Consider the following 56,291-nt stretch of genomic DNA (forward strand, 5'->3'; position numbering starts at 1 on the left):
CGAAACCGGCCACTGCCGCCAGGATCGCCGCAAATACCGCAAAGAGCATCGGTACTGTCTTGCCATGAAAATATACAGCGAGTGCTTTATTGGTTTGCGGGATACTAAAATTGCCCATGTAATCTTCCTGTTAAATGATAGAGAGTTTTAAAAACCCGGATGCCGATATATATTCGGGCCGGATTGTCTCCTATCTATTGCAGGAATGGCCACACGCACGCACATTCAATACTGATGCACTCCAATAATGACCCTGATTATTGGCCGGCCACCGTGATGATCTGGCATTTCAGAATGTCCCGGGCCACCTCGGCCACGCCTTCTTCCAGCTCGCCAGCCGTTGGCGCCAGGGCGAAACGCTGCAATTCCCCGTCCACGGCGGCAGCGAGCCCGGGGGAATGGCGCACGATGCCTAGCAGAACAACATATTTCCACTGTTCATCGTCACTGGCCAGCACCGTCTTCAGATACGGAGCCAGGCGTGGGCCGATGCTGGCCAGAAAAGGCAGGAGGATGACGGCCACGGGCCAGTTCGCATCCTGCACCCACTCGAGGATCTGCGGCATGGCGGGACGGATTTCTTCCCAGCGCAAGGCGGTCAGGGCTTGCGCATTGCCCGTATCGTGTTTGTCGCGCGGCAATGGCAGACTCATGCGAGGCATCCTGTCATGCGGCGCCGCCATGCGCCAGGCCCCGCTGCACCTTCCACGCCAGCGGCAAGGTCAGCAGCAATACGGCCGCCAGCGCCAGCAAGGCCGTGGGCACGCTGGTATGGTCGCCCAGCGCGCCGAACAGCACGGGCGACAGCGCGCCGCCGCCGATGCTGCCCGTGTAGAACAGGGCAAACGCGTGCTCGCGCTTGCCCGGCTCGGCCAGTTCCGGCACCACGCCGTACAGCACGGACGAGGTGCCGTTCAGCGCCAGCCCCAGCAGGGGCAGCATGGCCATGATGCCGGCCAGCGGCAGCCACAGGGCCGCGACGATCAGCAGCGAGGTCATCGATTCCGTCAGCCACACGGTCTTCATCATGCCGATGCGCGCGCCCAGGTAGCCGCACAGCAGCTTGCCGAAGGCGCCGCCCACGAACAGCAGCGACAAGGCCACGCCGATGCCGGCCGTGCCCGCCCCCTTGCTTTTCAGCAAGAATGGCAAGAAGGTCAGAAAACCCATGCGCACGGCGCTGTCCAGGGTGCCCGTCGCCAGCAGCGCGCGAAAGCTTGCTTTGGAGCCGCTGCCAGTGACGGGTTTGACCGCTTTCTTCTGGCTGGCCTGGATCTCTTCCGGCTTCGGCAGCAGCCACCACAGCAAGCCGGCCGCCGCCAGGCCCAGCAAGCCCAGCAAGGAAACGCTCGCTTGCCAGCTGCACACGAGCAACAGCAAGCCCACCAGCGCGGGAATCAGGGTCTTGCCGATATCGCCCGCAAAATTGTAGTGCGACAACGCTTCCTTCACGCCGCCGCCCGCCTCGTGCGTGTCGGTGACGATGGACGAGGCCAGCGGATGCTGGGTGCTGGCGCCCAGGCCGCCCAGCAGCAAGGCGATCAGCAGCACGGCCAGGCCGCCCGCCTGCCCCGCGATCAGGTAGGCGATGCCGGCCAGCGCCGTGCCGCCCACCAGCATGCGCTCGCGTCCCCAGCGCCTGGCCAGGCGGCTGGCCAGCAGCTGGAAACCGGCCATCATGCCCGAGTACGAACCGCGCAACAGGCCCACCATGGCATAGCTGATGGCAAACTGCGCCTGCCAGATGGGCAGCAGCACATAGATCACGTCCGTCAAGCCGTCATGCACGGCATGCGCGCTGCAGGCGGCGAACAGCGAGCGGCGGCGGATCGATTTATCGGAGGAAGGTGCTTCGGGGGACAACGCGGCGGTGTGCGGGTCGGTCATGGCTCTGCGGGTTGAAAATCGGAAGAGATAGCCAGTATATAAGAGTAGCGGCAAGAGTAGCGGCTCATCCGTATGGCGCCGCGGCTTATCCCTGCGGATGGATCAGCGCATTGAGCACCATGTCTTCCCACTTGCCGGCGATTTTCAGGTAGGCCCGGGCATAACCTTCCCGCTCGAATCCCAGCGTGCGTAACAGGCGCTCGCTTTTCACGTTGGCCGGCATGTGGTTGGCCATGATGCGATGCAAGCCAAGTTCCTCGAAGGCGTAAGCGATCCCCGCCGCCGCCACTTCGCGCATCAGGCCCCGTCCTTCGCAAGCCTTGGCGACAGAGTAACCGAGATTGCAGGCCTGCAGCGGCCCCCTGACGATATTCGTGAAGTTGCATCCGGCGACCATCGTGTCCGAGTCGCGGCCGATGGCGATGAAATTGACGGCGTTGCCATCCAAAAATGCGCGACAGGCGCTCGCGGCACGCGCAGCGCAGGCCTCCACGGTGTAGAACTGGCTGTCGCGTTCGGGTTCCCACGGCGCGAGGTGATGCCTGTTTTCCTGCTGGTAGGCAAGCAGAAGGTGCGCATTGCCGGGGTGCAGCACGGTCAGGATGGTCCGTGGCGTTTCAATGAGGGGGAATGGCTGCATGGGTATCCAGAGTCGGGCGTCGTCACGGCACTCTGCGGTATCCGGCATGCCGCGTCAATACGCCGCATGGGACATGCGCGGCAAACCTGCCCTTGCGCCCCATCAAGGCGACGCAAAGGCACTTGCCTGACTTGCCTGCCTTACTTGGCCATCGCATCCTTGGCCATGCCATCCTTTTTCATTTCATCCTTCTTCATGCCGTCTTTCCCCATGGCATCTTTTGCCATGCCATCCTTGGCCATGTGATCCTTCTTCATGTGTTTCTTGGCCATCGGCTTGTGCATGCCGTCCTTGTCCATCGCATCCTTGTGCATGGCATCGGCCGAGGCGTCCTTGGCCATGGCATCTTTCTTCATGGCATCCTGGGCAAACGCGGCGCCCGACATGAGGATGGCGGAAGCGATGATGGCGGCGAAGGTGGTAATGGTGGTTTTCATGATATGTCCTTGTCTCTGGGTTAAATGGGCAAGTGCCCGGTGTGAAAGCGACTGCGGTACTACAGGGTGCTGCTTGCTGCTGAACATAAGGAAGGCCGGGAGGTGGTCAGGGCCAGGCGCATTGCCGCAGGCAGTACGACTAGTACGACAAGGCAATGCAACGCCGCCCTGGCCGGTTCCCCGGCCTTCCTAGGAACCGCCGAACCAGTTGTAGCCCTGATTCTCCCAATACCCTCCCGGGTAGGTATTCGTGACGAAAATGGCCTGGATGTGCTTGGGGTTCTTGTAGCCCAGCTTGGTCGGCATGCGCAATTTCATCGGGTAGCCGTATTTCGGCGGCAATTCCTGGCCGTCGTAGGTCAAGGCCATGATGGTTTGCGGATGCAGGGCCGTGGCCATGTCGATGCTCGTGAAATAATCGTCGGCGCACTTGAAGCCGATGTATCTGGCTGTCGTGTCGGCGCCTACCCGCTTCAGGAAATGGGAAAACGGCACGCCGCTCCACTTGCCGATGGCGCTCCAGCCTTCCACGCAGATATGGCGCGTCACCTGCGTTTCCTGCGGCAGGGCGCGCAGCTGCGGCAGGGTCCACGGCTTCTTGTCGGCGATCAAGCCACTCAATTCCAGGCGCCAGGCGTCGCCGTCGACCTCTTCCACCTCATCCTCGCCGTAATACGCGTTGAAGGGAAACGGCCGCGTGATCATGGAATCGGGATACGTGGGTGCCAGTTTGTTCGGGTCGAACAGCCAGCCCTGCACCCGGTCGTTCATGCGCGACACGGCCATCAAGGCCGTCTCGATGCCGGACGGGTCGCTGGCGTTGCAGCCCGTCAACAGCGACAGGCCGCCCAGGGTCAGGCTGCGCTGCAAAAACAGGCGGCGCGACGGCTGTTTGATCTGGCGCAAGGCGTCGGCCAGCATGACCTGGCCCTGCGCTTGCACGAGGATGGTTTTTTTCATGCTCATCTCCTTAGCGGCCGCGCAGCATGGCGACCAGGGTGCGCGGCACCAGCGCCACCATCAGCAGGTGCACGCCCACAAAGCCCGTCAGCAGCGCCATGGCGATGAAGTGGACCCTGCGCGCACTCTCGTAGCCGCCCAGCAGTTCGCGCAAGATGGGAAACTGCACGGATTTCCACAGCACCAGGCCGGACAGCACCAGCACGATGCAGTCGAGCATGACGAACAGGTAAGCGGCGCGCTGCACCATGTTGTAGCGGCGCGGGTCCGCATGGGCCAGCTTGCCCTTCAGCGCGGCGACGAAATCGGCCAGCAGCAGGCGTGGCGAGAGGGGAAAGAACTGGCGCCGCAGCCGTCCCGAGACGATATTGATGACCAGATACAGCAGGCCATTGGCCACCAGCAGCCACATGGCGGCGAAATGCCATTGCAGGGCGCCGCCCAGCCAGCCGCCCAGGGTCAGCGCGCGCGGCAGTTCGAAGGGGAAGAATGGTGCCGCGTTGTAGATGCGCCAGCCGCTGGTGGCCAGCACCACCACGGCCACGGCATTGAGCCAGTGCGTCAGGCGCAGCCAGGCGGGGTGGATCACGCTCGCTTGTCCGTTCATCACATCACCCCCTTCGCGCAGGATGCCGTGCTGACGGCTTGCAGGATGGCGCTGCTGTCGGCCCGCTGCACGAAGGCGACCACTTGCAGCTTCTCGGGGCGCCAGCTGGCGGGCAGGCTGACTTCGCGGCGCAGCAGCGCGCGGCCTTGCGCCAGCGCAACCGGCCCCAGCCACAGGCGCACGGCCGCGTCGTGATGCAGTGTGGCGCCCCGGTTTTCGCCGCGCAGCACGGTCGAGACGATGCCGCTTTCGCTGATGGCGACGTACAGCTGGCCGCCCGTCCGCGCATCCGGCGCGCTGGCATCGGCCTCCAGCAGCAGCTTGCCACCCGGCGCCGGCGCGGCGGACAGGCGGATAGCGACGGGTGCGGCGGTCGCGTTGATGCGGCGGATGGCGGCCGGCAGTTGCGTATCCCAGCCGCGCAATTCCGTGCCGCCCACGAAGAACTGCGGCGTATAGGCCACGTGGCGCGGCTGGTGGCGCAGCAGCTCGGCCTGGCGCGCATCGAATTGCGCCTGCGCCAGCGGGTCCGTCCAGCCGATCTGGTCCCAGTACGTGACGTGCAGGGCCAGCGGCACGATCAGGCTGGCCGCCCCCGCTTCCTTGCGCAGGGCGTTCAGGCGCTGGTCGGCGGGCGGGCAGCTGGAGCAGCCTTCGCTGCTGTACAGTTCCACCAGCGCCGCCGTCTGCGGACCGCTTTTGACTTCGCAGCGCTGGCCGGACGCCATCTGCGCGGCGGCCGGCGCCGCCACGGCCAGGAGCCAGGCGGGAAGGAAACAGGCGGCAAGACGGGACTTGATAATCATGATGACTAACCGTTATAGTAAATGAAAGGCGGTGAATGCAAAGCGTGCTTGCCTGTCAATTCGCCGCACCCTGCGGATTGGTTACAGCCCCCTCAAATAATTTAAGATTTATTTTTTTCAACGCCTGTCACCAAAGGCCTGCATGCAACGAATACCAGTAAGCGAGCAGTTGCACGGCACGGAATTGCGGCTGCATGGCTTGATGCTGCGCGGCCTCGATGGCGATGCGGCGGCGTATCGAAGTTTCTTGCAGGCAAGCAGCGCCCATTTGCGCGCGTTTTTCCGGCGCCGCCTGCAGCGCTGGCCGGACGAGGTGGAAGACCTGGTGCAGGAATGTTTATTAGCCATCCACAACCAGCGCTTGACGTATGACACGGGCGTGCCGTTGACGTCGTGGATCCATGCGATCGCCCGCTACAAGATGATCGACTGGCTGCGCCGGCACGGGCGGCGCGAGGCGCAGCACTTGCCGTATGACGAAGAAGATAGCGCGCAGGAACTGTTTTCCAGCGCCGATGCCGAGGCGGCCGAGGCCAGCCGCGACCTGGGCAAACTGCTGGCCACCCTGCCGGCGCAGCAGCGCGACGCCATCGTGCATACCAAGCTCGACGGCTGGTCCGTGCGCGACACGGCGGCGGCCATGGACATTTCGGAAGCCAGCGTCAAGGTGGCCGTGCACCGCGGCTTGAAAACACTGGCGGCCCATTTAAGGATAGAAGGAAACGCACCATGAAAACCGATGACTTGATCGCCATGCTGGCCAGCGGCCCCGACGTGGCCGCCGCGGCGCCGCCCGGCACGCACTGGCGCGCCGCAGGCACCTTGGGCGCCGGCCTGCTGGCCAGCGTGGCCCTGATGGCCATGCTGCTGGGCGTGCGGCCCAACCTGGAACAGCTGGCACTGCTGCCCGACTTCTGGATCAAGGTGGGCTTTGTCGTGTGCCTATGCCTGGCGGCCTGGCACGTCAGCCGCCGCCTGTGCGTGCCGGGCGCCAACACAAGCGCCCTGCCCCTGCTGCTCGCCATGCCCCTGCTGCTGATGTGGGCGCTGGGCGCCGTCATCGTGCAGGAAGCGCCGCCCGAACAGCGCGCCGAGCTGTTCTGGGGCGCCACCTGGCGCAGCTGCCCCCTGCTGATCGCCATGCTGTCGCTGCCCATCCTGGCCGCCGTGCTGCGCCTGATGCGCCAGCTGGCGCCCACGCGCCTGCGGCTGGCGGGCGCCGCCGCCGGGTTTGCCGCCGGCGGCATGGCCGCGCTCGTGTATTGCCTGCATTGCCCGGAGCTGGCGGCCAGCTTCGTCGGTTTCTGGTACGTGCTGGGCATGCTGGTGCCGACCGCCATCGGCGCCGCCCTCGGTCCCAAAGTGCTGGCCTGGTAAGGGCCCGGCAAGGTCAGTTGCAGACTTTGACAAAGAGTTGAATCCGTTTTTTGTAGCCGTTCGTATAAGTCAGGCAGCCTGCAGTTTCTTGGACTTGTCTGTCAACGCTAACGAAAATCGGGAGAATCGAAATGTCATTGTCACACTCGAAAACCGCACTGGGCGCCGCACTCCTGGGCAACCTTCTCGCCGTTTCCTTCACTTTGGCCATCGCGCCAGCCGCCTACGCTTCCAGCCACCGCGAAGCGCCGTTCATCACGCAAAACCCAAAAGTCGACGCCACCGACTTCTATATGTTCCGCAGCTATGAAGCGGGCCGCGGCGCCTACACCACCCTGGTGGCCGACTATATTCCCCTGCAGGACGCCTACGGCGGCCCGAATTACTTCGCGATGGACCCGAACGCCCTGTACGAAATCCACATCGACAACAACGGCGACGGCAAGGAAGACCTCACCTTCCAGTTCCGCTTCAACAACACCATCAAGGACGGCCAGTTCACCGTGGGCGGCAAGAAAGTGTCGATTCCGCTCGTCATCAACGGCGGCGCCATCGATTCCGTCAACCCGGCCGGCCTGAACGTGCGCGAAACCTACAGCGTGACGGTGGTGCGGGGCGACCGCCGCACGGGCACGCGCAGCAGCGTGACCAATGCCACGGGCGGCGGCACGACCTTCGACAAGCCCGTCGACTACATCGGCACCAAGTCCATCCCCAACTATGCCGCCTATGCCGCGCAGCACGTCTACACGGTGAACATCCCCGGCTGCGCCACGCCGACGCGCATGTTCGTCGGCCAGCGCAAGGACCCGTTCGTGGTGAACCTGGGCGAAACGTTCGACTTGATTAACATCAAGGCGCCCGCCACGGAATTCGCCGCGAATGCGGAGTCGGCTGCCAGGGATGACCTGGCACGCAAGAACGTCACAGCCATCGAGATGGAAGTGCCGACCGCCTGCCTGACGGCGGGCAGCGACCCCGTCATCGGCGGCTGGACCACGGCCAGCCTGCGCCAGGGTCGTTTGCTGAACCCGGCGCCGGGCAGCACCGCGGCGTCGAAGGAAGGCGGCGCGTGGGTGCAGGTGTCGCGCCTGGGCATGCCGCTGGTCAATGAACTGGTCATCGGCCTGAAGGACAAGGACCGTTTCAACGCCAGCAAACCATCCGGCGACGCACAGTTTGCCGACTACGTCACCAACCCGACGGCGCCGGCGCTGGTGGAGGTACTGTTCGGCTCGGCAGGCGCCAAGGCGCCCACCAACTTCCCCCGCAACGACCTGGTGGCCACCTTCCTGACGGGCATCAAGGGCGTCAACCAGCCCGTCACCGTGACGGCATCGGAAATGCTGCGCCTGAATACCTCGATCGCGCCCACCAACGTCGGTGCGCAAAACCGCCTCGGCGTGATCGGCGGCGATAACGCGGGCTTCCCGAACGGCCGGCGTCCCGGCGACGACGTGGTCGACGTGGTGCTGCGCGTGGCCATGGGCAAGCTGTGCACCTTGAACATCGGCTGCGCCCCGGCCGACGCTCCGGCCGGCGCCCTGCACTTCACGGACGGCGCTTTCCTCGATGAAACCTTCTTCACAGCGGGTTTCCCCTACCTGAAAACGCCCGTGGCCGGTTCGCCGCAGCTGTAACAAGGAGAACGCGATGAAAAAGCTCTATGTAAGCGGCGCCCTGGCGCTCACAGCCTTGCTGGCCGGCTGCGGTGGCGGCGGCAGCAGCCATGGCGGCGATAACGGCAACGGCGGCACCACGCCGCCGCCCGTGGTCTTGCTCGATGCGTTTTATGTGGCCGTCAGCAACGTCATCCTGACCACCAGCGATGACAAGGATAGCGTCGCCATCGACGCCATCATGGCGACGTCGCCGGAAGACACGGAACCGGTGCCGCTGTAAGGCCCTTGCGGGCGCCGGGGAGTCCGCTCTCCGGCGCCCGCATCAATGACTGTTGATGGCATCCATGATGAAAACACCGATTTCCCTGCTGTGCGCCTGCCTGCCCCTGCTGGCCCAGGCCGCGCCCTACACGCCGAAAGATGGCGGCGCCGTCATCGAACAGCTGCCGCGCCGCGCCGACGCCACGCAGAGCGAGCTGCGCGGCCTGCGCCAGCAATTGAATGCCACGCCGCAAGACATGACCCTGGCGGCAAGCCTGGCGCAGCGCTACATCGCCCTGGCGCGCAGCGAAACGGACCCGCGCTACCTCGGTTACGCGCAAGCGGCCTTGGCGCCCTGGTGGCGGCAGGCGGCGCCGCCCCTGCCCGTGCGCCTGCTGCGCGCCACCATCTTGCAAAGCACCCACAAGTTCGGCCTCGCCCTGCAAGACCTCGACGCCGTCATCGCGCAGCAGCCGCAAAACGGCCAGGCCTGGCTGACGCGCGCCACCGTCCTCACCGTGCAGGGCGATTACGCGCAGGCGACGGCCAGCTGCGCGCGCCTGTCGGCACTTTCCACGCAGCTGGTCACCGTCACCTGCCTTGCCAATATCGCCAGCGTCACGGGCCGCGCCGCCGCCAGCGAGCGCCTGCTGGACCTGACCCTGCAAAGGAGCGCCGGCGCGGCGCCCGAGCTGGAAAACTGGGCCGCCACCCTGCTGGCGGAAATGGCCACGCGGCGCGGAGATTCAGCGCTGGCCGAGGCGCGCTACAAGACCGCGCTGGCGCGGCAGCCGCGCGACAGCTATCTGCTGGGCGCCTACGCGGATTTCCTGCTCGACCGGCAACGCCCGCAGGACGTCGTCAAGTTACTCAAGGACCAGCAGCGTATCGACGCCCTGCTGCTGCGTTACGCGCTGGCGCTGCAGGCGTTGCCCGGCCGGCAGACGGCATTCCTGGCGGCCAAGACCGAACTGGCGGCTCGCTTCACCGCCGCCATGCAGCGGGGCGACACCGTGCACCAGCGCGAGCAAGCCCGTTTTGCCCTGTTCTTGCAGCAGGACGTGCCTGCCGCCCTGCGGCTGGCGCAGCAGAACTGGGCCATCCAGAAGGAAGTGCCCGACATGCGCATCCTGCTCGAAGCGGCCCTGGCCGCGCGCGACTACGGCGCCGCGCAACCGGTGCTGGCCTGGATCGCCGCCAGCGGCGTGGAAGACTTGGCCCTGCAGCGGCTGGCCAGGCAGCTGGGGCCGCAGGATGGGCAAAAAGTCAGTGTTACCAGGAAAGCGGGGGTACTGTGATGTGTACTGTAAAGCGCTGCCTGTTCATCCTGCTCCTGTGCGCATGGCTAAGTCCCGCGCAAGCCCACAAGCCCAGCGACAGCTATCTGAGCCTGGCCGTGCACGGCCAGCAGGTCGAGGGGCAATGGGATATCGCCCTGCGCGACCTCGATTTCGCCATCGGCCTCGATGGCAATGGCGATGGCGCCCTGACCTGGGATGAAATCCGCGCGCGCCACGCGGCGATTGCCGCCTACGCGCTGCAGCGCCTGCAGCTGGCCAGCGACCGGGGCGCCTGCCCCCTGCAAGCCATCGAGCAGCTGGTCGACAACCACACGGACGGCGCCTACAACGTGCTGCGCTTTCGCGCCGACTGCCCCGGCGCTGCGCCAGCCAGTCTCACCATCGGCTACACCCTGTTCGCCGACCTCGATCCGCAGCACAAGGGCTTGCTCAAGATCGATAGCGGCGGCGCCACGCAAACGGCCATCTTCGACCCGGACAGCCCGCGCCAGACCATCTCCCTGGCCGCGCCAGACCGCCTGGCGCAGTTCGGCGCCTACGTCAAGCACGGCATCTGGCATATCTGGATCGGCTACGACCATATTTTGTTCTTGCTGTCGCTGCTGCTGCCGGCCGTGCTGCTGCCTGGCTTGCGCGAACAGCAGCAGGGGCTGAAGGCGGCCTTCTATGACGTGCTGAAAGTCGTCACGGCCTTCACGCTGGCCCATTCCATCACATTGACCCTGGCCAGCCTGTCGCTCGTATCGCTGCCTTCGCGCTGGGTGGAGTCGGCCATCGCCGCTTCCGTGATCCTGGCCGCGCTGAACAACCTGCTGCCCCTGTTCCGCGGCAAGCGCCCCGTGGCCGCCTTCGCGTTTGGCCTGATCCACGGTTTCGGCTTTGCCAGCGTGCTGCGCGACCTGGGCTTGCCGCAGGGCTCCCTGCTGGCCAGCCTGCTGGGCTTCAACGTGGGCGTGGAGATCGGCCAGCTGGCCATCGTCGCCGCGTTTCTGCCCCTCGCCTGGCTGCTGCGCAAGACCTGGCTGTACCGGCAAGTGCTGACCGTCGGTTCGCTGGCCATCGCCCTGGTGGCGTGCGTGTGGCTGGTGGAGCGGGTGGCCGATATCAAGCTGATCAGCGCGTGATCGCATCCGATTCATTAGCACGGCTTATAAGATCATGCCGATTACAATGGCTTATCAACGGGTGGATGGTGCCTTAGAGTAGCTCCTGTCAATAACCGAAGGAGCTTTGCCATGGACCGCGTCACCCTGAACAACGGCATCAGCATGCCCGTCGCCGGCTACGGCGTCTTCCAGATTCCCGACCCGGCCGAATGCGAACGCAGCGTGATCGACGCCATCGGCGCCGGCTACCGCCTGATCGACACGGCGGCATCCTATTTGAACGAAGCGGCCGTCGGCCTGGGCATCAAGCATGGCGGCGTGGCGCGCGAAGAGCTGTTCGTCACCAGCAAGCTGTGGGTGCAGGACACGGGCTACGAGCGCACGCGCGACGCCATCGAGCAGTCGCTGCGGCGCTTGCGGCTCGACTATCTGGACCTGTTCCTGATCCACCAGCCGTTTGGCGACGTGCACGGCTCCTGGCGCGCCATGCAGGATGCGTATCGCAGCGGCAAGCTGCGCGCCATCGGCGTGAGCAATTTCCAGCCCGACCGGCTGATGGACATCATCGCCTTCAACGACATCGCGCCCGCCGTCAACCAGATCGAAGTCAACCCCTTCCACCAGCAGGCGGACAGCGTGGCCTTCATGCTCGAGCACGGCGTGCAGCCGCAAGCGTGGGCGCCGTTTGCCGAGGGCCGCAAGCAGTTGTTCACGAACGAGTTGCTGCTGGGCATCGCCGGCAAACACGGCAAGTCCGTGGGCCAAATCGTCCTGCGCTGGCTCACGCAGCGGGGCGTGGCCGTACTGGCCAAGACCGTGCGCCGCGAGCGCATGGCGGAAAACCTGGCCATCTTTGACTTCGACCTCGACGAGGGCGACATGGCCGCCATCGCCACCCTGGAAACGGGCAGCAGCAGCTTCTTTTCGCACCGCGACCCGGCCATCGTCCAATGGATGGCCGAACGCAAGCTCGCTATCTGAAAGGTTTGAACCATGACAAACGAACACGATACCTCCACGGGCCGCCGCGGTTTCCTGCTGGCGGCGGGCAGCCTGGCAGCCACGCCATTGATCAGTTTGGCGCAGGACCAGGCGGTCGCACCGGCTCCAGCAACGCTGCCGGGCCGCCGCAAGCTGGGCACCCTGGCCGTGTCCAGCCTGGGCCTGGGCGTGCAAAACATGAGCCGCAGCTACCAGACGACGATACCCAGCCGTCCCGAAATGCATAGAATTATCCGCACGGCCTACGAACGGGGCGTCACCTTGTTTGACGCGGCCGAGGCCTACGGCCCGCACGAGGTGGAGCGCATCCTCGGTGAAGGCGTGGCGCCATTCCGCAACGACATCGTCATCGCCACCAAGTTCGGCTGGAACATCGACCAGCAGACGGGCGAGCGCCGCCCCGGCACCAACAGCCGCCCCGATCACATCAAGCTGGTCGTCGACGGCATGCTGCAACGCCTGCGCACGGACCGCATCGACTTGCTGTACCAGCACCGCGTGGACCCGCAAGTGCCCATCGAAGACGTGGCCGGCGCCGTGCAGGACCTCATGCGCGAAGGCAAAGTGCTGCACTGGGGCCTGTCCGAGATGGGCGTCAATACCCTGCGGCGCGCCCATGCGGCCCTGCCCGTTTCCGCTGTGCAAAGCGAATATTCGATGCTGTGGCGCGGGCCGGAAGACGGCGTGCTGGCCCTGTGCGAAGAGCTGGGCATCGGCTTCGTGCCGTGGAGCCCGCTGGGCGTGGGCTTCCTGGCGGGCGCCATCGACGCGAAAACCCGTTTTGCCGAGGGCGACATCCGCCGGGTCGAATCGCGCTTTGCACCGGAAAACCTGCCGCACAACCTGGCGCTGGTGACATTGGCAAAAAACTGGGCGGCGCGCAAGCAGGCGACACCGGCCCGTATCGCCCTGGCCTGGCTGCTGGCCCAGCGGCCATGGATCGTGCCCATTCCCGGCACCACGCAGATGGCGCACCTGGAAGACAACCTGGGCGCGGCTGGCGTGCGTTTTACTTCAGCGGAGGTGGCGGAACTGAACCAGGCCATAGCAAGCATCCGGGTGCAAGGAGTCAGGCTGCCGGACGCCGTTCTGGCCTATTCGGGCGTGGAAGCGCCTTTCAAGGAAGCACGATGAAGACCTGCGGCACAGTGTCAGTCAGCCACACGCCATTGTCGGACACATAAAACACGTGGCCCTGCGCCTGCATGGCGGCCGCATCGACCGTCAGCACGACGGGCTTGCCGTGGCGCGCGCCCACGGCCACGGCCGTTTCGCGGCTGGACGACAAGTGCACGTGGTTGCGCGATCCGGGCAGCAAGCCGGCGGCACGGATCGCCTCGACAAAGCGGCTGGCCGTGCCGTGGTACAGCATGGCGGGCGGCGTGGCGGGCGGCAGATCGATATCGACGGCGGCCAGGGAATGCCCCTGGTTGGCGCGGATGCGCAAGCCGTCATCGCTGATGGCGTAGCGCGTCTTGCTGTCGCGCGCCACCACGTCATCCAATTGTTCGCGGGAAAGGTGGCGCCCATGCCGGGCAGCGTGCGCCAGCAGCTGGCCGATGTCGGCCCAGCCCTGGGCATCGAGCGCGAGGCCGATTTTTTCCGGAGAGTGGCGCAGGATAAGGGAAAGGAATTTACTGGTTTGTACTAAATGATCTGTCATTCAAGCTTTTGGTGATGAGCACGCACAGCCGTGCAGCATGCTTGTAGTGTAGCAGAGGCCGCACAGCCATGGCAGCGACATCACTTGCCACGGTAAAGTGCGCACACTTTACCGTCTCCTTGAAATCCATCAAGCGATATTGAATAACTGAATACACAGCCAGTCGCTGCGCGCAAGATAGCTTGATTCATTCACTTCCATTGATGTATCAAATACATGAACGATGCACAGGATCACGCTGATCTCATGAATCGAGTCGAAGGGAAACTTGCGGCCCTACGCGAATCAACCTTTCCATCCGGTCGCCTTTCTGCGTGCGAAGGGCACGATGGCCTGCCATTGTTACATATGGCCATGGCAGCGGAGCTGCTTTCCTTCATTCAAGAATCAATATCGTTGGCACATCAGCATGAAGACGAATGGGGATTTACGGCGGAAGACTTGCTTCATATCGGCGTCAACCCGCCCCGAGGCTTGCTGATTGATTGCACAAGCTTGCACATCCCCGACACCTTCAGCATGGAAGAGAATATCCTGGCGGATTTTGGCTGGTATTACATCGAATTCGATTTTTCCCGCTCGATCTTCAAGCACATGCACATACGCTTCGATTCATACGCAAAGAGAGTGGAATTTATTCTCAATGCAACTACCATCATGGGATCTGGCGACATCAGCCTGCAGAAATCGTCAGCAACAATATATGCAACTGATTTTTCCGTCAAAAAAATTTTCAGAACCTCGGGAAGTTTTTATCTGATTGAAATAAAAAGATCAGAAATAGCCTTACTGGAAATTCATGGCGCAAGAATACGACGGGCACACATCATCAATTGCAATATATCCGATGGAATACAGATACGCAGAGTAACCATTCTGGAAGATATTTCATTTCGCGAATCCAGAATAAAATTAATTGCCACATTCGACGATTGCAAATTTGAGTTACCGCCAGACTTTCATGATGTTTCGGCACCCAGCGAAACGACTTTTTTACACACTGAGTATGGCTTGGCCAAGGATAAAAAACGGTCTGAAGTTTTTATTACCAATAAACAGATCATGAACGACACCCCCGGCCGCTTCCGGGCTTTGCGTATCGCCATGAAAAAAGCTGGCGCCCAGCACGAAGAAGCAGAATTTTTTGCCCAGGAATTACGCTCACGGCGCCGCGCCGCCCTCTCTTCCGACTCGCATATCAAGATGGATATGGCCGAAATTGCCATATCATGGCTCTATGATCAGATTTCTGCCTTCGGCACGTCCATCTGGCGCGCCCTGCTATCCTTTATCCTATGGAACTTCGCATTCTGGTGTGTATTTTATATTTTCGAAATATTTTTTTGCAATAACAAGCAATGCTTCCTGATTAACAAAAATTTAGAAAGCAAGATTTTTTCGGAACATCCTGCATTGACCATTGCCATGCAGAACGCGCTCAATCCATTGTCCATCTTTGCCAGCAATGCGTTCATCAACGCAAATAGCATCACGCTGCTTGTCTTCTCCTTGCTTCAAAGCATAGGTTCGGTCAGCATTGCCGCCCTTCTTCTGCTCGCGATAAAAGGACGTTTTCAACGTGGCGGTGGCGGTAGCAGCGCTTGAGGATCGCTTCGCCTGCATTCTTGCGCCGGGCAATTAAAACGCATGCGACAAGGTCAAGCGCGCGGAACGCGGTTCCACCGGATGAAAGTGCCGGTCATTCACGCCGTCCGCCCCCTCGCCGGGCAGGCGTGACGCATAGTAATAATCGATATCGCTGGCGCGTTTATTCAACAGGTTGAAGACGTCGAGCGACAGCCGCGTCCTGCGGTTGAGCTGGTAAGCGAGGCGCGCATACGCCAGGGTCGTCGAGGCCGAGCGCACGCTGTTGTCCTCGATCAGGGGACGGGGGCCGAAATAGCGCAGCTGCAAGGCGCCCGACCACGGCCCCCGGTCCGTCACCGTCACGCCGAACGACGCCACCCTGTCGATCGAACCAGGAATAAAATTGCCGGCCGCATCGTTTTGCATGTAGCGCGAGCGCGAGGCGGCCAGGTCCAGGTCGAACAGCAGCCACGGCGCGGCAACATAATGGTTGTTCCACTCGATGCCGTGGCGGCGGCTGGCACGGCTGGGCTGCGTTTCGCCCGCGTCGCCCACGAACAGCAGTTCCGACGCGAGATCGAGCCGCCACAGGGCCAGCGAGCTTTGCAGGCCCGGCAGCCATTCCGTGCGCGCGCCCAGTTCCATGCCCTTGCTCGGCACGAGGGGCGTCACGGGCGCGGAAGGCGTGCCATCGGGCAAGCGCGTCTGCGTCGTGCCCCGCGCATCGTTGCTATGGAAACCCTTGCCGTAGTTCACAAAAAACTCCGTCTTGCTCCACGGCCCCAGGATCAAGGACAGTTTCGGCGACACCACGTGGTCGCTCGCCGCGCCGCTGTTGCCGGCTATGCTGCTGGCCACATTGAAACGGTAGGCGTCGTAGCGTACTCCCGCCACGGAACGCAGCCACGGCAGCCACTGGGTCGTGTTTTCGCCGTACAGGCCGACGCTGGCCTCGCGCACCCGGTCTTCGCGCACCGTGGCTTGCCGCACTCTGTCCACCGTGCTGTACAGGCCCACGGGCGACAGGCGGTCATAACGGGCCTGCATGCCCAGCTTGTTGCGCAGGGAAAGACCGAACAGCTGCGTATTCCAGCTTTCGCTGGTGTTGACACCGGCCACCGTGCGCCGCTCGCTTTGCTGGAACTGGTCGCCGGCGGCCGGATTTGCCAGGAAGTAGGTGAAATCGCTGTTGAGTTCCAGCTGCGAGCGGATCAGATAGGCATCGAACTCGAACAGGCGGTTTTCCGTGCGCCGGCGCATCGCATACGACAGGCTGGCGCGCGACGTGTCGCCCCCGTCGCTGGGCGCCAGCGAGCCGAAACGGCCGATCTGCCCGGACGCCACGGCCCGCAGCGGCACCTGGTCGGTGGCGTTCCAGCTGTTCTTGTAGGCCATGGCCGTCACGCTGAAGCCGTCATCCTGCGTGCCCTGGCTGTAGCGCAGCACGCCGCTGACCTTGCGCACGCGCTCCGGCACGTCCCAGGGGCCATTGTTGCGGTTCACCTCCAGGCCGTACAGCAGGGTGCCTGGTCCTGCATCAAGGGAATCGGCCACGACGGCGCGCACATAGCCGTGCTGGCCCACGGACACGCTGGCCTGGCCTTGCGGCAATTTGTCGGCCAGGCGGATGCGCGCCGCGCCCGCCGAGGCGAAATCGCCTTCGCCGGCGAAATACGGCCCCTTCTTGTAATCGATGCGCTGCACCAGTTCGGGAATGAGGAAATTGAGGTCGGAATAGCCTTGCCCATGCACATGCGTGCGCATGTTGACGGGCATGCCGTCCACATAGGTGGCGAAATCCGTGCCATGGTCTAGGTTAAAGCCGCGCAGGAAATACTGGTTGGCCTTGCCGTCGCCGCTGTGCTGAGTGACGATCAGGCCCGGCACGAATTCCAGCAATTCGCCCGTACGCAAGGCGGGCCGGTTGACGATCAGCTCATTGGTGATGACGCCCTGGCTGGCCGCGTCCGAGGTGCCGACGGCGTTGTCGTAATGGCCCGTCACGCGCACGGTGCGCGACGCATCGGTGGACGATGCGGCCTCCGGCGCAGCCGCCTTGCCGGCGCCGGCCAGCAGCAACAAGGCACAAGCTGCCATCTGTTTGCGTTTTATCAATTGCATCGCGCCTCCCCTTTTTATGATGTCAGTACAGGCTCCTACGGGATATATACGCGGCAGGCCGGCTGCCTGGATTCAGTCTTTTTCAAGGAGCGACCGTGGACCTGAGCGACAGCAGCGGCAAGGCGACAAAAACCGCCACGGCGGCCGTGCGCAAGCGCGACGTGCTGCCCTACATCCTGCTGTTCATTCTGCTGGCGGGCTTGCTGGCCGTGCTGGCGGGCGCCCTGCTGCCGCCCTACTACCACGCCGTGCCGGCCCTGCTGTGGAGCCTGGGGTTTTGCGTCAGCGGCATGCTGCTGGGATTCCTGTTCGGCATACCGCGCACCCTGCCTTCGGGCACCGTCAACATGGCGCCGCCCGACGAGCGGACCAATGGCAAGAGCCGTCCCACGGACGAAGCGCCCCCGGCAGGCGCCGATGCGGCGGCCGGCAACCCCAGCAATACCCTGTTCCTGGGCACGCCGACACCCATGGAAATCAATTCGAATCTGGTGGAAGTGTCGGACTGGCTGACGAAAATCATCGTGGGCGTGGGCTTGATCGAGCTCAAAAGCCTGCCCGGCAGTGCGCGCAGCATGGCCGCCTTCATAGCGCCCAGCCTGGCTACCGATACGGCCACGGCCATGGCTGTGGTGGGCGGCATCATGCTGTTCTTTTCCGTGCACGGCTTTTTAATCGGCTATTTGCTCACGCGCATTTACCTGTCCATCATGATCAAGCGGGCCGACAGCCTCGTCAAGAACGAGTCCGTGCGGCTGGAAAGCGGCAAGGAAATCGAAGTGACGGAACTGAGCCGCTTGCAGCAAAAGTCGCTCGACGACATGCAGGAAGCCGTCACGCAGCTGCTGCTGGCCCATCCGCCCGATGGCGGCGCCGCCGTCACGGCCCTGGCCGGCGTGCCGACGGCGCAAAAGCCGTCCAGCCTCGTTCTGTGGCTGGACGACCATCCGCGCAACAATACCTTGCTGGTGGAACAGCTGGAACGGGAAAACATCAAGGTGGACCAGGCTGTATCGACGCGGCAGGCGCTGGCCATGCTGCAACAGAAGCACTACGCGCTGTTCATCACGGACATGGCCAGGGTGGAAAACGGCCGCCGCGTCAAGGATGCGGGCGTGCGCACGGTGCGCGAAGTACGCCAGACCTTGCCCGAACTGCCCATCGTCGTGTATTGCAGCAAGGATACGGTCGCCAGTTACGGCACGGAAGCGCAGGCGGCCGGCGCCCGTTTCATCACCACTTCGGGCACCAGCCTGCTGGCCAGCGTCAACAAGCTATTGCATGAAGGCCGCGGGGATGGCGGTCAATCCTTCGTATCGTAACGATAACTGCCCACGTGGTGCAGCGAGCTGCGCTGCGGATGCGCCAGTTGATTCGGCGCAAACACGCACACGGCCGTATCGGCCAGCAAGTCCTGGGCGTCCGCGCACGCCTGCGCCAGCCAGCTGCCGGCATACGACACGCCGTCGAGCAGCTCTGCCAGCGGCGCGGGCGAGGCCAGCAGCGCGCTCTCGATGCAGGCTGGCTCATATTGCGTCAGGCCCGTTTCCAGGAAGAATGGCGACGGCACGGCATCGCCATCTTCCGTGTACGCGGGCGCCAGGTAGGCCTGCAACGCTTCCCAGCTGGCAAAGCGGCCGCTGCAGGCGAAGACGTGGACCATGGGCAAGTTGGACGTCAACTTACAGCTTTTCCATCTTTTGCCGCACGGCCGGCGCCGTCGAGGCCGTCGGCGCCAGTTCCAGATAGGTTTTATAGGCCGCTTTCGCCCTGGCCGCATCGCCGGCCTTGGCATACGCGTCGCCCAAGTTCAGGTAGGCGATGGCGCGCGACGGGTCCATCTTGACCGTGTTTTCAAACCAGCGAGCCGCTTCGCGGTATTTTTCCTGCTTGTAGAAGACAAAGCCCAGGTTGTTGGCCGCCAGCGCGAAATCGGGACGCAATTTCAGCGCTTCCGTAAATTGCGCTTCCGCCTGCGCGTACTGTTTCTCCTTGTACAGCTGCAAGCCGCGGTCGTTGGCCCGCTGCGCCAGCTGGCGCGTGGAGGTCGGCACGGCGCCGGGCGTGACGATCTTCTGTTCGCCGCCCTGCAAATCCTTCACCGTCACGCTGGCCGTTTGCGGCTTGGCGTCGAGCTTGCTGTTCAGGGCAATGGCTTCCGTCGACAGCTGGGTCGTGTTCGGGCTGAGGAATTCCGTCTCGCCCGGCAATTCGAAGACGAAATCGCCTCCTTCCGAACCAGGCAGGCTGCCGAACGCGGGCGTCTGGTTCGACACGCTGGACACGGCGGGCGCTACATACGCCGCCAGTTCCGTGGCCGTGATCAATCCGTCGCCGTTCAGGTCGCCCTTGCCCGCCAGGCCCTGCAGCAGGGTCCACGTAAACACGGAATGACCGTTCGGTCCGCCGTCGGCCACCAGCTGGTCGCCGCCGCCGGCCGTCAGCATTTGCCGGCCGATGCGCTTGGCGTTGTCGCGCAGGAAAGAGCTGGAACCGGCGCCGCGGGTAAGGCCCAGGCCGCTGTAGCAGGCATCCATGACGAAGAACGCATGCTTGGCCGTCAGGCTTTCCGCGATATTCTGGATTTCCGTCATCGGAATCGCATCCGTGGCGAACTGCGCCGGGTCGGAGTCAAACGGCACGATGTAGCCGAGGTCGCGCCCGGAACTGAGCTTGCGCGTGGCCCCGTGGCCGGCGAAGAAGACGAAGATGCGGTCATTCTTTTGCACGCCGCCATGCGCCAGCTTGTCGTGGAAAGCGGCCAGGATATTGTTGCGCGTCGCTTCGCCATTCTTCAAAGTCACGACGCGTTCAGGCGCAAACGCGAATTTTTCGATCAGGGTTTCGCGGATGCCTTGCGCGTCGCGCACCGCATACTGCAGCTTCGGCCATTTCGCATAATCGTCGATGCCGATCACGACGGCCCAGGAATTGGCGTAGCCGGTGGTGACGGGCACTTTTTCGGGCGCGGGCGCCGTGCTTTTCGCCACCTGGAAGCTGGTGCCATCCCAGCCCGCGAATTGATAGCCTTCCGCGATCAGCTTGTCGAGCACGGCCGGCAAGGCTTTCACCGTGCGTTCATGGATGTCGTGGAACAGGACGATGCCGCGCCCCGCCTTGTCGACGGACGCCAGCACCCGGTTCGTGATCGAGCTGGGCACGGGATCGGCCCAGTCCAGCGAATCGATATTCCACATCACGGATTTCAAATGGGCATCGGCCAGCGCGGCCATGCCTTCGCTGTTGCGCGCGCCATACGGAAAGCGGAACAGCGCGGCCCGCTCGGGGCTGATGGCCTTCAATAAAGTGTCGGTGCCGAGGATTTCGCCTTTCAGCTTGTCGCCCGTCTGTTTCGACAGCTGTGCGTGGCTGAAACTATGGTTGCCCACGGCATAGCCTTCCTGCATCAGCTTGCGGCTCACTTCCGCGCCCGCGCCCAGCTTGGCGTGGCCTTCCGCGTCCAGGCTGCCCAGGTTGCGGCCCACGTTGAAGAACACGGCCGGCACACCATACTGTTTCAGAATGGCGCTGATTTCTTCCGTGTAGCGGCGGTGCGGGCCGTCGTCGAAGGTCAGCACGATGGTTTTCTTCGGCAAGCCGAGGCCGAAGATTTCCGCCTCATCCTTCTTGGGCACGGGCTTGGCTTCCGGCACGGAGCCGGCCGGCGGCACCGTGTACGGCACGACGATGCCATTTTCCTTCAGAATCTGCTCGCGGCTGTACAGTTTTTTCAGCTGCGCCACATAATCGTCCCACCGTTCGCGCCTGAGTTCGATGGCGCGCTGGCCCAGGTTGCCGAAGATTTGCCGGATTTCCTTCTCGTAATTGCGCTCGATCTCGCCCAGCGCGTCGAGGTCTTCGGAAATGCGCTTGTGCAGCTTGATCGCCGGCAGGGACGAATCCTTGGCCACGTCGGCCAGCATGCTTTGCAGCAGCTCGCGGAAAGCCAGGCGGTCCGCGTCGTACAGGCCCGGGTCGGATTCGATATACGTCAATAAACTGTCGAGCGCCTCGAAGCGGCCCGGGTTGGTGGACGCCGTCAATTGATCCAGCGCAAGATCGAGCTTGGCGATGCGTTCCTGGTTTTCATGGAACAGGGCCTGGCCCACTTTCCGGGCTTCGTCGCGCGCCCCTTCCGGCAAGCTTTGCTCGTCGGCCAGCAGCACGATGATCTTGCGGAAATTACCCAGCAAATCGCGGAACTGGCTGGCCACGGCGGCCGTATCGACGCCGGAATGCGGCGCGGCGGCCGGGGTGCCCGAGGCCGGGGCGCCCGGCGTGGCGGTGGCGGCCGGTCGGGTATAGCTATAAATGCCGGCCCCAGCGGCGAGAGCCACGACAACGGTGGCGGCGATCTTGATCGGCTTGGAAGTCACAGGCTTGTCATTCCCTTCACATACTATGCATACAATTCAGATGGCGCGGATGCGCAAGATGCATAATTGTAGAGCACGCTTGGCAAAATGCTCATCCCGCACGCTGAATTTGAGCAATAATACGGCCGCAAACTCACAATGAAGTGAAAACAGGAACGACGATGCACAAGAAACTTTGCGCCGCAGCACTGATGCTGGGCATGGCACTGATGTTGCTGCAACTGCGCGCGCATGCGGGCGATGGCGTACTCAAGCTGGTAGGACGCGTGTGCCTGCCGCACTGAGCCACGCGCCCCACTTCCAGCATCACACCTTGGCCGGTTCCCAGTAATTGGCCAGGCCCAGCTTTTTCAAGCCGGCCGCCACGAAACGCGGTTCCAGCAGCTCTTCCGCCGTCAACGGCTGGCGGATCAGCTTTTGTTCCTGCGCAAACGCCAGTACCCGGCGGTAATGGCGGTACACGGCGTCGTCGTACAGGGGCGACCAGCGCTCCTTCCACTGCAGGCCCGGATCGTCGTAGCTGCGCCGCACCACGCTGTCGGGCGTGCCGTTGCGCGTGCCATCCTTGATGATCGCTTCGCGGTTGCCATCGAGCGCCGCCCAATGCTGGGCCCGCAGCCAGGCCGTGGCCACCAGTTCCGCGATGGCGGGATGGGCTTGCGTAAAATCGCGCCGCGCCCACAGTTCCACCCGCATTTTTCTCTCTGGCAAGCCCTTGCTGGACCAGATGATGCGGCCGATGCCCTTGTCTTCCAGCGGATAGCCATTGATCATGAACAAGGCGTCGACGGCGCCCGTGGCCAGGGCGGCCGTGCCCGGCTTCAAATCCATATTAATCAGACGAAAATCCGTGGGCGACATGCGCTGGTCGGCGATCAGCTGGCGCAAGCCCAGTTCCCACGGCCGGCCCCGGTGCACGCTGATGCGCTTGCCTTTCAGGTCGGCCAGGGACGTGGCGCGCGAACCGGTGGGCACCAGCAGGAACTGGTCCGTGCCCCGCCCCGCCGGCACGATCACCTGCGTGCGCACGCCGCCCGCGTTGAGTATGACGGACGGCAAGTCGCCATACGCGGCCATGTCGATGCGCCCGCTGGCGAACGCCTCGTTCATGGTCGCGCCCGTGTCGCCCGTGACGGGCAGCCATTCCAGCCGCACGCCGCGCAGCTTGAGTTCGCGGGCCAGCCAGCCTTCCTGCTGCACGCGGTAGGCGATGCCGCCCAGTTCCGCCTTGCCGTTTTCCGCAAAGCCCGTCGAGGCGATGCGCAGGGCCGCCGGCGGCGCCCCCGCCGTTTTCGCCGCAGCCGAGGCCGCCTTTCCCGCCAGGGGCAGCAAGGCCAGCCCGCCCATCACCGTGCGTCGCCGCATCGCATTCTCCTCATCATCGAACATGGCCACCGTTGACGTGCTTCCCGCTCAGGCCGCGCGGCGCGTCTGCGCCAACGCCGCGTCGAAAGGACGGGGATCGATCCAGGCGCGCACGTCGACCTTGCTGGGCAGAAAGTTCCAGCGGAACAAAAAGTCGCTGAAATCCTGCAAGCCGGCGACCGACGTTTCCGCCAGGTCCGTGTCCAGGCGCAGGTGGGCATCCTTGCCGTAGGCCACTTGCACCCAGTGCTCGCTGGCGTTCGATTCGCGCGCCAGGAAGCGCCGCGTCTCGTCCGCGTGACCGCGCGCCCACGCTTCGGCCCGCAGCACCTGCTGCACCAGGGTCACGACGGAAGGGAAATGGTGGTCGAGCAAGTGCGCATCGACGCTCAGGGTGCGCGGCGTGCCGTTGTTGGCGCGGATCAACGGTTCCGGGTGGCTGCCCGTGTCGATCACCGTGTGCAAGCCGAACTGCTGGGCCAGCTGGGCGGCCGAAGCACCTTTCAGGAAGATGGCATCCACCTCGCGCCGCAGCAAGCCCAGCAGCTCAGGGCTTTGCCCGCCGCGCCGCGCGCCGCTGAACAGATTCGTTGCCGCGCCCCGCTCCGGCGCCGTTTCGCTCTGGCCCGCCTGGATCACATAATCGACCAGTTCCACGTCGGCAACCGTCAAGCCTTCCAGGCTGAGCGCGTTTTCCAGCCCGCGCAAGGCTTGCGCGCGCGCAAAGTCGATCTGCGCCCTGACCCACAGGGGCAAGCCGAAGCGCCGGCCCTTCAAGTCGCGCACCGTCTGAATGCCGCTGTCGGGCAGGGTCAATATCAGCTGCGTCTCGTCCGACCACGACAGGCCGATCACGCGCGTGTCGCGTCCCGCCGCGCGCGCCCACAGGGCGGGAATATTGCCGCCGTGGCGCACGGAATTTTGCAAGGTATGGTCGAAATGCGATTCGCGCACGGCTTCCTGCTCCGATTCGCGCAAGGAGCGCAAACTGGTGCCGTCGGCGCGCAAGGCTTCTTCCAGCCAGCCCTGCTGCAGGGCGATCCCCAAGCCCGTGGGGACGGGGCAGCGCGTGTACCACAGGGTGTCGAGTGCTTGGTTTGCTGCCTGACTTTCATTGCTCATGCTGTCTCTCCAGGTTGATCGAAATCAAAAAAACTACAGCGCCATCCTGCGCGCCCATTCATTGCCATCCCACAGGCTGCTGGGATCCACTTCCTGCGCCACGGGCGCGTGCGTGTCGTCGAGGTCGCTGAAATCCCCATGCAAGCCGTCGCGGATGGCAACGAAGCCCGGCGAACCGCGCTGGCGCGGGTGGGCCAGCGGCACGTCCTGCACCCGGCGCACCTTGCCGGGACGGGCATCGAGCACGACGATGCGGTCGGCCAGGTAGACGGCCTCATCGATGTCATGCGTGACCATCACCATGGTGATGCCCTCGTCCTGCCACAGGCGGCGCAATTCCTGCTGCAAACGCAAGCGGGTCAGCGCGTCGAGCGCACCGAGCGGCTCGTCCAGCAGCAGCACGTCGGGCCGCCCGACCAGGGCACGGGCAATCGCCGCCCGTTGCGACATGCCGCCCGATAACTGATGCGGATAGGCATCCGCATAGCCGTCGAGGCCCACGCGCGCGATTTCCGCCGCCACGCGCGCGTCGCGCTCGGCCTGCGGCACACGGGTATTGCTGAAGGCCACGGCCACGTTCTGCTGCACCGTCAGCCACGGAAACAGGCGGTGGTCCTGGAACACGAGGCCCCGGCGCAAGTCCGTGCCACGGATCGGCACGCCATCGTGCAGAAGCAAGCCCGTGTACTCCGTATCGAGACCCGCCAGCAGGCGCAGCAGGGTTGATTTTCCGCAACCGGACGCGCCCACGATGGCGACGAATTCGCCGGGGGCGATGGTCAGCGAAATATCGTCGAGCACAGGCAGCGGCGCACCTTTCAGCGCAAACGACTTGCTCACGTGCTGCACTTGCAAGCCGCCGTTCAGGTGCTGCCGCTGCGGCAGCAAGGTCGATGGAGAAACAAAATCATTCATGGCGCACTCTCTGCAGTGGGGGCGAGGGAAGGAATGGCGGCGGGCGGCGCCCGGCGCAGCCAGCAGCTGCCGTGGAAAACCAGCCAGGCGGCCAGCCAGGGAAACAGCCAGATCAGAAATACATTGCGCAAGCCCGTCACGTCGGCCAGATGGCCGGCCGCCAGCGCGCCAGCCGTGCCGCCCACCATGCCGAACAGGGTCAGATGGGCGGAAACGCGGGCCTTGTCGACGGGTGCGCGGGCGATATTGTCCGTATTGACGAGGTTATTCACGCCCAGTCCCAGCCCCAGCAGCACGGATGCGCCCAGGTAGGCGATGCTGTTCGGCCACAGTCCGAGGATCAGCAAGGCCGCCATGATGGCCAGGTGGGCGCCGCCATACAGTTGCTCGCGGTGCCGGCTGGCCAGCACGAAACGCCCCAGGAACAGCAGCACCAGCACGCAGCTGAGTCCCTGCACGGCCATCAGCCAGACGGAGTGGTGCGCAGGCCAGTGCAGCACGCGGATGGCCAGCAGGATGGAAAACACGCCCACGCTGGATGCCGTGAAGCTGGCAAGGATTTCGAACAGGTAAGTCACGCGCACGATAGGCAGGCGCAGCAGTTCGCGCAGGCTGGCCGCACCGGGCAGCGCCCCCTGTCCCGCCTGCTTGCGGGGTGCCGTATTGTCAGGCAACACTTGCCAGCCCAGCACCGCCAGGATGGCGAACATCATGGCCGAAATCAAAAAGCCCGCCTTCAAGCCCAGCTGCGCGATCAGGTAATTGCCGCAGAGGGGCCCCAGGAACTGCATGCCGAGGATTAATGTGCCCTTGTACCAGCCCGCCTTGCCCTGCCCCAGTTCCGGCAGGCGCACGAGAAACACCGTGCTCATGGCCACGATGCGCAGCGAGATGCACAGTCCCACGAGAAACATCAGCAGGGCCACCCATTGCCAGCCGGGCAGCCACGGCAGCACGCAAAAGGCCAGCGCCAGGCTCAGGCTCACGCCCGCGTACAGATGCTTCGGATTGCCGCGCGACAAGATATAGCCGGCAGGAATGGTGCCCAGCGCCATGGCCAGGGTTTCCGCGCTGCTGATCGCGGCCAGCTGGAAATTGCTCACGTGCAAATGCAAGCCCAGCAAGGTGGCCAGCACCTTGTTCATGCCGATGGTCACGCCCGACAGCAAGGTCAGGCCGATAAAGCGCAGCAGGAAGGCGCGCAGCTCCCCTTCGCGGGCACTGACGGCCGCGTCTGGCTGGAATGGCAGGGATTTACTCACTGCTGCGCCCCTTCACCAGCAAACGCGCCAGACGCGCAAACGCCACGTTCATCGCTTGCGCCAGCAAGGCGATCACGAGCACGGCCAGCAGGACGACGTCCATGCGGCCCGACACTTCGCCATTGAGCAGCAAGGAACCCATGCCGGGACCGGCCGCAAACAGCAGTTCGCCGCCCAGGCACGCGAGCCAGGCGAACGCCAGCGCATGCGTGACACCGGTGACGATGGCCGGCATGGCGCCTGGCAACAGAATCTGGCGCAAGGTCTGCCAGCGCGTCAGGGTCAGCACCTGCCCCACTTCGCGCAAGCGCCCCTCTACCTGGCGCATGCCCGCATACGTGTTGAGCACGGCAGGATAAAAGGCGGCGATGGCGATCACCAGCAACTTGGCGCCGTCGCCATTGCCCACCCACAAGCCCAGCAAGGGGATCAGCCCCAGCAGGGGTACCTGGCGGATGCTGTGGAACAGCGGGCCGATCAGGCGGTCCGCCAGCGGCGACTGCGCCATCAGCGCGCCCGTGACGATGCCGGCGCTGCCGCCCAGCAACAGTCCGGCCAGCGTGCGTCCCAGGCTGGCGCGCAGATGCACCCACAGTTCGCCCGTCACGACCAGGTCGCGCAGGCTGTGCGCCAGATCGCCCAGCGAGACGAAGATGTAGGCGGCGGCAGCGCCCTGGCCAGATGCCCATTGCCAGGCGCCCAGCAAGGCCAGGGGCAGCAGCGCGCCCTTGAAGATCACACTCAAACGTTGCTTCATGCGTTCTCTCCACTGCGCTTCCAGCGCATCAATCTTGCCTCCAGCGCATGGCAGGCCCGGTCCAGGCCAAAGCCGATCACGCCCGTCAGCACCACGCCCACCATCACCACGTCGAGGCGGAACATTTGCCGGCCCATTTCCATCATCTGGCCCAGGCCGCTGTCGGCAGCCAGCAATTCCGCCCCCACCAGCACCATCCACGAGCGCGACAGGGCGATGCGCATGCCCGTCAGCGCGGCCGGCACGATGGCGGGCAAGACGATCAGGCGGATGCGCTGCCAGCGCGAGAAGCAATACACTTGCGCTACCTCAAAGTAACGCTGCGACAGGTTGCGGATGGCGTCATGCACGGCCAGCGCCACGATGAAGAAGCTGGCCTTGGCCACGATAAACACCTTGAAACTCTCGCCTATGCCGAACAGCAAGATAAACAAAGGGATCAGGGCCACGGTCGGCAGCTGGCGCAGGATATTGAACGTGGGGTCGACATAGCTGCGCAAGCCAGGCGACAGGCCCAGCACGACGCCGAAGGCCAGGCCCGCGCTGGCGCCCAGGCCGAAACCGGCCAGCAGGCGGAACAGGCTGATGCCCAGGTGCTGGCCCAATTCTCCGCTGTCGGCCAGGTCCGCCGCCGTCAGCAATACTTGCCAGGGCGACATCAGGATGTGCGCGGGCATCCATTCGAAGGTGGTGGCGGCCGTCCACAGCAGCAGCAAGGCCAGCGGCGAAGTCCACACGGACCAGCGCGAGCGCACAAAGCGCTGCAGCCACGGGCCATGCGCGGCACGCGCCGGCGCGGGAGCGCGCGGCAAGGCGATGGCGTTGACGAGAGTATTCATGCGCGCTCCGTCATGGCGACCAGTAGGTTTGCAGCTTCAGCTGCGCCAGCGCCTGGTTGACGAACTGGGGCGCGAACAGGCTGTCGACTTGCAGAGGCCGCCCGATCAGCCCCGCGCTCTTCGCATACGCCGCCTCGCCCACGTAATGCTGGCGCAGGCTGGCCGTAAACAGGGGCGACCAGCGCGCCTGCCACGGCGTATGGTCGCCCGCCAGTTCGCGCCGCACCACGCTTTCCACCTGGCCCGCGGACGCCTCCGTGCGCACGTATTCGTCTTCGCCACCGGCGCCGGCGGCCCGGTGGTGCTCGCGCACATACGCCGTCACCACCAGCTGGGCCAGTTGCGGCCAGCGCTGCAGGAAGCCGCTGTCGGCCCACAGTTCGGCGCGCATCTTCCAGTCCTGCGGCGGCGCCTTGCTGGACCAGATGATCTTGCCCACCTTTTTATCTTCCAGCAAAAAGGCGTCGCTGAGGGTGAAGAAGGCGTCGGCGCCGCCCGTCGCCACGGCCGCCGCGCCCGCCTGCGGGTTCAGGTTGAGGATCTTGACGTCGCGCAAGGTCATGCCATTCGCTTCCAGCAGGCGCGCGAACGGGTATTCCCATGGCCGCCCCCGGTGCAGGGCGATCTTCTTGCCCTTCAAATCCTTGATGGACTTCGCCGTGGAGCCGTTCGGCACGACCAGGTAGGTGTTGCTGAAGCTGCCGCCAGGCAAAATCAGCCGCGTCTGCAGGCCCGAGGCATTGGCGATAATCGATGGCAGGTCGCCATACTGGGCCAGGTCGATCGAGTGGTTGGCAAACGCCTCGTTGACCTGCGTCGCCACGGAATTGGTGGTGACGGGCACCCATTCCAGCTTCACGCCCAGCTTGCCCAGTTCGGCCGCCAGCCAGCCTTGCGTGGCCACCTGGGCGGCCGAACCGGCAAACACGGTCTTGCCGGACGGTGCCGTGCGCGCCACGACGGCGATGCGCACGGCGGCCGGCAGCGGCTCGGCCGCCGCCGCGATGGCTGGCGCCAGCAGGCTGGCCGCCAGGGCGACGGCGACGACTTTGCGCCAGCGCAAACGTAAGAATTTCAATGACATCTGGGGCCTGTTCTTAATTAAATATTTTTTACACAACGACACCTGACAAAACCGTCGCGAGCGGCAGCGATTTGTGGCCGAGAAGCGCAGCTGTGCACAGGCACAGCGAGCATCACAGGCCGCAAGGCGCGACGCGCAGCAGGTTTGGTCAGGTGTTGACCAGGTCGGTGGCAGGCAGGAGCGACAAGGCGCGCGCCGTGTCGATCAGCTTGCTCATCTTCCATTGCTGCAGCAGTACGCCCGGGCCGAAGTCGCGCGAGCCGCCGATGGCTTCGGCCGCGATCTGGATTTTTGCGCCCTCTTCCAGCAGCAGGATGAATTCGGCCAGCTTCAGCAAGCCCTGCTTGCCCCACACGGTGGCCCCGCCATTCGCTTCCAGGATGGCCGTGGCATGCGTATTGCGGGCGATTTCGCCGAGGATGAAATCGACTTCCGGCTGGCGGCGGTCGATATAGATGGGGATTTCGCGCACCAGCTGGTAGCGCTGCACGGGCACGTAGCGGATCGGCAGGGTGCGGTGCGTCTGCGCCCACGCGCCCAGCGATGGCGAATGCACGTGCGAGATCGACGTGACCTCGGGCCGCTCGCGGAACAGCTTTAAATAGCGTGCGCCGCCGTTGTTGGCGTCGCCGAGCAGCACCGTGCCGTCCAGCGCCAGCACGGCCGCCTTCAGGGGCTGGCTGCGGCGGAACGGGCCGGGATCGTTGACCACCACCACCTTGTCGCCGCCGGGCGTGCGTTCGACAAAGCCCACCGTGCCGTTGGCCGTCAGACTGCCCGTCTCGCGCAAGCCGTCGAAGGCGGTCTGCGCATCGCGCCGCACCTGCTCCACGAAGGCCAGTTCGGCCGCCGTCAACTCCTGGGTTTGTACTTGCTCTGCTGCTTGTGCTTGTGCCACGTCCGTCATGTCATGCTCCATTCGGTAAAGAGGTTGAGACCGGGTTTCGTCTACCGTCTACTTTCGCAAGACGCGTGCCAGCGCCGGGGCCGCAGAAATGGTGGAAGGCTGCTGCCTGCGCAACAGCGGCTGCTGGCGCCGCAGCAGCGTTGTGCGCAGCGGCTGTCGGCAAGCCAGCAAGCGGCGCGGGCACGTTTCCTGCACGGTTACAGGCTCCACCCACCACGAAAGAATCCCATGACTACCGCAACCGCCCCCGCCGTCGATACCGTCTGGTTCACCCGCTGCCCCGTGCCCACGGCCACGGGCCTGGCCTACAAGCTTGGCTGGCTGGACGAGGAATTCGCCCGCGACGGCATCGCCTTGAAGACGCTGCAGGAAGTGGGCGGCGAGCTGGCGCGCCACCACTACGACCATGGCCTGTCCACGCTCGTGCGCGAAGGCGGCAACCTGCTGGCCCTGCCCGCGCGCGCACAAGGGGCGCCCACGCGCCTGATCGGCCTGACCTGGATCGATGAATGGCAAGCCATCCTCGTGCGCCCCGGTTCCGGCATCGCCACGCCCGCGCAGCTGCAGGGCAAGCGCCTGGCGCTGCCCGCCTTCCGCGCCGAAGACTTGCGCGAGAACCGGCGCGGGCGCAGCATCGCGCGCGGCATGAGCCTGGCCGGCTACAAGGGCGTGCTGGCGTCGGCCGGCCTCACGCTCGACGATGTGCAGCTGGTGGAAGTGGGGGGCGACGCCCAGGCATCGGCCAATCTGGGCGCGGGCCTGTGGCAAGGCATAGGCCCGCTCTTGCGCGGCGAAGTCGACGCCGTCTACGTGAAAGGCGCGGCGGCGGCCGAGGCGGCGCGTGCGGCGGGGCTGGAAGTGGGCATCGACATCGACGCCCTGCCCGACCGGCGCTTCCGCGTCAACAACGGCACGCCGCGCCCGATCACCGTGCATGCAACCATGCTGGAACAGCATTTCGAGCTGGTCGTGCGCTTTTTGACGCAGACCTTGCGCGCCGCGCACTGGGCGCGCAGCCACAAAGAAGATGTGCTGGCCATCCTGCAGGGCGAGACGCGGGCCGGCGCCGACGCCGTGGCCGAAGCCTACCGCGACGGTTTTCACCTGACGTTGGCGCCCGACCTGTCCGACGACAAGGTGGCGCTGTTCCGCCAGCAGAAGGATTTTCAATTGCAGCACGGTTTTCTCGACCGCGACGTCGATATCGACAGCTGGATCGACCGCCGGCCATTGGAAGAGGCGCAGCGCAGGCTCGACGCGCTGCTGCGGCAGGCGGCATAAGGAAATGGGGCCAGCACATGGCAACATGTGCTGGCCCCACGGGCACTATCGATTCACGGCAGGCCGGCTGCTAGGCTGCCAGCACCGCCTGCGGCGCGCTGGCCGGTTGCGCCAGCCGCTGCAGCGAATGGATGGTGGCGGCGCAGGCCGTCGCCAGTTCCACGCCCTTGACCTTGAAGTGCTGGAAGTAGAATTCCTGGTGCTCGTGGCCCGCATGGAAGTGGTGCGGGGTCAGCACGGCCGACAGCACGGGCACGCCCGTCGCCAGCTGTACCTGCATCATGCCGGAAATGACGGCATCGGCGACGAAATCATGGCGGTAGATGCCGCCGTCCACCACCAGGGCGGAAGCGGCAATCGCCGCGTACCGGCCGCTGTTGGCCAGCACTTGCGCATGCAGGGGGATTTCAAAGGCGCCGGCGACGTCGATGACGTCGATATCGCTCTCGGCGAAGCCCAGCGCGGCCATTTCCGCGATAAACGACAGCCTGCATTGCGCGACGATGTCGCGGTGCCAGCCCGCCTGGATGAAGGCGATGCGCTTGCCTGGTGCTGCGTGTGATGCTTGTGACATATAAAAGACTCCTGTTTTCAAGAATGATAAAAACAGGGCATCGGATCGAAGGGGATATGACGGGCGCATGAAAGCCACGCCCAACTGCGCATGCAGGCACGCGCGCAGACGCACCGACGGCCAGGCCGTCCATGCGCCGGGCGGATGCCGGCGTCGACACAATGATGCCATCCCGCTCTCTCTTTATCCGGACTATACCGTCGGCCCCGGAATCACACCAGGTCTGCTGACCTTGCCGTCATGGCCCGAAGACCGTGCCGGCAAGCGCTCGCGGGCTAGGCACGCATGCCATTACCGCCGGTGGGGAATCGCACCCCGCCCTGAGAACGTTGCATGGCCAGCGCAGCGGATGCGGCAGCCATGCCCGACGACTATAGCATATCGCCCCTGCCTCTGCCCTGCGCGGTCAGAACTGCAGCGTGTACGACGCGCCCACCGTGCGGCCCTGGCCGATGATCACCGTGTCGCCGTTGACGGCGCCGGGCACGAAGCTGGTCAAGGTGTGGTTGCGGTAGACCTTGTCGGCCAGGTTGTTCGCATACGCCGTGATGCGCTGCTTGCCGCCCGGGAGCACGTACGACAGGCGGGCGTTGGCCAGCGCGAAGCCGCCCTGGTTCAGCAGGTCGCGCGCGGCATTTTGCGGGTCGACATAGTAGTACTGCTTCGACGTGTAGCGCACGTCGCCGCTGAAGACCAGCTGCGCGCCGTTGCCCAGCGGGTAGCGGTAGTCGGCCGCCAGCAGGGCCGTCACATGGGGCGAGCGCACGAATTCGTTGCCGGAGCGGTCGCCGCCATTGTTCTGGATGGCGAAATCGTCGAATTCCGTGCGCAGCAGGCCCAGGTTGGCATTGACGTGCAGGTTGTCCGTCGGCTGCGCCTCGATCTCGAATTCCGCGCCGTTGACATGGGCCTTGCGCACGTTCTGCAGGTAATTGACGCTTTGCGTGGGGTCGCCGTTGTACACGCCCGTGATATTCACCTGCACGTTCTTGTAATCATAGTGGAAAACGTTGGCGTTGAAGTTCAGGCGCCCGTCCAGCCATTCCGACTTGATGCCCGCCTCGAACGAGTTCAGGGTTTCCGGCTTGACCGTGTTCAATGCCCGCACGTCCGTGGCGCTGGTGTTGTAGCCGCCCGACTTGATGCCGTGCGCGTATTTCAGGTAGCCGCGCAGGGTGCGGCTGAAGCGGTATTCGGGCGTCACGTCGTAGGTCAGCGCGTTCCAGGTGGTCGACGGGTTCGACGTGAAGTTATTGTTGGCCACGGAGGCGGCCGTGTAATTGCCGCCCTGGACCGTGTTCCACCAGTTGGCCGCGTCGCCGAACGTCACTGTGTTCGATGCGGCCTGCACGCGCCGCAAATCGAGGTCCTTGGTTTCCGTGGTCCAGCGCAGGCCGAAGGTGGACAGCAGCTGCTCGCTGAAGTTGACGGTCGTGCTGCCGAAGATGGCCGCGCTGCGCGCCTTGTGCTGGTAGATGGTGCGGTTGTAGCCGACGGGCTGCGTGCTGCCCGCCAGCGCCGGCACCGTGCCGTTGGGCAGGCGCGCGCCGGCCGAATCGGCATCGATCTTTTCATTGAAGTAGAACAGACCCGCCACCCAGCTCACGGCGCCGTTCTGCGGCGACGTCAATCGCAGCTCCTGCGACACTTGCCGGCTGCTGGCCTTGGAACGGCTGCGGCCCACTTCCAGCGGCGTGTTGTCGCTGTCGCCCGTCGCTTCGTTCCTGAAATTTTCATAGCCCGTGATGGAAGTGAGGGTCAGTTCGCCCAGCGCATATTCGAGGTTCAGCTGGGCGCCGCCCTGTTGCACGTCGCTGTCGGCCGGCGCATTCGTGCTGACATCGTCGGGATTGGTACTGGGGATGTAGCCGTTGCGGTAGACGCCATTCGCGCCGTAGCTGGCCACGGTGGTGGTGGCGCCCTTGGTCGTGTAGTCGCGGTAATGCAGGCTCAGGTTCGCCGTCAGGTCGCGCCCGATCAGTGCCTTGAGCTGGCCGCGGATGGCGCTGTCCTTGAGTTTTCCATCGCGTTCGCCCGTAAACTGGTTGCGGAAGCGGCCCTTGTCCTGCTGCTCCGTATGGAAGGACAGCCGCCCCGCCAGCACTTCGTCGACCAGCGCGCCGCCGATGGCGCCTTCGGCAACGGTGGTGTCGTAGCTGCCGTAGTCGAGCTTGGCGTAGCCGCTGGACTTGAACGAGGGTTTGCGCGAGATCACGTTGATGGCGCCGCCCGTCGTGTTCTTGCCCCACAGGGTGCCTTGCGGGCCGCGCAGCACCTCCACCCGGTCCAGGTCGAACAGGGGAAAGCCCGTGGCGCTGGAATTGCTGATGTAGACGTCGTCGAGGTAGAAGCCGACGGGATTCGGAAAGTCCACCTGCTGCTGGCCCGCGCCCACGCCGCGTATCCACCAGCGCGGACGGCCGTGCTGCTGCGTGCCGGCCGAGGCATTCGGCACGTAATTGAGGATTTCGCTGGCCGAGCGGCCGATGCCCGTGTCGAGCAGCTCCTTGCCGCCTAACACCGTGATCGCGCTGGGCACCTTCTGTGCCGATTCCTCGCGCTTTTGCGCCGTCACCGTCACCGATTGCAGCGAGGCGCCCTCGCCGGCGCCATTCGCGTCAGCCGCGGCAATGACATCGGCGCCAGGCGTTTCCGCATGGGCCAGACCTGGGGCGAGCATCAGGCCGCCGATGGCGAAGGCCGAGCGCAGCGCGCGGCGCACTGGCGTCAGGTGGAAAGGAAATGGGGAAGAGTCGGCAGGGGCAGTCGAACGGCGCATGGGTGATTATCCTTGAGTAAAGTCAAAACGCGAGATGGTGATGACCAGTATTGCAAGGGGCATGCCCGCTGCCGCAGCGCAGCAAAACAGAACTTAAGTGTTTGATTTCAAAGGAAGACTATCGTCATGATAGCGCTGTTGATTTGGCAGCAGCGCCGGTGCCGCGTGCTGCCTGCGCGACAGCAGGCGGTGGCGCTGCTGTCGCGGCAACAGGGGAAAGGATCAGGCGGCGCGCAGCAGTGCCGCCGTGTGGCCGCGCACGAGGGGCAGCACTTCCTCGCCCACGCGGTACGCTTCTTCCAGGTGCGGCGTGCTGGCCAGGATGAAGGCGTCGGCGCCCAGCTGCACCAGTTCATCGAGGCGTTCGGCCACCTGCTGGTAGCTGCCAACGATGCCCTGCGTCTGCCCGCCGCGCAGCAGATTGAAGCCGGACCAGATGTTCGGCGCCGTGATCAAGTCCTTGTAGCTGTTCAAGGTGGTCGGGCGGTTGCCCCGCTGGCGCGCCGCGCCCACGGAATCGCCGCCATCGGCGCCGAGGAACTGGCGCAGGGTCGCGGCATCGACGGCCTCAAAACCCTTGCGCACCTCGTCCCACGCCTCTTCTTCCGTGGCGCGGGCGACGATGTCGACGCGTACGGCGCACTTGATCTTGCGCCCCAACAGCGCCGTCTTTTCATGCACGCGGGCGAATTTTTCGCGCAGCTGCTCGAACGGTTCCAGCCACGTCAGGTAGTAATCGGCGTGCTTCGAGGCGGAACCGAGGGCCGCGTCGGACGAGCCGGAAAAATAGATCTCGGGGAAATCCTGCTCCGACAGGGGCGTGGCCAGGCCCGCGTCTTCCACCTGGTAGAACTTGCCCTGGTAGGAAAACGGTCCGCCGCGCCACACGCCGCGCACCACGTCGAGAAATTCCGTCGTGCGCGTGTAGCGGTCGTCGTGGCCGGCCGCATCGCCCCACCACAGCTGCGCCGGGCCGCCGCCGCCCGTGATCACGTTGTACAGGGCGCGGCCGCCCGTGGCCCGCTGCAGGCTGGCCGTCATGCGCGCGGCCACCACGGGGTTCAGAAAGCCGGGCTGGAACGGGATCATGAAGCGGAAGGTGCGCGTTTCGCGCGCCAGCAGCGCGGAAATGGCCCACGGTTCATCCGTCATGGGAAAGGACGGAATCAGGCCGCCCTGGAAGCCGGATAGTTCGGCCGCGCGGGCGATCTCCGCCAGGTAGTCGATGTAGGTAAAACCGTCGGCGCCGCCGCCACCGAGGCCGGCCTGGCGCAGGTTGTCATTGCCGGGGAACCAGTCGCCGCGAAACGGCGTGCGGGCGCGGTGCGAACTCGGTTCGCCATGCGTGGGGATGCGCCAGAAAAAATCGATTGCCATCAGGGGTACTCCTTCAAATAATGTGGATTCAAGCCGCTTGCAGCGCGGATGCCGTCAACGATGCCCGCAAGGCTGGCAATACGTGTTCGCCGATGCGGTAGGCTTCCTCGAAATGGGGGATGGCCGCCAGCACGAAGCTCGACACGCCCGCCTGCGCATACGCTTGCAGCGCGGCGCTGACCTGCGCATAGCTGCCCACCAGGGCCCCGTGGGCGCCCGTTTGCGCTTGCGCAAAGCCGGGCCAGAAGGCGGCAGTGCCGCCGTCGGACGGCAGTTCGTCTGGCAGACCCGCGCCGCTGCGGTAGCGGCGCGCGTCGCGCAAGGCTTCGTCGAACGTTTCACGGGCCAGCACGTCGATGCGCAAACCCGCCGCCACGGCACGGCCCAGCTGGCGCGCCTGCGTCTGCAGGCTGCCGATGGAAGGCTGCAAGTCCGCCACGGGCGCCGCATCGAAGACGTGCACGTCGGCCTGGCGCGCCGACAGGGCCAGCGCCTCGGGGCTGTCGCCCGTCAGGTAGATGCCGTTGACGGGGTGGTTCGCCAGCGGGCCCTTGAAGCCGCCATCCTGCACTTCGAAGAACCTGCCCTTGAAGCTGAACGGCGACGTATTCTGCACGCCGCGCGCCACCGTGATGAATTCATCGATGCGGGGCACGATGTCGGCATCGGGCGCCGCATCGCCCTGGCGGCGGCGCGCGGCCGCATCGCCGCCCTGCCCGATCTGCCAGGCGAAGCGCCCGCCCGTGAAGCGCTGGAAGCTGACGGCGTTCTTTGCCGCGTACACGGCCGAACCCCAGGCCGCGTCGAATTCGGCGATCAGCTTCAGGTGGCGCGTGCTGCGGGCCAGGTAGCCGGCGACGATCCAGCTTTCATCGCCCTGCGTATCGTGGCGTATCTGGATGCCGTCGAAGCCGGAAAGGTCGGCCGCGCGGGCGATCTGGTGCAGGTAGTCGAAGTAAGTGAAAGGCGGACGCGCGCCGCGCGGGTCGCTCACGCCCGCCTGCAGGGGACTGGGCGCGCCAGCGGCCCGTTCGCCCCGGCGCGTGATGCCGGGCGCCGCATAACGGCCGTCGCCGCTGGTGGGCAATTGCCAGATGAATTCGATGGTCATGCATGGACTCCTGTCGTGGGTCGAAGAAAACACCGCTGCACATTGGCGCAGCGGCCTGCCCTTCCCTCCTCGCAGAAAACATGCCAGGCGCCGGAGAGCCAGCGACGCCCGAAGCTGCTGCTTGCGCAGCAATCGGCTGCGCCCACGGCAGCAATGTGCTGCGCGCGCAGCAGCCATGAAAAAAGCCGGCGCCGCATTGCTGCGGGTCCGGCTCCAGGAAAGTAGTCGCGCGGCTAGTCGATGGCGCCCGCCTTTTTCAGGAAGGTGCGCAGGATGTTGCGGCTCAGGTTCAGGTGTTTCGCCGTACGTACCTGGTTGCGCTCATTGCGCTCCCACGCGGCGCGCACCAGTTCCTGCTGCATCGCCTCGAATTCCACGGCCTCGCCCGAGTCGAGCAAGGCTTGCCAGGCGCGGGCAAAGCGCTCGGCGGCCAATAAATCGTCCTGGCCGGCCGCGCCGTGGGCCGCGTAGGCGATGTCGGCGCCGCCGGCCCACGCATCCGGCACGGGCACGGGGGCGGATGCAGGTGCCGGAGCGCGGTGCCAGCCCGACAAACTCAGGTCCTCGGCGCGCACGACGCCGCTGCGGCAGACGAGCAGCGCGCGGTGGATGACGTTTTCCAGTTCGCGGATATTGCCCGGCCATGGATAGGCCAGCAAGGCTTGTTGCGCATCAAGGTCCAGCTCCACCTCGCCCAGGTGCAGGCGCTGCGCATAGATGGCCATGAAGTGGCGCGTCAGCGGCATGATGTCGCCCGGGCGCTCGCGCAATGGGCGCAGCGGCAGGCCGATCACCTGCAGCCGGTAATACAGGTCTTCGCGGAAGCGTCCGGCCCGCACGGCTTCGGCCAGGTCCACGTTCGTGGCGGCGATCAGGCGCACGTCGATGGGGATGGCGCGCCGCGCGCCCAGGCGCACCACTTCGCGCTCCTGCAGCACGCGCAGCAGCTTGACCTGCATCGCCAGCGGCAAGTCGCCGATTTCATCGAGGAACAGGGTGCCGCCGCTGGCCGTCTCGAACCAGCCCGGTTTGCCCTGCTGCGCGCCCGTAAATGCGCCCTTTTCATAGCCAAACAGTTCGCTCTCGACCAGGGTTTCGGAAAACGCGCCGCAGTTGATCGCCACGAAAGTCTGCTCGGCGCGCCCGCTCAAGCCGTGCACATGGCGCGCAATCAGTTCTTTTCCCGTCCCCGTCTCGCCCGTGATCAGCACCGTCGCCTCGCTGGGGGCGATGCGTTCGATCAGTTCATGCAACTGGCGCGAACGGGGGTCGGCAAAGACAAAGGCCGTGGCGCGCACCAGCAAGCTCATTTGCTGCGGGTCGCGGAAGGCGACGAGCGCACCATCATCGTCGGCGCTGGCGCCACGGGCAAGGTGGGCGCTGCGCGCGAAATCGCTGCTGAAATTGTGGGCTAAGAGTTCCATGGGCCGACTATACCGCGCGCCATCTGCCGGCGTGAACGAATGGTGCCGCGCTAGCTTATCCGGATTTTGCATATGCGGGCGCTGGCCCCTTGCTGGCCCGAAGCTTGCATCAGTATTGACGCAGATCATGTCGCCAACCCACCACGGAGCTTCCCCCATGCCAGCACGCCAGCTCGTCCTGAACGTCTTTTTGCAGCGCCACGGCCACCCTCCGGCCGCCTGGCGCCATCCATCCGCCAGCGCCAGCGGACGGCCCGACCTGGCCTGGTGGCTGCGCGCCGCCAGGCTGGCCGAGGCGGCCAGGTTCGACAGCTTTTTCATCGCCGACTTCATCGGCCGCTCGGGCGACGTCATGCCCGACACGGGCCGCGCCGCCATCGGCCTGCCGTTCGAACCCTTCACGCTGCTGTCGGCGATTGCCGCCGTCACCAGCCACATCGGCCTGATCGCCACCGTCAACACGAATTACGAGCACCCGTATCACGTGGCGCGCAAATTCAGTTCGCTCGACCACCTGAGCGGCGGGCGCGCGGGCTGGAACGTCGTTTCCTCGTTCGCCGAGCATACGGCGCGCAATTTCGGCATCGATGCGCCGCGCAGCCACGCGCAGCGCTATGCGCGCGCCGATGAATTCGTCGCCCTGTCCAAGGCCCTGTGGGACAGCTGGGACGACGACGCCTTCGAGCGGCCTGACCGCGCCGGCGGCCAGTTCTACCAGCCGGCAGCCGGCCATCCGCTCGATTTCCGGGGCGAGTATTTCGCCTCGCAAGGCTTGCTGGACTTGCCCCGTCCCGTGCAGGGCCACCCCGTACTGGTCCAGGCAGGCAATTCCGAGACGGGCCGCGAATTTGCCGCGCGGCTGGCCGAGATGGTGTACTGCTCCGCCACCTCGCTGCCAGTGGCGCAGGCGTATTACGCGGACGTGAAAGGACGCATGGCGAAATTTGGCCGCGCCGAAGATCAATTGAAAGTCACGCCGGGCCTGTCCGTCGTGGTGGCGGAGTCGGACCAGCAGGCACAGGACCAGTTCGGCGAGCTGCAGGACCTGGTCGACTTCAGCAACCTGGAATTTGGCGGCTTCGACTTGTCCGGCTATCCGCTCGACGGCCCCTTGCCCGACCTGCCCTACCAGGCGGGCGACAATGGCAAGGGACGTTTTCAACAGCAGCTGGAGCTGGCCCGCCGCGAGCACCTGACCTTGCGCCAGCTGGTGCTGCGCTTTCGCGTGGCGCGCGGCCACCTGCAAGCGATCGGCTCCGTCAAGACGGTGGCCGACGTGATGGAGCAGTGGTTCGTGGAACGGGGCGCGGACGGCTTCAACGTCGTGCCGCCCCTGCTGCCGCAAGGTTTCGAGGACTTTACGCGGCTGGTGGTGCCGGAACTGCAGCGGCGCGGCCTGTTCCGCACCGAGTATGCGGCCAGCACCCTGCGCGGCCACCTGGGACTGGCGCGGCCCGCCAACCCGCATACGCTGAGGCGGGCGCGGGCCGCCTGACCTAGGCTAGACTAGGCTTGATCGGGATCAAAATGCTTGCGCAAGCCTTGCCAGCATTCGAAATAGTCGTTTTGCAGCAGGCCGCCATCCAGCGCGAACGGCGTGGGCTTGAGGATGGTGCGCGTTTCGAACATGAAAGCCATGGTATCGCCTACCTTCACGGGCGCGGACGTGTCGCCGTGCGAGGCTTTCTCGAACGTCTGCGCATCGGGGCCGTGGCCGGACATGCAGTTGTGCAGGCTGGCGCCGCCCGGCACGAAGCCGGCCGCCTTGGCGTCGTACACGCCGTGGATCAGCCCCATGAATTCGCTGGCCACGTTGCGGTGGAACCAGGGCGGGCGGAACGTGTGTTCGGCCGCCAGCCAGCGGGGCGGGAAGATGGCGAAGTCGATGGCGCCCAGCAGCGGGTTTTCGCTCGGTGCCTGCAGCACGAGGAAGATCGACGGGTCCGGATGGTCGTAGCTGATCGAGCCGATGACATTAAAGCGGCGCAAATCGTATTTATACGGTGCGTAATTGCCATGCCAGGCCACCACGTCCAGCGGCGAATGGTCGAGGGTCGTGCGCCACAGATGGCCGCCGAACTTGGCCACCAGCTCGCACTCGCCTTCGATATCTTCATACGCCGCGTGCGGCGTGAGGAAATCGCGGCTGTTGGCCAGGCCATTCGAGCCGATGGGCCCCATGTCCGGCAAACGGAAAGCCGTGCCGAAGTTTTCGCACACATAACCGCGCGCCCTGCCGTCCAGCAGGGTCACGCGAAAGCGCACGCCGCGCGGGATCACGGCGATTTCCTGCGGTTCCAGCTCGATCAGGCCCAGTTCCGTGGCAATCGCCAGCCGCCCTTCCTGCGGCACGACCAGCAATTCGCCGTCGGCCGAATAAAAGAAGCGCTGCATCGAGCGGTTGGCCGCGTACACGTGAATGGCGCAGCCGCTCATCGCTTCGGCGCTGCCATTGCCGGCCATCGTTTGCCAGCCATCGATGAAGTCGACCGGCGTCGCGCTGTCGGGCAGCGGCAGCGGGTCCCAGCGCAGCTGGTTCGGCGGAGTGAAAGGCATGGCGTGGAAATCGCTGACGATGCGCGTGTTCGCCAGCAGGGTAAATGGCGGATGCTGGCTGGCGGGACGGATGCGGTACAGCCACGAGCGCCGGTTCTGCGCGCGCGGCGCCGTGAAGGCCGTGCCCGACAATTGTTCCGCGTACAGGCCCAGCGGCGCCCGCTGCGGCGAATTTTGCCCCTGCGGCAAGGCGCCGGCGATGGCTTCCGTGGCAAATTCGTTGCCGAAGCCGCTTTGGTAGCCGGCGCCTATCATGCGCGCACCGCCAGGCCGTCGGCCGCGTCGCGCAGCAAGCCCTGCACCACGTCGGCCTGGCCGATGGCGCCCATGGCCAGCAAGGCGAAGCGGGCCAGGAACAGCGGCGAGCGCTGTTCGCCCAGGCCGCCCATGGTGTGGCACAGCTCGGTGTAAAGATTGTCCAGTTCGATGTCGGTCATATTATCTCCTTGTTACTTTGATTGGCCGATGCCGGCCGCCGCCAGCGCTGTCGCCACCTGCCCCGCCCGCACTTGCCGCCAGCGTCCCAGCACGTGGCCGTCCGGACGCACGAGGTAAAACGTGCCTGGCTGGGCATCAAACAGCGAGCATACCTGTGCCGTGTGGTCGCAGGCGCCCCCTTGCTCTCCGCTGCGGGCAATCACCACGGTCGTCAGCGGCAAGCTGTCGCCCAGCGCCAGCAGTTCCGCGGGCACGGCGCCATCCTCGCTGAAATACAGGCCCGTGAAATGGCCATCCGCGCGTTTCAGCAAATCGGTAATATACCCCGCTTTTTGGCCGCCGTTGTGCGGCAGCGCCAGCGGGCACTCGGGCAAGACCGTGCCCGGCGCGGGACCGGCGGCAAACGTCTGGCTATCTGGCGCGTTCAAGGCCGATTGCGCATACGCGATGGCGCTGGTCTGGCGCGGGTTGATCAGCGAGCGCACGTGCGCATGCTTGCCCGCCAGGCCCAGCACGGCCGTGCGCATCAGCTCGAAGGCGAACGTGGGCGGCGCCATGAATTCCGTGCTTTTCGTGCCGTGGCGCAAGTTTTCATGGGCGGCGAACACGCGTTCGTCCGAATAGCTGTCCAGCAAGCTATGCGGCGCCTGGCCCTTGACGACGTAGGCGAGCTTCCAGGCCAGATTGTCCGCATCGTCGATGCCGGAATTGGCCCCGCGCACGCCGAAGATGGGCACCAGGTGGGCCGCATCGCCCGCGAACAGCACGGCGCCGTGCCGGTATTTGTCCAGGGTCAAGGCGTTGGCTTTATAGATGGTGATCCATACGGGATGCCATGGCGCCGTTTCCCCCATCATGGCCAGCAGGCTGTCCACGCGGGGCGCCACGTTTTCCAGCAGCACGGCCGCCTGCGCATCCTCGTCGTCGCGCAACTGGTAATCGATGCGCCAGATATCGTCGGGCTGCTTGTGCACCAGCACAGTCGAACCGGGATTCGACGGCGGATCGAAATACGCGAGGCGCTCCGTCGGACGGCCGCTTTTCAGGTGGATGTCGACGATCACATAACGCCCTTCATAGCTGGTACCCTGCAATTTGAGGCCCAGCGCCTCGCGCACCACGCTGCGCCCGCCATCGGCCGCCACCAGCCAGTCTGTGTCGATTTTGTAGGTGTCTTCGAGCGTGGCCAGCGTGACCGTGGCGCCATCGGCGCGCTGCTGCACGCCGGTGACGCGCGTCTGCCAGCGGATATCGATCAACTCGGGCACGCGTTCGACCGCATCGAGCAGGAATTGCTCGATATGGTATTGCGCCAGGTTAACCATCGGCGGCAATTTCTGGTTCGCGTCTTGCGGCATCGTAAAGTGCAGCACTTCCTCGTCGCGGTAAAAGCTGCGCCCGCCCGCCCACGGCAAGCCCTTGCTAATAAAACCGTCGAGCGCACCGAGGCGTTCGATGATTTCCAGGCTGCGCCGCGAAATGCAGATGGCGCGGCTGCCCGTGCAGACGCCGTCGTCCGCCTCGATCAGCACCGAACGCACGCCGTGGCGCGCCAGGCCCAGGGCCGTGGCCAGGCCCACGGGACCGCCGCCGACGATCAGCACCGGGACGTGCTGCGTGCCGGCGCCCGCTGGCTTGCCGGGCGGATACACTTTGGGCACATGGGGATAAGGGTGAAACGTGTCGCGCATAATGTTTCCTCTTCAATAATATTATTTACTGCCGCGCGCAATCGGCAAGGTCAGCACGATGGCCGCGCCCGCCACCAGCAGCACGCTGGCATACAGCAAGCCCGTGGCAAAGCTGTGCGTGAAATCCTTCAGCCAGCCCACGACGACGGGATTCAGGGCCGAGCCGATATTGCCCGTGGCATTGATGACGGCGATGCCGATGGCGCGCGCCCCCAGGCTCAGGGCCCGGTCCGGCGTGGTCCAGAAGACGGACATGGCCGTGTAGGCGCCCGTCGAAGCCATGCACACGCCCAGCAGTTGCAGCACGGGATTGCCTGAATAGGCCGTGAAGAGCCAGCCAGCGGCCGACAGCAGCATGGGCCAGACGATGTGCCAGCGGCGTTCCTGCAGCCGGTCCGAGCGGCGGCCCCAGACAATCATGCCGATCACGGTGCATACTTGGGGAATGGCCGCCAGCAAGCCGATTTGCGTGTTGCTGGCGCCGCTATTGAAACTTTTCACGATCAGCGGCGTCCACACGGCCACCATGGCCAGGGTGTTGACCAGGCAAAAGTAGGCGATGCCGAATTTCAGCACGGTGGGCGACAGCATTTCCGCCAGCACGGAAGTTTTCTGGGCCTGCGCCACAGGCTTGTGCTCGGCTGCCAGCATGCGCGCCAGCACCTGCTGTTCCAGCTTGCCCAGCCAGCTTGCCTTGTTGGGTGAGTCATCAAGGTAACCGTAGACGGCCAGGCCCAGCAGCACGGAAGGCATGCCTTCGAGCAAGAACAGCCATTGCCAGCCTTTCAAGCCCCAGTGGCCGTCCAGTCCCAGGATCAGGCCCGACAGGGCCGAACCGATGGCGGCCGTGACGGGCATGGCGATCATGAACAGGGCATTGGCGCGCGCCCGGTAGGCGCTGGGAAACCAGTATGTAAGGTACAGCAGCATGCCGGGCAGAAAGCCCGCCTCCGTTACGCCCACTAAAAAGCGCAGCGCATACAGGCTGGCCGGGCCGCTGGCGAACAGGGTCGCCGTCGAGGCCAGGCCCCAGGCGATCATCATGCTGCCAATCCAGCGCCGGGCGCCGATGCGCGCCAGCACGATGTTGCTGGGAATGCTGCAGGCGATGTAGGCGATGTAGAACAGGGTGGTGGCAAAGCCGAACTGGGTGCCGGACAAGCCCAGGTCTTGCATCATGGTCAGGCCGGCAAAGCCGATGTTGATGCGGTCAAGAAAGGAAAACACGAACAGCACGAATAAAAATCCCAGCAGATGGCGCGATACCTTGCGCATCACCTGCTGTTCCAGTTGCACGCTGGCCGCGTCGAGGACGGGCGCCGGGGTGGCTGCGATGGCGGGGGTGGCCCCTTGGGCGATGGTCATGCTTGTCTCCATAAGGTGTCGCCCTCCCCTTGTTGATTTTATGGGGTGAGAGCGGCCGGGTGATCCCGGCTTGAAACACAGTATGCAGACGCGCGCCGCGAACCCTGTCCCCATTTTGGGGACATTTCACGGCGAACACAGTCAAAAAGGCGGAGCCGTCCCTACGTCCAAGGGACTAGACAGGCGCTGGCGCCATGCACAGGGCAAACAACTGGCGCTGGCTGGAAATGCCCAGGCGTTTATACGCGCGTTTCTGGTAAGTCGTCACGCTGGACGGTTGCAGGCCCATGATCTCGGCGATTTCCACGGCCGTGAGGCCTTCGAGCACGCAGCGCAGCACGTCCAGTTCGCGCTTGCTCAAGGCGGGACAATGCTGGCGCAGCCTTGCCAGCATCATGGGCGCGACACCCTGGGCGTTCTGGCCATTCAAGCTGTAGTGATGCTTGACGGCATGGGCGAAGAGCGGTGACAGGGTTTCGATACCGGCCACTTCAGCGGGCTGGAACTGGCCCTGGCTGCTGTCGCGGTAGAAATTGACGGATAGCCAGATATCGCCGGCCGGCTGCACCAGCAAGGACAGCCGGTCCGAGACATTCGGTTTTTGATAGCAGGTGGCGCGGTAGCCGGGATGGTCGATCTCGTCGCTGGCTTGCTGGTGCAGCACGATGGCGGGATCGATTTTCCGCCCCGGCGCGGGCGCGATCACGCGCTGGTTGCCGTCGAGCGCGTAATAGTGGCGCGCATAGCTGTCGGCGATATCTTGCAGGAAACGTCCGCCGCGCCGGTCGGCCACGGCCACCGTGCGGGGCCGGTTGCCGAATTCATAGGCAAAGATCGTGCACTGGGCAATGGGCGCGACCGTGCTGACCGTCTTCAGGATGGCCCCGGCGACGGCATTCACGTCGGCATGGCCGATGGCAGCCATCAGCTCCAGGGTACGCCCGAAGTCCAGCTGCCCTTCCGCCTGCCGCCGCTCGACGCGCCAGTAACGCATGCCCGGCTCCCTTCCTTACTGCGCGCGCTGCGGCAAGACCCAGTCCGGCCGGATGTAGTGGCAGGTGTAGCCGTGCGGCAAGCGCTGCAGATAATCCTGGTGCTCCGGTTCCGCTTCCCAGAACGGGCCGGCCGGCGCCACTTCCGTCACCACCTTGCCGGGCCACAGGCCGGACGCGTCGACGTCGCGGATGGTGTCTTCGGCCACGCGTTTTTGCTCGTCGTTCGTGTAAAAGATGGCCGAACGGTAGCTGGTGCCGCGGTCGTTGCCCTGGCGGTTCTCCGTGCTGGGGTCGTGTATCTGGAAGAAGAATTCCAGGATCTTGCGGTAGCTGATGGTGCTCGGGTCGAAGATGATTTCGATCGCTTCCGCATGCGTGCCGTGGTTGCGGTAAGTGGCGTTGGCCACGTCGCCGCCGCTGTAGCCCACGCGCGTGGCGATCACGCCCGGATAGCGGCGCAGCAGATCCTGCACGCCCCAGAAGCAGCCGCCGGCCAGGATCGCGGTTTCATTGTCTTTTGTCATGTTGATCATTCCTTGATCTGAGATACTGGTATCAATCGTCCATCTTACCCTGTCGCGGCGTTTTCTTCAGCGGGCCAGCAGGCGCTTGAGCTGCGCCGCCTGGTAGGCGCCGATGGCGTCGTTGAACAGGCAGCGGATCAACGGGTCGTCGACGATATCCGCTTCCGCCAGTGCGTCCCGCGTGGCCACATCGAAAGGACCGTCATTGATGCGCATGTACATCGACGTCAGCGATTCACCGAGCACCAGCGCCGCATGGCATTTCACCAGCGGCACTTCGGTGGTCCAGCCGGGCGCTTCGTTCGTCTCCGGCACCAGGTCGATCAAGTCGCCATGCGTGCGGTAATGCACGACGGTGGCTACGCCGTCATGACCATACAGCGACAATCGCCACAAACGCGGTTGCTGGAAGTAGCTGTCCTCGGGCAGCTCCATGTCGCGGTAGCGTTCAAGCAAACCGTTCTGGCAAAAATCGAGCACCAGCGCCGCATCATGGGCACTCAAGGGCGAGAAACGGCGGGCGATGTCGGCCGTGGCGGGCGGCGGCGCGTCGGGACGGTAGTCGAAGTCCACGTCCTGCGGCCCCACGGGGAGCACCCAGGGCAAGGGGTCGGCGCTGCTCATTCCGTGCACGTCGAGCAGCACGGCCGTCGATGGATCGAGCCGGAAGATGCGCGCGTCCGGCAGCGCGGCGCCGATTTCATCGGCAAAGCGGCGGTAAGTGATCGGGAACATCGCGTGGTTGTACCAGGACCAGTCTTCCTGCACGAACTGGCAGGAACTGGGCACGAGGTAACGGGGCGCCAGCGCGCGCAGCTGCGGCACCCAGTCGTCGGGAAGCTCGACCGGACCTCGCGCTGCCAGCGACGGCGCGATGACGGCGATCTCGCGCATGGTCTGGAACGGCCACAGCACCATGTCCCAGGGCGCGAACGCGGCCAGCTGCGCCAGCGTCTCGGGGCCGATCCACGAGTCGACGACGTTCAATACGTTCAGGCCCGCCGCGCGCACCTGGAACAGCGAATCGACATCGTCGTCGAGCGCCCGGCGCGGGATCACCTCGATGGCGCCCACCCGCACTGGCACGTCGACGTGCAGGCGCTCGACGGACGTAAAGCCGAGCGCGCGCAGCATCGCGAACAGTTCGTCGAAGACGCAATACAGGTAGATGGGCGTGGCGCGGTCGAGCGCATCGAGGCTGTCGAGCGAGCAGTGGTCGTCGTGGAAGTGCGAAATGAAGACGGCATCCCAGCGCAGCCGGCGCACGGCGTCGAGGTCGAAGCGCACGGACGGAAAGGCGTGGCAGTTGCGGCTGAAGGGGTTTTCGACGATGGGATCGAAGGCGATGGCCATGCCTTCGCATTCGAAGACATAGCCGGCGTGCAGGATGCGGGAGATTTTCAGGGGCATGGGAAGCGACAAATAAGACCCGGTTGGGCAGCGCGCCATGATAGCTGAAAAGGCGCCTGCCCTGCCCCGCGTTGATTTACTTAGTACGGATTATTCAGCACATCCATCGCGAAGTACGTAAAGATCATGTCCGCGCCCGCGCGCTTGATGGCGCCCAGGGTTTCCTGCACCACGCGGCGCTCGTCGATGGCGCCCGCCTGGGCGGCGAACTTGATCATCGCGTATTCGCCGCTGACCTGGTAGGCGCCGATCGGCAAACGCGTCGCTTCGCGCAGGTCGCGGATGATGTCCAGGTAGGCACCGGCCGGCTTGACCATCAGCGCATCGGCGCCTTCGGCTTCGTCGATCAAGGACTCGCGCACCGCTTCGCGGCGGTTCATCGGGTCCATCTGGTAGGTCTTGCGGTCGCCCTTCAGGGTGCTGCCGGCCGCGTCGCGGAACGGGCCGTACAGGCCGGAGGCGAACTTGGTCGAATACGCCATCACGGGCGTGTCGTGGAAACCGGCCGCGTCGAGCGCGCTGCGGATGGCCGCCACCTGGCCATCCATGGCGGCCGAAGGGGCGATGATGTCGGCGCCCGCCTGGGCCGCGATGACGGCCTGCTTGCCCAGGTTCAGCACCGTGCTGTCATTGTCGACCGTGTCGCCATGCAGGATGCCGCAATGGCCGTGGTCCGTGTATTCGCAGAAGCAGGTGTCGGACATGACCACCATTTCCGGCACGGCGTCCTTGATGATGCGCGACATGCGCGCCACCAGGCCGTCCGGGTTCAGGGTGTCCGTGCCGTGGCTGTCCTTGTGGTGCGAAATGCCGAAGGTCATGACGGAGCGCAGGCCGGCGCGCGCGTAGCGCTCGATTTCCTGCGCCAGCTTCGCTTCCGGAATGCGGCGCACGCCGGGCATGGACTTGATGTCGATGAAATCGCTGCTGCCTTCGTCGACGAAGATCGGCAGGACCAGGTCCTGCGGATTGATCTCGGTTTCGCGGAACAGCTCGCGCAGTTGCGGGGTCGCGCGCAGGCGGCGCATGCGCGAAGTGGGGAATTGTGCTGGCATGGGGTGACTGGCTTCAGGTTAACAACGCCGATAAGTATACGCCGATCGCGCCGCTTGCGCCGGGCCGCCCCGCAAAAAAGCCGCGCAGGTCAAAAAAGACCGGCCTGCGCCTTCATTGCGGCTGCAGCAGGGCAGCCACTTGCCAGCGCATGTCCGCCGCCAGCTGTACCAGCATGGCGCCGCGGCGGCGCGCATCGGCGCGTTTTTTCGACGGCACCAGTTCCAGGTCCGGCATCCGGCACGGGCCGCATGGCAGGCGGTAATTGCCGTCGCCGGCAGGCAGCGCATGCAGCTCGCGCCACGCCAGGTCGTAATCGCACGAGATGTGGCGGCGCCGGCGCCAGTTCAGCGCGATGCGGTTGGCGTTGCTGACCAGGTCCAGGTGGCCGCAGCCGAAAAAATCGCCCAGGTCGCGCAGGGCGGCCACCATCAGGTTTTTCGGCCGGCAGCCGTGCAGCGCCCGCGTCGCTTCCTTCACCGCCTGCGCGCCGGCGGGCGAGCGCAAGCCCTGCAAGGCGCCCAGCTGGATGGCGCAGCCGCCGGGCTGGGGACGGAACAGGAAACTGGCCAGGTACAGCGACACGCCGTCGCGCGTCAGGCGCAGGCACAGGTCGCCCTCGCGGTGGCTGTCGTGGATGGCCGTCAGCTGCAGGCGGTAGGTGGCGCCATCCTTGCCCTCGATGGTGGCCAGCACCAGCGCGCGGCGCGCCGCGTATTCCACCAGCGGCCGCGCGCCCGCCTGCCACAGGAAGCGGTAATGCCCGCGCAGCAGATCCACCCTCGCCGCGCAGCCGAGGCGGCGGCTGGCGTAGGGGCGGTAAATCTTGTACAGCAGGCTGGGATGGGCTTGCGCCAGCGCCGCCAGGCCAGGCGTGCCGGCGACGAAGGCTTGCCAGCGCGCGCGCTGCACGGGAAAGACGATGGCACCCAGCGCAGCCTTGAGGCGGTGCCCATGCTGGCGCAGTGCCGGCTGCTGCGGCGCGGCGTTGTCGCCGGTGGCGGTAAAAGTATGCATGCGAACGGCTCTACGACGGGTCTGGATAAACGGGACGCGGCGACGGCCGCAGGCAGCCCGCAACGGGCGGCTGCGCGCTGGCAGCCGTCTGTTGCGGGTAGAGCGGATGATAGGGGGAGGTGAAAACGAAGGGGGTTACAAGTTGGTAATGTGCCGATACGCCACGCCGGCCTGGCAGCGGTGCCTTAGCGCGGCAGCCGCAAACGCAGCCGCAAGCCCGGCGCCGCGTCCTCGATCTCCAGGCTGCCCCCATGCAGGGCCGCGATGGCCGCCACGATGGACAGGCCCAGGCCATTGCCGGGCAAATGGCGGCTCTTGTCAAGCCGGTAGAAGCGCTGCGTCAGCTTCGGCAATTCCTCGGCCGGCACGCCGGGGCCGTTGTCGCGCACGGCCAGCCAGCTGCCCTGCGCGTCGCTGCCGGCCGACACTTCCACCGTGGCGCCCTGCCCCGCGTACTTGATGGCGTTGTCGACCAGGCTGGCCAGGGCGCTGCCCAGCAGGTTGCGGTCGCCCCGCGCCGGCACGCCCTCGCCATACATCTGCACCAGCAGCACGCCCTGTTCGTCGGCCGTCGCTTCATACATTTCCACGATGTCGGCGCCGATCTGATGCAGGTCAATGTCATCGAAATTCTCGGGACGCATGCCCGATTCGGCCGCCGCGATCTGCAGCAGCTTGTCGAACACGCGCGTCAGGTCGTCGATGTCGTCGATGGCCGCCTGCGCCGCACTTTCGTAGCCGGCCACGCTTTGCTGCTGGCGCAAGGCGCCATCGAGCTTGTTGCGGATGCGCCCCAAGGGTGTGCGCAAGTCATGCGCGATGGCGTTCGACACGTGGCGCACGCCCTCCATCAGGTGTTCGATGCGGTCGAGCATGCGGTTGATGTCGCGGCTCAGCAAGCCGAATTCATCCTCGCTGGAGACGGGAATGCGCCGGCTCAGGTCGCCCGCCTCGATCTCGCCCGCCGTGCGGCGGATCTGCCCGATGCGCGCCTCGAGCTGGCGCCGGAACAGCCAGGCGCCCGCCGCCACCAGCAGGATGGCCACCCCGCCGCCATAGGCCAGCGAGCGCAGCACCAGGGTGCGGATCGACTTGCCCTCTTCCATGTCGCGCCCGACGAACAGGCGCGCGCCGCCCGCCAGGTCGCGGATCAGCATGCGCGCGGGCACCCGGCGGCCTTCGCGCGTGACGTCGCGGTGCAGCAGGCGGCCCACAGGGCTGCCCACGTCAGGCCAGGACGACAGGTTGCCCGCCACGCGGCGGCCATCGGCATCGACCAGCAAGAAGATCTCCGTGTCGCTGTCGGTGCGGTCGGTCAGCAGATGGGCGATTTCCGCCGTCGTGCGGCTGCTGCCGCCCTGCTCGTACAGCGCGGCGAGGCGCTCCGAGAGCAGGGTAAGCTTGCGGTCCACGCTGCGGTCCAGCACGCCGATGGTGCCGAAATAGAAGACGGCGCAGACGATGCTGATCGACACGACCACCAGCACGCCATAGCCGAGCGCCAGCCGGGCCGCGATCGAGCGGTGCAAGTTACGCACTGTCGAGCACGCCCAGGGTGTAGCCGACGCCGCGCACCGTGTGGATCAGCGGCGGCGAAAATTCCTTGTCCACCTTGGTGCGCAAACGGCTCACCTGCACGTCGATGACGTTGGTCTGCGGGTCGAAATGGTAGTCCCACACGGCTTCGAGCAGCATGGCGCGCGTGACGGACTGGCCCTGGTGGCGCATCAGGTATTCGAGCAGGCGAAATTCGCGCGGCTGCAGGGCGATTTGCCGGTTGGCGCGCGTCACGCGCATGGTGCGCATGTCGAGCACCAGGTCGGCCACCTGCAGCTGCGTCGATTCGGGCACGGGCGCGGCGCGGCGCAGCAGCGCCTCGATGCGCGCCAGCAGTTCGGCGATGGCGAACGGTTTCGACAGGTAATCGTCGCCGCCGCTGCGCAAGCCGCGCACGCGTTCGTCGACGCTCGACAGGGCCGACAGCACCAGCACGGGCGTGTTGCGGCCCATGCCGCGCAAGCGCGCGACGATGGCCAGGCCATCGATCTCGCCGGGCAGCAGGCGGTCGAGCACCAGCGCATCCCAGTCTTCGCCGCAGGCCAGGCGCATGCCGTCGATGCCATTGTCGCAAGCGGTGATGTCGTGGCCCGCCTCGCGCAGGCCGGCACAGATATAGCGGGAAGTTTCGGCTTCGTCTTCGATGACCAGGCAGCGCACGGGGAATTCCTTGTAAAGATCAGGCAGCAAATAGGCGCAGCATACGCCAGGCGCGCGCCACTTGCCAGCCCCGGCGTGCAGGCGCGGGCAATCCATATAGCCGCATTCGGGCGCGCCGCAGCGTGCGGCGAACGTTGACGGGGTCGGGTACAATACAGCCTCGACAATGTTTGGCCGCGCCCGCGCGCTCCTGTTTCAGGTGCCGCCCGGCTTGCCGCGGCCTGCATCGCCACCACTGCCACTAACGAACAGCAGGCGCGCCTGGCGCGCGCCACAGACCAATACAGCCATGAAATCGACCCACTCTCTCGCACTGGCGCTGGCCATGGCCAGCGCATGCGGCAACGCCGCTGCCGCAGACACCAAACAAAGCATGCTGTTCGATGAAATCCCCATCGGCAGCTGGAGCACTTCCGCCGAACTGGGTGCCATCACCACCTCGGGCAATACGGTCGGCACCTCCGTCACGGGCAAGATCGACGCGCGCCAGGAACTCGACGACTGGAGCAACCAGTACATCTTCAGCGGCTATTTCAAGGAAGATGAAACGACGAACGACGAGGGACAAAAGATCCGCGAACGCTCGGCCGAGCGCTTTTCCGCTTCCGCCAAGGCCGCCTACAAGCTGATGGCCGACCATGAAAAGCTGTTCGTGCTGGCCTCGCACGTAAACGACAAGTTCGGCGCCTACACCAAATACTCGACCCTGGCCGTCGGTCACGGCTCGCGCTGGTACCAGTCGAGCGACAAGAGCGTCGACGTGGAAGTCGGTCCTGGCTATTTCAGCGGCACCAACGACACGGGCGAGTCGGAACACGGCCTGACGGTGCGCGGCGCTGCCGCCATGAAGTGGAAGATCAGCCAGTCGGCCATGTTTACGCAGACGGTCAGCGTGGAACGGGGCACCTCGAACACCCACTCGATCGCCGAAACGGCCCTCAGCACGAAAATCAACGGCACCATGCAGATGAAGGCCGCCTTCAGCGCCCGCAACGATACGCGCGTGCCCGATGACAAGAAGAACACGGATACGCAAACGTCGCTGACCCTGGTCTACTCGTTCTAAGGCGCACCCCCATGCTGATGCGGCGTCTGCGCGTATGCGCCCTCCTGTGCGCCGCGGCGCTGCTGAGCGGCTGCGCCGCCGTCACCGTCAGCGCCATTTCCCCGGCCGACTACCTGCAGCAGCGGCGCGGCGACATTCTCACCACGGGCAAACTCAGCGCCGCGGCCAGCGAGGTGCTGCGCATCATCGGCAGCGACATCGCCGCCTGCGAAGCCAATACGGGCAGCTGCCGCGCCGACCTGGCCCGTTCCGAGCTGCTCAGCGACGAGCAGCGCCTGGCCACGCTCTCCGAATTATGGCTGGAAAGCGCCCTGGCGGAAGAAAAACAGGGCGGCCACCCCAGCGCCGAACTGCTGGCCGCGTGGCTGGAATCGGCCCGCTACGCCTACGCCTACCTGTTCTACACGACGCGCACGCCGGGCCAGCGCGCCTTCGAGGAACGCCAGACGCAGATCCGCGACTACTATAACTACGCCGTGCAAAAAGCCGTCGGCAACCTGTTCCGCCACCGCGGCGAATACCGCCCGGACGGCCATGTGATCCGCGTCGCCGGCTGGCAGATCGACAGCGAACTGTCGGCCCTGCGCCTGCCCGACGACGGCACCCTGCCCGAAGAACTGCTGCCGGCCACCTCGCTGTCGTTTTCCGGCCTGCGCAATGTGTACCGGCGCGACGGCTTCGGCGCCGACCTGGTCGCCGTCATGCCCAAGCCCCCGGCGTCGAAAGGCGAGTATGTACCGTACCAGGAAACCCGCTTCCCCGTCGTCACGGCGCTGATCCGCTTCGACGGCAACAGCCTGCAGGAGGTATTGGCCACGCAGCAGCTGCTGGTGATGCTGGTCGACCCGACGCGCAGCGAATCGACGCGCATGGCGGGCCAGGAATTGCCCGTGGCGGCCAACTTCACGGCCGGCTATGGCCTGTGGCTGGCCCGCTCCGGCTTCGGCGTACAGGCGCTGCGCACCCTGTTCGGCCGCGCCGACGGCATTTCGCGCCCGCAGGTGCACCTGATGCAGCCCTACGACCCGAACAAGCGCACCATCGTCATGCTGCACGGCCTGGCCAGCAGTCCGGAAGCGTGGATCAACGTGGCGAATGAACTGATGGGCGACGAGCAGCTGCGCCGCCGCTATCAAATATGGCAGGTGTACTACCCGAGCAACGCGCCGCTGGCCGCCAACAACGCCGCCATCCGCAAGGCGCTGGCCGCCACCCTGGCGCAATTCGACCCGGCGGGCAAGGCGACGGCCGCGAACGACATGGTCTTGATCGGCCACAGCATGGGCGGCGTGCTGGCGCGCCTGATGGTGTCCGACGCCAGCAACACCCTGCTCGACGCCATCACGGAAGAATACAATTTGAAGGGCAAGAAGGCGGAAAAAGTGCGCGCCGGGCTGGCGCCCTACCTCAATTTCACGGCCATGCCGCAGGTCAACCGCGCCATCTTCATCGCCGCGCCGCACCGCGGCACCTCGTTCGCCAACCACAAGGTGGCGCGCTGGATCGCCAACCTCGTCACCTTGCCGATCACCATGCTCGACCAGCTGTCCGACGCGGCCGGCAGCCTGGCGCAGCTCGACACGGGCAGCAGCGAGCCGCTGCGCATCCCCAACAGCATCGATAACCTCAGCGACAAGGACCCGTTCGTGCGCCTGGTGGCGGACCTGCCCATCAGCCCGAACGTGCGCTACTACTCCATCATGGGCAACGACACGCCGGACCTGCCGCTGGCGGACTCCAGCGATGGCGTGGTGCCCTACGCCAGCGCCCACCTCGACGGCGCGCTGTCGGAAAAAGTCATCCCCTCGTGGCACAGCGTGCAGGAAAGCCCCCAGGCGATCCTGGAGATACGTCGGATTTTGCGGTTGCCGGACAACTTGCCCTGATCGGCCGCATATATCTCGCTGTCCGATGCCGGAAAAATGCGCTTTTCGCTTGATAAAGTTGCGAAACATGATAATCTTGTGTGTAAGACGCCTGGCGCATATACCCGAGGAGCGAACATGACAGCGCATCTGCATCACGATACCCTGGCACCCGAACGCCAGGAATGGACCGACAACGACCTGCGGGTAGTGGAGCAATTCTCGCAATTGGTGAGCGCACAACTCGACCTGTTGGCGCAAGGTCCCGAGCGCGAGCGCCTGATCGACCTGGCCACGCGCGCGCTCGATGCTGCGCGCGCATCGCTGCGCGCAGCGCCGACGGGCATACCACTCCAGCTTCCCGTGTCAAAACTCAAGGTGTCCGATGTGATTGGGCAAGGATGGGTGGCACTGTCGCAGGCGTCGCTATATCGCGCCGTGGAAAGCCAGCGGTTCTATTGCGTGACACCCAAGGGACGCAGTATCGGCAAGGAGTTTCCGGCTTGGCAATTTGTCCAGCCCGTGCCGGAACTGATTGCGCCCGTACTGGCCATTCTCGCCGGCCAGCCCGGTAGTGACATCCATGCCTTCTGGGTCAGCAGCGCCGACGAACTCAACGAACTTTCGCCGGCAGAGATGCTTGCAGGAAAATCGTTCGAAACGCGGGCCGAAGTGCATCCCAGTCAGCAAACGCTGCTGGATTTGCCTGCCAGCGAGAGATTGCGCAAGGTGCTGGCGGCGGCGAAGTGGCAGCATAGGGGCATGGCCGACATCGTAGGCTAGCCCCGCATGACGTTGCAACTGAAAGATACGCCCGTCCCGCCAGAAATGACCGTGCGCCTGCCGGCGCTGGCATCGCTGCGCGCTGAATTATTGAGCCATATCATCACCCATCCAGCAGGCCAGGCCCTGGTGCGCGCCGCATGGAACGCGGCGTCCATCTGGCCATTGAAAGTCCAGCGCACATATCGCTTCGGCCCACCCGCCGAACTGGCAGATGCGGCCGGCTTCCCCTATCACTGGGCGTATCTTGCGGACGATGCCTACACGGCGGCCTGGGAAGCCCAGCTTTGCCAGAACGACGTGACGCGTCCGGGCACCTTTTATATCGCGCATGGTGCGGAACTGGCGCTGATCGCCACCCTGTCGTTCAGCGCCCCGCTGCAATTGCTCGACCTGACAGGGCTGGCCGCCAGCCGCCTGGGTATCTACGATCAATTGCGCAGTCCCGATCATGCCTGGTGCCAATGGCTGGGCTGGCAGCTGGACCAGATCATTTCACAGGAGAAAGGCCAAATCCATGGTTTCATGTATCCATCGCGCCGACAGCCCGGCAAACTTGCCTATGCCATGTCATCGCGCCACATGGCAACCTTGGGCCAGGCCATGGCGTGCTCGCAGCTGACATTCGGCGACAGCCCTGCGTATGCACAGTTGCTGGCCGACCGCCTGCGCGTGGCCCCGCCCTGGGCAGATGCGCCCTACGCCGGCTCGCGCCACTTGTCCTTGATCTCCAGCATGGCCGGCAGCTGCTCGATGAACAG

At 65.0% G+C, this 56,291-nt stretch carries 53 protein-coding genes and 1 riboswitch (2 of these 54 running past the window's edge); of the genes, 16 read left to right on the top strand and 37 right to left on the bottom strand.

Going from position 1 to position 56,291, the window contains the following annotated elements; translation table 11 throughout:
- From AC1RJW_RS18765 to AC1RJW_RS18800, 8 genes are all read right to left on the bottom strand, one after another.
- Positions 1-118, bottom strand: partial view of a hypothetical protein gene (locus tag AC1RJW_RS18765; RefSeq protein ID WP_493046317.1) — the start only. 755 nt of this gene lie to the left of the window's left edge; the window shows 118 of its 873 coding nt (coding positions 1-118); it begins with the start codon at positions 116-118; its stop codon lies off the left edge, out of view.
- Positions 119-257: 139 nt separating this feature from the next.
- On the bottom strand, positions 258-653 hold the full coding sequence (locus AC1RJW_RS18770) for a DUF5071 domain-containing protein (RefSeq protein ID WP_493046318.1): 396 nt from the start codon (positions 651-653) through the stop codon (positions 258-260).
- A gap of 13 nt (positions 654-666) precedes the next feature.
- Positions 667-1,887, bottom strand: coding sequence for an MFS transporter (locus AC1RJW_RS18775; RefSeq protein WP_493046319.1), 1,221 nt, complete (start codon positions 1,885-1,887; stop codon positions 667-669).
- Positions 1,888-1,972: 85 nt separating this feature from the next.
- On the bottom strand, positions 1,973-2,527 hold the full coding sequence (locus AC1RJW_RS18780; RefSeq protein WP_493046320.1) for a GNAT family N-acetyltransferase: 555 nt from the start codon (positions 2,525-2,527) through the stop codon (positions 1,973-1,975).
- A gap of 140 nt (positions 2,528-2,667) precedes the next feature.
- Positions 2,668-2,964: a pentapeptide MXKDX repeat protein gene (locus AC1RJW_RS18785; RefSeq protein WP_493046321.1), complete on the bottom strand. Its 297-nt coding sequence runs from the start codon at positions 2,962-2,964 to the stop codon at positions 2,668-2,670.
- A 189-nt stretch (positions 2,965-3,153) separates the two neighbouring features.
- Positions 3,154-3,885, bottom strand: a complete 732-nt coding sequence (locus AC1RJW_RS18790; RefSeq protein ID WP_493046504.1) for a molybdopterin-dependent oxidoreductase — start codon at positions 3,883-3,885, stop codon at positions 3,154-3,156.
- A gap of 49 nt (positions 3,886-3,934) precedes the next feature.
- The gene (locus AC1RJW_RS18795) at positions 3,935-4,531 is read right to left on the bottom strand and encodes a cytochrome b/b6 domain-containing protein (protein ID WP_493046322.1); all 597 of its coding nucleotides are present in this window, start codon (positions 4,529-4,531) and stop codon (positions 3,935-3,937) included.
- Complete coding sequence (locus AC1RJW_RS18800) at positions 4,531-5,337, bottom strand: DUF1223 domain-containing protein (protein ID WP_493046323.1); 807 nt, start codon at positions 5,335-5,337, stop codon at positions 4,531-4,533. The genes AC1RJW_RS18795 and AC1RJW_RS18800 overlap by 1 nt, the downstream gene beginning before the upstream one ends.
- A gap of 142 nt (positions 5,338-5,479) precedes the next feature.
- Here AC1RJW_RS18800 and AC1RJW_RS18805 point away from each other — a divergent pair, with 142 nt between their 5' ends.
- The 8 genes from AC1RJW_RS18805 to AC1RJW_RS18840 all read left to right on the top strand — a co-directional run bounded on the left by AC1RJW_RS18805 (position 5,480) and on the right by AC1RJW_RS18840 (position 13,140).
- The gene (locus AC1RJW_RS18805; protein WP_493046324.1) at positions 5,480-6,070 is read left to right on the top strand and encodes a sigma-70 family RNA polymerase sigma factor; all 591 of its coding nucleotides are present in this window, start codon (positions 5,480-5,482) and stop codon (positions 6,068-6,070) included.
- Complete coding sequence (locus AC1RJW_RS18810) at positions 6,067-6,714, top strand: NrsF family protein (protein ID WP_493046325.1); 648 nt, start codon at positions 6,067-6,069, stop codon at positions 6,712-6,714. The genes AC1RJW_RS18805 and AC1RJW_RS18810 overlap by 4 nt, the downstream gene beginning before the upstream one ends.
- Before the next feature lie 131 nt (positions 6,715-6,845).
- Complete coding sequence (locus AC1RJW_RS18815) at positions 6,846-8,354, top strand: DUF4331 domain-containing protein (RefSeq protein WP_493046326.1); 1,509 nt, start codon at positions 6,846-6,848, stop codon at positions 8,352-8,354.
- Positions 8,355-8,367: 13 nt separating this feature from the next.
- Positions 8,368-8,616, top strand: a complete 249-nt coding sequence (locus tag AC1RJW_RS18820) for a hypothetical protein (RefSeq protein WP_493046327.1) — start codon at positions 8,368-8,370, stop codon at positions 8,614-8,616.
- A gap of 64 nt (positions 8,617-8,680) precedes the next feature.
- The gene (locus AC1RJW_RS18825) at positions 8,681-9,895 is read left to right on the top strand and encodes a hypothetical protein (RefSeq protein WP_493046328.1); all 1,215 of its coding nucleotides are present in this window, start codon (positions 8,681-8,683) and stop codon (positions 9,893-9,895) included.
- Complete coding sequence (locus AC1RJW_RS18830; protein WP_493046329.1) at positions 9,895-11,022, top strand: HupE/UreJ family protein; 1,128 nt, start codon at positions 9,895-9,897, stop codon at positions 11,020-11,022. The genes AC1RJW_RS18825 and AC1RJW_RS18830 overlap by 1 nt, the downstream gene beginning before the upstream one ends.
- 111 nt (positions 11,023-11,133) lie before the next feature.
- Positions 11,134-11,985 carry an aldo/keto reductase gene (locus AC1RJW_RS18835; protein ID WP_493046330.1) on the top strand — a complete coding sequence of 284 codons (852 nt, stop codon included), beginning with the start codon at positions 11,134-11,136 and terminating at the stop codon, positions 11,983-11,985.
- A 12-nt stretch (positions 11,986-11,997) separates the two neighbouring features.
- Positions 11,998-13,140 carry an aldo/keto reductase gene (locus AC1RJW_RS18840; RefSeq protein WP_493046331.1) on the top strand — a complete coding sequence of 381 codons (1,143 nt, stop codon included), beginning with the start codon at positions 11,998-12,000 and terminating at the stop codon, positions 13,138-13,140.
- Here AC1RJW_RS18840 and AC1RJW_RS18845 read toward each other — a convergent pair.
- The gene (locus AC1RJW_RS18845; protein WP_493046332.1) at positions 13,124-13,669 is read right to left on the bottom strand and encodes an RNA 2'-phosphotransferase; all 546 of its coding nucleotides are present in this window, start codon (positions 13,667-13,669) and stop codon (positions 13,124-13,126) included. The two genes, AC1RJW_RS18840 and AC1RJW_RS18845, sit on opposite strands and share 17 nt — an antisense overlap.
- Before the next feature lie 216 nt (positions 13,670-13,885).
- On the opposite strand from AC1RJW_RS18845, the gene AC1RJW_RS18850 reads away from it, so the two are divergent.
- Positions 13,886-15,274 (top strand): hypothetical protein, encoded by a 1,389-nt coding sequence (locus AC1RJW_RS18850; RefSeq protein WP_493046333.1) that lies wholly within the window; start codon positions 13,886-13,888, stop codon positions 15,272-15,274.
- Between the two features lie 33 nt (positions 15,275-15,307).
- Here the strand turns inward: AC1RJW_RS18850 and AC1RJW_RS18855 are convergent, their stop codons facing one another.
- Positions 15,308-17,377, bottom strand: a complete 2,070-nt coding sequence (locus AC1RJW_RS18855; RefSeq protein ID WP_493046334.1) for a TonB-dependent receptor — start codon at positions 17,375-17,377, stop codon at positions 15,308-15,310.
- A 95-nt stretch (positions 17,378-17,472) separates the two neighbouring features.
- Here AC1RJW_RS18855 and AC1RJW_RS18860 point away from each other — a divergent pair, with 95 nt between their 5' ends.
- Positions 17,473-18,699 carry a response regulator gene (locus tag AC1RJW_RS18860; RefSeq protein ID WP_493046335.1) on the top strand — a complete coding sequence of 409 codons (1,227 nt, stop codon included), beginning with the start codon at positions 17,473-17,475 and terminating at the stop codon, positions 18,697-18,699.
- Here AC1RJW_RS18860 and AC1RJW_RS18865 read toward each other — a convergent pair.
- Complete coding sequence (locus tag AC1RJW_RS18865) at positions 18,681-19,058, bottom strand: immunity 22 family protein (protein ID WP_493046336.1); 378 nt, start codon at positions 19,056-19,058, stop codon at positions 18,681-18,683. The genes AC1RJW_RS18860 and AC1RJW_RS18865 overlap by 19 nt on opposite strands.
- Position 19,059: 1 nt before the next feature.
- Positions 19,060-21,753: a polysaccharide deacetylase family protein gene (locus AC1RJW_RS18870; RefSeq protein WP_493046337.1), complete on the bottom strand. Its 2,694-nt coding sequence runs from the start codon at positions 21,751-21,753 to the stop codon at positions 19,060-19,062.
- A gap of 161 nt (positions 21,754-21,914) precedes the next feature.
- Between AC1RJW_RS18870 and AC1RJW_RS18875 the strand changes: the two genes are divergently transcribed.
- Positions 21,915-22,037, top strand: coding sequence for a hypothetical protein (locus tag AC1RJW_RS18875; protein ID WP_275528112.1), 123 nt, complete (start codon positions 21,915-21,917; stop codon positions 22,035-22,037).
- 22 nt (positions 22,038-22,059) lie between these two features.
- On the opposite strand, the gene AC1RJW_RS18880 is transcribed toward AC1RJW_RS18875, so the two are convergent.
- From AC1RJW_RS18880 to AC1RJW_RS18915, 8 genes are all read right to left on the bottom strand, one after another.
- On the bottom strand, positions 22,060-23,118 hold the full coding sequence (locus AC1RJW_RS18880) for an ABC transporter substrate-binding protein (RefSeq protein ID WP_493046338.1): 1,059 nt from the start codon (positions 23,116-23,118) through the stop codon (positions 22,060-22,062).
- 48 nt (positions 23,119-23,166) lie between these two features.
- On the bottom strand, positions 23,167-24,240 hold the full coding sequence (locus tag AC1RJW_RS18885; protein WP_493046339.1) for an ABC transporter substrate-binding protein: 1,074 nt from the start codon (positions 24,238-24,240) through the stop codon (positions 23,167-23,169).
- 33 nt (positions 24,241-24,273) lie between these two features.
- Positions 24,274-25,155: an ABC transporter ATP-binding protein gene (locus AC1RJW_RS18890; protein ID WP_493046340.1), complete on the bottom strand. Its 882-nt coding sequence runs from the start codon at positions 25,153-25,155 to the stop codon at positions 24,274-24,276.
- Positions 25,152-26,417 carry an MFS transporter gene (locus AC1RJW_RS18895; RefSeq protein ID WP_493046341.1) on the bottom strand — a complete coding sequence of 422 codons (1,266 nt, stop codon included), beginning with the start codon at positions 26,415-26,417 and terminating at the stop codon, positions 25,152-25,154. The genes AC1RJW_RS18890 and AC1RJW_RS18895 overlap by 4 nt, the downstream gene beginning before the upstream one ends.
- Positions 26,410-27,174: an ABC transporter permease gene (locus AC1RJW_RS18900; protein WP_493046342.1), complete on the bottom strand. Its 765-nt coding sequence runs from the start codon at positions 27,172-27,174 to the stop codon at positions 26,410-26,412. The genes AC1RJW_RS18895 and AC1RJW_RS18900 overlap by 8 nt, the downstream gene beginning before the upstream one ends.
- On the bottom strand, positions 27,171-28,013 hold the full coding sequence (locus tag AC1RJW_RS18905) for an ABC transporter permease (RefSeq protein ID WP_493046343.1): 843 nt from the start codon (positions 28,011-28,013) through the stop codon (positions 27,171-27,173). Before AC1RJW_RS18905 ends, AC1RJW_RS18900 begins: the two co-directional genes overlap by 4 nt.
- Before the next feature lie 10 nt (positions 28,014-28,023).
- Entirely contained in the window at positions 28,024-29,097 is a 1,074-nt protein-coding gene (locus AC1RJW_RS18910) for a PhnD/SsuA/transferrin family substrate-binding protein (RefSeq protein WP_493046344.1), read from the bottom strand.
- Positions 29,098-29,245: 148 nt separating this feature from the next.
- Positions 29,246-30,004 carry a class II aldolase/adducin family protein gene (locus tag AC1RJW_RS18915; RefSeq protein ID WP_493046345.1) on the bottom strand — a complete coding sequence of 253 codons (759 nt, stop codon included), beginning with the start codon at positions 30,002-30,004 and terminating at the stop codon, positions 29,246-29,248.
- Positions 30,005-30,232: 228 nt separating this feature from the next.
- On the opposite strand from AC1RJW_RS18915, the gene AC1RJW_RS18920 reads away from it, so the two are divergent.
- On the top strand, positions 30,233-31,285 hold the full coding sequence (locus AC1RJW_RS18920) for an ABC transporter substrate-binding protein (protein ID WP_493046346.1): 1,053 nt from the start codon (positions 30,233-30,235) through the stop codon (positions 31,283-31,285).
- A 70-nt stretch (positions 31,286-31,355) separates the two neighbouring features.
- Here AC1RJW_RS18920 and AC1RJW_RS18925 read toward each other — a convergent pair whose 3' ends face one another.
- The 5 genes from AC1RJW_RS18925 to AC1RJW_RS18945 form a co-directional block, all read right to left on the bottom strand.
- Entirely contained in the window at positions 31,356-31,859 is a 504-nt protein-coding gene (locus tag AC1RJW_RS18925) for a 6,7-dimethyl-8-ribityllumazine synthase (protein ID WP_493046347.1), read from the bottom strand.
- Between the two features lie 170 nt (positions 31,860-32,029).
- A riboswitch (FMN riboswitch) is annotated at positions 32,030-32,191 on the bottom strand.
- A 74-nt stretch (positions 32,192-32,265) separates the two neighbouring features.
- A complete protein-coding gene (locus AC1RJW_RS18930) occupies positions 32,266-34,638 on the bottom strand; it encodes a TonB-dependent receptor (protein WP_493046348.1) in 2,373 nt (790 codons plus the stop codon).
- Positions 34,639-34,860: 222 nt separating this feature from the next.
- Positions 34,861-36,015 carry an LLM class flavin-dependent oxidoreductase gene (locus AC1RJW_RS18935; protein WP_493046349.1) on the bottom strand — a complete coding sequence of 385 codons (1,155 nt, stop codon included), beginning with the start codon at positions 36,013-36,015 and terminating at the stop codon, positions 34,861-34,863.
- 28 nt (positions 36,016-36,043) lie between these two features.
- The gene (locus AC1RJW_RS18940) at positions 36,044-37,126 is read right to left on the bottom strand and encodes an LLM class flavin-dependent oxidoreductase (RefSeq protein WP_493046350.1); all 1,083 of its coding nucleotides are present in this window, start codon (positions 37,124-37,126) and stop codon (positions 36,044-36,046) included.
- Positions 37,127-37,359: 233 nt separating this feature from the next.
- Positions 37,360-38,550, bottom strand: coding sequence for a sigma-54 interaction domain-containing protein (locus AC1RJW_RS18945; protein ID WP_493046351.1), 1,191 nt, complete (start codon positions 38,548-38,550; stop codon positions 37,360-37,362).
- A gap of 157 nt (positions 38,551-38,707) precedes the next feature.
- Here AC1RJW_RS18945 and AC1RJW_RS18950 point away from each other — a divergent pair, with 157 nt between their 5' ends.
- The gene (locus tag AC1RJW_RS18950) at positions 38,708-40,045 is read left to right on the top strand and encodes an LLM class flavin-dependent oxidoreductase (protein WP_493046352.1); all 1,338 of its coding nucleotides are present in this window, start codon (positions 38,708-38,710) and stop codon (positions 40,043-40,045) included.
- An 11-nt stretch (positions 40,046-40,056) separates the two neighbouring features.
- Here the strand turns inward: AC1RJW_RS18950 and hmgA are convergent, their stop codons facing one another.
- From hmgA to AC1RJW_RS19005, 11 genes are all read right to left on the bottom strand, one after another.
- Positions 40,057-41,361: a homogentisate 1,2-dioxygenase gene (gene hmgA, locus AC1RJW_RS18955; protein ID WP_493046353.1), complete on the bottom strand. Its 1,305-nt coding sequence runs from the start codon at positions 41,359-41,361 to the stop codon at positions 40,057-40,059.
- Positions 41,358-41,543: a hypothetical protein gene (locus tag AC1RJW_RS18960; RefSeq protein WP_230502921.1), complete on the bottom strand. Its 186-nt coding sequence runs from the start codon at positions 41,541-41,543 to the stop codon at positions 41,358-41,360. The genes hmgA and AC1RJW_RS18960 overlap by 4 nt, the downstream gene beginning before the upstream one ends.
- Positions 41,544-41,555: 12 nt before the next feature.
- Complete coding sequence (locus tag AC1RJW_RS18965) at positions 41,556-43,235, bottom strand: FAD-dependent oxidoreductase (protein ID WP_493046354.1); 1,680 nt, start codon at positions 43,233-43,235, stop codon at positions 41,556-41,558.
- Between the two features lie 21 nt (positions 43,236-43,256).
- Entirely contained in the window at positions 43,257-44,600 is a 1,344-nt protein-coding gene (locus AC1RJW_RS18970; RefSeq protein WP_493046355.1) for an MFS transporter, read from the bottom strand.
- A gap of 175 nt (positions 44,601-44,775) precedes the next feature.
- The gene (locus AC1RJW_RS18975) at positions 44,776-45,594 is read right to left on the bottom strand and encodes a helix-turn-helix domain-containing protein (protein WP_493046356.1); all 819 of its coding nucleotides are present in this window, start codon (positions 45,592-45,594) and stop codon (positions 44,776-44,778) included.
- Positions 45,595-45,609: 15 nt separating this feature from the next.
- The gene (gene msrA, locus AC1RJW_RS18980) at positions 45,610-46,119 is read right to left on the bottom strand and encodes a peptide-methionine (S)-S-oxide reductase MsrA (protein ID WP_493046357.1); all 510 of its coding nucleotides are present in this window, start codon (positions 46,117-46,119) and stop codon (positions 45,610-45,612) included.
- Between the two features lie 66 nt (positions 46,120-46,185).
- Complete coding sequence (locus AC1RJW_RS18985) at positions 46,186-47,529, bottom strand: MBL fold metallo-hydrolase (RefSeq protein ID WP_493046358.1); 1,344 nt, start codon at positions 47,527-47,529, stop codon at positions 46,186-46,188.
- A gap of 80 nt (positions 47,530-47,609) precedes the next feature.
- Positions 47,610-48,584: a porphobilinogen synthase gene (gene hemB, locus AC1RJW_RS18990; protein ID WP_475414975.1), complete on the bottom strand. Its 975-nt coding sequence runs from the start codon at positions 48,582-48,584 to the stop codon at positions 47,610-47,612.
- Between the two features lie 112 nt (positions 48,585-48,696).
- Positions 48,697-49,599, bottom strand: a complete 903-nt coding sequence (locus AC1RJW_RS18995; protein ID WP_493046359.1) for a VirK/YbjX family protein — start codon at positions 49,597-49,599, stop codon at positions 48,697-48,699.
- A 185-nt stretch (positions 49,600-49,784) separates the two neighbouring features.
- Positions 49,785-51,137 carry a sensor histidine kinase gene (locus AC1RJW_RS19000; RefSeq protein ID WP_493046360.1) on the bottom strand — a complete coding sequence of 451 codons (1,353 nt, stop codon included), beginning with the start codon at positions 51,135-51,137 and terminating at the stop codon, positions 49,785-49,787.
- Complete coding sequence (locus AC1RJW_RS19005; protein ID WP_493046505.1) at positions 51,130-51,816, bottom strand: winged helix-turn-helix domain-containing protein; 687 nt, start codon at positions 51,814-51,816, stop codon at positions 51,130-51,132. The genes AC1RJW_RS19000 and AC1RJW_RS19005 overlap by 8 nt, the downstream gene beginning before the upstream one ends.
- A 289-nt stretch (positions 51,817-52,105) precedes the next feature.
- On the opposite strand from AC1RJW_RS19005, the gene AC1RJW_RS19010 reads away from it, so the two are divergent.
- The 3 genes from AC1RJW_RS19010 (at position 52,106) to AC1RJW_RS19020 (ending at position 55,530) form a co-directional block, all read left to right on the top strand.
- Positions 52,106-52,882: a DUF481 domain-containing protein gene (locus AC1RJW_RS19010; RefSeq protein ID WP_493046361.1), complete on the top strand. Its 777-nt coding sequence runs from the start codon at positions 52,106-52,108 to the stop codon at positions 52,880-52,882.
- Positions 52,883-52,893: 11 nt separating this feature from the next.
- Positions 52,894-54,768 (top strand): esterase/lipase family protein, encoded by a 1,875-nt coding sequence (locus tag AC1RJW_RS19015; protein ID WP_493046362.1) that lies wholly within the window; start codon positions 52,894-52,896, stop codon positions 54,766-54,768.
- Positions 54,769-54,885: 117 nt separating this feature from the next.
- Complete coding sequence (locus AC1RJW_RS19020) at positions 54,886-55,530, top strand: hypothetical protein (RefSeq protein ID WP_493046363.1); 645 nt, start codon at positions 54,886-54,888, stop codon at positions 55,528-55,530.
- Between the two features lie 698 nt (positions 55,531-56,228).
- Here the strand turns inward: AC1RJW_RS19020 and AC1RJW_RS19025 are convergent.
- On the bottom strand, positions 56,229-56,291 hold the end of the coding sequence (locus tag AC1RJW_RS19025) for a response regulator (RefSeq protein WP_493046364.1). 933 nt of this gene lie beyond the right edge of the window; only the last 63 of its 996 coding nucleotides appear in the window; its start codon lies off the right edge, out of view; its stop codon occupies positions 56,229-56,231.

This window comes from Janthinobacterium sp. GW822-FHT07A03 (assembly GCF_058798815.1).

Bases quoted from the DNA above. Each gene is read 5' to 3' on its own strand.
- AC1RJW_RS18770 (WP_493046318.1), bottom strand. From the start codon at position 653: ATGAGTCTGCCATTGCCGCGCGACAAACACGATACGGGCAATGCGCAA.
- AC1RJW_RS18775 (WP_493046319.1), bottom strand. From the start codon at position 1,887: ATGACCGACCCGCACACCGCCGCGTTGTCCCCCGAAGCACCTTCCTCC.
- AC1RJW_RS18780 (WP_493046320.1), bottom strand. From the start codon at position 2,527: ATGCAGCCATTCCCCCTCATTGAAACGCCACGGACCATCCTGACCGTG.
- AC1RJW_RS18785 (WP_493046321.1), bottom strand. From the start codon at position 2,964: ATGAAAACCACCATTACCACCTTCGCCGCCATCATCGCTTCCGCCATC.
- AC1RJW_RS18790 (WP_493046504.1), bottom strand. From the start codon at position 3,885: ATGCTGGCCGACGCCTTGCGCCAGATCAAACAGCCGTCGCGCCGCCTG.
- AC1RJW_RS18795 (WP_493046322.1), bottom strand. From the start codon at position 4,531: ATGAACGGACAAGCGAGCGTGATCCACCCCGCCTGGCTGCGCCTGACG.
- AC1RJW_RS18800 (WP_493046323.1), bottom strand. From the start codon at position 5,337: ATGATTATCAAGTCCCGTCTTGCCGCCTGTTTCCTTCCCGCCTGGCTC.
- AC1RJW_RS18805 (WP_493046324.1), top strand. From the start codon at position 5,480: ATGCAACGAATACCAGTAAGCGAGCAGTTGCACGGCACGGAATTGCGG.
- AC1RJW_RS18810 (WP_493046325.1), top strand. From the start codon at position 6,067: ATGAAAACCGATGACTTGATCGCCATGCTGGCCAGCGGCCCCGACGTG.
- AC1RJW_RS18815 (WP_493046326.1), top strand. From the start codon at position 6,846: ATGTCATTGTCACACTCGAAAACCGCACTGGGCGCCGCACTCCTGGGC.
- AC1RJW_RS18820 (WP_493046327.1), top strand. From the start codon at position 8,368: ATGAAAAAGCTCTATGTAAGCGGCGCCCTGGCGCTCACAGCCTTGCTG.
- AC1RJW_RS18825 (WP_493046328.1), top strand. From the start codon at position 8,681: ATGATGAAAACACCGATTTCCCTGCTGTGCGCCTGCCTGCCCCTGCTG.
- AC1RJW_RS18830 (WP_493046329.1), top strand. From the start codon at position 9,895: ATGTGTACTGTAAAGCGCTGCCTGTTCATCCTGCTCCTGTGCGCATGG.
- AC1RJW_RS18835 (WP_493046330.1), top strand. From the start codon at position 11,134: ATGGACCGCGTCACCCTGAACAACGGCATCAGCATGCCCGTCGCCGGC.
- AC1RJW_RS18840 (WP_493046331.1), top strand. From the start codon at position 11,998: ATGACAAACGAACACGATACCTCCACGGGCCGCCGCGGTTTCCTGCTG.
- AC1RJW_RS18845 (WP_493046332.1), bottom strand. From the start codon at position 13,669: ATGACAGATCATTTAGTACAAACCAGTAAATTCCTTTCCCTTATCCTG.
- AC1RJW_RS18850 (WP_493046333.1), top strand. From the start codon at position 13,886: ATGAACGATGCACAGGATCACGCTGATCTCATGAATCGAGTCGAAGGG.
- AC1RJW_RS18855 (WP_493046334.1), bottom strand. From the start codon at position 17,377: ATGCAATTGATAAAACGCAAACAGATGGCAGCTTGTGCCTTGTTGCTG.
- AC1RJW_RS18875 (WP_275528112.1), top strand. From the start codon at position 21,915: ATGCACAAGAAACTTTGCGCCGCAGCACTGATGCTGGGCATGGCACTG.
- AC1RJW_RS18880 (WP_493046338.1), bottom strand. From the start codon at position 23,118: ATGCGGCGACGCACGGTGATGGGCGGGCTGGCCTTGCTGCCCCTGGCG.
- AC1RJW_RS18885 (WP_493046339.1), bottom strand. From the start codon at position 24,240: ATGAGCAATGAAAGTCAGGCAGCAAACCAAGCACTCGACACCCTGTGG.
- AC1RJW_RS18890 (WP_493046340.1), bottom strand. From the start codon at position 25,155: ATGAATGATTTTGTTTCTCCATCGACCTTGCTGCCGCAGCGGCAGCAC.
- AC1RJW_RS18900 (WP_493046342.1), bottom strand. From the start codon at position 27,174: ATGAAGCAACGTTTGAGTGTGATCTTCAAGGGCGCGCTGCTGCCCCTG.
- AC1RJW_RS18905 (WP_493046343.1), bottom strand. From the start codon at position 28,013: ATGAATACTCTCGTCAACGCCATCGCCTTGCCGCGCGCTCCCGCGCCG.
- AC1RJW_RS18910 (WP_493046344.1), bottom strand. From the start codon at position 29,097: ATGTCATTGAAATTCTTACGTTTGCGCTGGCGCAAAGTCGTCGCCGTC.
- AC1RJW_RS18915 (WP_493046345.1), bottom strand. From the start codon at position 30,004: ATGACGGACGTGGCACAAGCACAAGCAGCAGAGCAAGTACAAACCCAG.
- AC1RJW_RS18920 (WP_493046346.1), top strand. From the start codon at position 30,233: ATGACTACCGCAACCGCCCCCGCCGTCGATACCGTCTGGTTCACCCGC.
- AC1RJW_RS18925 (WP_493046347.1), bottom strand. From the start codon at position 31,859: ATGTCACAAGCATCACACGCAGCACCAGGCAAGCGCATCGCCTTCATC.
- AC1RJW_RS18930 (WP_493046348.1), bottom strand. From the start codon at position 34,638: ATGCGCCGTTCGACTGCCCCTGCCGACTCTTCCCCATTTCCTTTCCAC.
- AC1RJW_RS18935 (WP_493046349.1), bottom strand. From the start codon at position 36,015: ATGGCAATCGATTTTTTCTGGCGCATCCCCACGCATGGCGAACCGAGT.
- AC1RJW_RS18940 (WP_493046350.1), bottom strand. From the start codon at position 37,126: ATGACCATCGAATTCATCTGGCAATTGCCCACCAGCGGCGACGGCCGT.
- AC1RJW_RS18945 (WP_493046351.1), bottom strand. From the start codon at position 38,550: ATGGAACTCTTAGCCCACAATTTCAGCAGCGATTTCGCGCGCAGCGCC.
- AC1RJW_RS18950 (WP_493046352.1), top strand. From the start codon at position 38,708: ATGCCAGCACGCCAGCTCGTCCTGAACGTCTTTTTGCAGCGCCACGGC.
- hmgA (WP_493046353.1), bottom strand. From the start codon at position 41,361: ATGATAGGCGCCGGCTACCAAAGCGGCTTCGGCAACGAATTTGCCACG.
- AC1RJW_RS18960 (WP_230502921.1), bottom strand. From the start codon at position 41,543: ATGACCGACATCGAACTGGACAATCTTTACACCGAGCTGTGCCACACC.
- AC1RJW_RS18965 (WP_493046354.1), bottom strand. From the start codon at position 43,235: ATGCGCGACACGTTTCACCCTTATCCCCATGTGCCCAAAGTGTATCCG.
- AC1RJW_RS18970 (WP_493046355.1), bottom strand. From the start codon at position 44,600: ATGACCATCGCCCAAGGGGCCACCCCCGCCATCGCAGCCACCCCGGCG.
- AC1RJW_RS18975 (WP_493046356.1), bottom strand. From the start codon at position 45,594: ATGCGTTACTGGCGCGTCGAGCGGCGGCAGGCGGAAGGGCAGCTGGAC.
- msrA (WP_493046357.1), bottom strand. From the start codon at position 46,119: ATGACAAAAGACAATGAAACCGCGATCCTGGCCGGCGGCTGCTTCTGG.
- AC1RJW_RS18985 (WP_493046358.1), bottom strand. From the start codon at position 47,529: ATGCCCCTGAAAATCTCCCGCATCCTGCACGCCGGCTATGTCTTCGAA.
- hemB (WP_475414975.1), bottom strand. From the start codon at position 48,584: ATGCCAGCACAATTCCCCACTTCGCGCATGCGCCGCCTGCGCGCGACC.
- AC1RJW_RS18995 (WP_493046359.1), bottom strand. From the start codon at position 49,599: ATGCATACTTTTACCGCCACCGGCGACAACGCCGCGCCGCAGCAGCCG.
- AC1RJW_RS19010 (WP_493046361.1), top strand. From the start codon at position 52,106: ATGAAATCGACCCACTCTCTCGCACTGGCGCTGGCCATGGCCAGCGCA.
- AC1RJW_RS19015 (WP_493046362.1), top strand. From the start codon at position 52,894: ATGCTGATGCGGCGTCTGCGCGTATGCGCCCTCCTGTGCGCCGCGGCG.
- AC1RJW_RS19020 (WP_493046363.1), top strand. From the start codon at position 54,886: ATGACAGCGCATCTGCATCACGATACCCTGGCACCCGAACGCCAGGAA.